The sequence below is a fragment of the Nocardiopsis prasina DSM 43845 genome (genome assembly GCF_000341265.1).
GTDB classification, from domain to species: domain Bacteria; phylum Actinomycetota; class Actinomycetes; order Streptosporangiales; family Streptosporangiaceae; genus Nocardiopsis; species Nocardiopsis prasina.
On record NZ_ANAE01000127.1, the window covers coordinates 1 to 56,749 of the forward strand.

A 56,749-nucleotide genomic window follows, 5' to 3' on the forward strand; every position below is an offset into this window, starting at 1 on the left:
CGACGACCGGGACCGCGACCAGCGCCCGGTCCGCCGCGACCACGCGCCCGTCAACGACGTCAAGAGCGAGAACCAGCTCTCCAAGGCGGCGCGTGAGCGGCTCAGCGCCCTTCGCGCGGACTACGACCCGCGCGACGAGGACCGTCACTCCGGTGACTCCCGTGACACCTACACGGACGTGCCCAACGGCATCCGGCTCCAGAAGGCCCTGGCGGCCGCGGGCGTCGCCAGCCGTCGGGCCAGCGAGGAGATGATCGCGGCCGGGCGCGTGAGCGTGGACGGTCAGATCGTCCGTCGCTTCGGTGCCCGGGTCGACCCGGAGGCCTCCGAGATCCGCGTCGACGACATGCGCGTGGTCACCGCTCCGGACAAGCTGTACTTCGCGCTGAACAAGCCGCGCGGCGTGGTCAGCACCATGTGGGACCCGGAGGGTCGCCCGACCCTGGCCGACTACGCCGGTCAGACCGCCGAGCGCATCTTCCACGTGGGTCGGCTGGACACCGAGACCGAGGGTCTCATCCTGCTGACCAACGACGGTGACCTGGCCAACCGCCTCACGCACCCGCGCTACAAGGTCGTCAAGACCTACATCGCGAAGGTGCCCGGCCCGGTGCCGCACCGCGTGGTGCGCGAGATCCAGAAGGGCGTGGAGCTGGAGGACGGGCCGGTCCAGGTCGACTCCTTCCGCGTGGTCGACAACGACGACGCCCAGGCCATGGTGGAGATCCGTCTGCACGAGGGACGCAAGCACATCGTGCGTCGCCTCATGGAGGCGGTGGGCCACCCGGTCGCGGACCTGGCACGCACCCAGGTCGGTCCGATCGACCTCAACACCCTGCGACTGGGCACCATGCGTGCGCTCAGCTCGCGCGAGGTCGGCGAACTCTACAAGGCCGCGGGTCTCTGACCCGGAGGTCTGTCGATACAGTTGACGGCGGTCGCGCCCCACTCTCGGGGAGCGGCCGCCGTCTCCTGTGTCCCCCAAGGCGACGGCACCACCGACGAGGACGAAAGCGGGATCGAACGTGGCGGTACGGGCCATTCGCGGTGCGGTGCAGGTCGACGCGGACGAACGCGAGCAGGTACTGGAGGCCACCACCGAACTGGTCTCCGAGGTGATGCGCCGCAACGGGCTCACCACCGACGACGTGATCAGTGTGTTGTTCACGGCCACCACTGACCTGACCAGCGAGTTCCCCGCGCTGGCGGCGCGCGGTGTGGGCTTCACCGACGTCCCGCTGATGTGCGCGTCCGAGATCGACGTCCCCGGAGCCCTGCCGCGCGTGGTGCGGCTGATGGCCCACGTGGAGACCGACCTCCCGCGCTCCGAGGTCCAGCACGTCTACCTGCGCGGCGCCCAGGCTCTGCGCCTGGACATCGCCCAGTAGTCGGCCCCGGCGTCGCCACCGCTCCCCGGCCGGGGACTCCACCGGCACCGCGGGCGGGAGGCCTGGTCAGGAGGTCGTACCCTTGGACCGTGCCCGCGACAGGCGTGGGCACGGTGATGCGGGGGAGTGCTGTGGGCGAGGAAGCGGCCGGGACGCGCCGGACGGAGCCGCGTCGGGTCACCGTGGTCGGGACCGGTCTGATCGGTACCTCGATCGCCCTGGCCTTGCGTGCGCGCGACGTCGACGTCACCCTCAGCGACCCGGACCCCGCCTCCCTGAGCCTGGCCTGCGACCTCGGCGCGGGGCGTCCGCTGGAGGAGGCCGGGCACGGTGCCCCCGCGGACCTCGCCGTGATCGCCGCCCCGCCCGCCGTCGTCCCGGCGGTGCTGCGCGACGCCCAGCAGCGGAAACTGGCCCAGGTGTACACCGACGTGGCCAGCGTGAAGACGAGCGTGCTGGAGGGTGCGGAGCGGCTCGGCTGCGACATGGCGACCTTCGTGCCCGGACACCCCATGGGCGGCCGGGAGAAGCACGGTCCGGGCGCCGCCCGCGCCGACCTGTTCCTCGGCCGTTCCTGGGCACTGTGCCCCACCCCGGAGGCCGACCACTCCTCCGTCGAGGCCGTGGCCGGCCTGGCCCGCGCGTGCGGCGCGGACCCGCTGGTGCTGGACGCCCGGGCGCACGACCGCGCGGTGGCGCTGGTCTCGCACGCCCCGCACGTGGCCTCCTCCGCGGTGGCCGCCCGGCTGCTGTCCGGAGACGACGACGCGTTGACCCTGGCGGGCCAGGGGGTGCGCGACGTCACCCGCATCGCCGGGGGCGATCCGGCCATGTGGGAGGAGATCCTCACCCACAACGCGGGTCCGGTGGCCGAGGTGCTGCGCGGGGTGGCCGCGGACCTGGCCGTCACTGCCGACGCCCTGCGCTCCTGGAGCGAGGCCGGGCTCGGGACCCCGCTTCGGGACGACCTGGAGCCCGTCCGCGACCTGTTGGCGCGCGGGCGTTCGGGGCAGGCGCGCATCCCCGGCAAGCACGGGTCGGTCCGGCGCCCCGAGTACACCGTGATCCCCGTGGTCATCCCCGACGAGCCCGGAGCCCTGGGCCGGCTGTTCGCTGCGGCCGCCACGGCTGGCGTCAACATCGAGGACGTGCGGATCGAGCACAGCCCCGGCCTGCCGCTGGGCGTGGCCGAGCTGTACCTGCTCCCGGAGGCGGTCGACACCCTCGCCGCCGCGCTTTCCGCCGACGGCTGGTCGGTCCACCCGGGCCTGTGAATCCACGGCCGGTGCCCGTGGTGCCGGGCGTCCCGGCACGAAGGTAGGCTGAGGCGTCGGCGACAGCAGACGCCGACGCAGGCACAGTGATTTCGGGAGTCAGCAGCAGTGAGCGCGCAGGGCAAGGGCATCGTCATCGCCATCGACGGTCCCTCCGGGTCGGGCAAGTCCAGCACGGCCAGGGGTGTCGCCAGGGCGCGGGAACTGCGCTACCTCGACACCGGGGCCATGTACCGGGCCCTGACCTGGTGGATGCTGGACAACGGCGTGAACGTCGACGACGCCGCCGCGGTGGCCGCCAACGTCGGCCGTCCGGTGATCTCGATGGGCACCGACCCGTCCTCTCCGTCCGTGACAGTGGACGGCCGCGACGTGGCCGTCGAGATCCGCGGCAAGGAGGTCACCACCAGCGTCAGCGCCGTCTCGGCCGTGCCCGAGGCCCGTGAGCTGCTGGTGCGGACCCAGCGCGAGGTCATCGAGACCGCTCGTGAGGAGGGCGCGGGTATCGTGGTGGAGGGCCGTGACATCACGACGGTCGTCGCCCCCGAGGCCCCCGTCAAGCTGTTCCTGACCGCCAGCTCCGAGGCGCGCGCGCAGCGTCGCAGCAAGGAGGTCCGGACCGTCGACGTCGCGGCCACCCAGGCCGACCTGGCCCGCCGGGACAAGCTCGACTCCAGCCGGGCCCACTCGCCGCTGACGCAGACCGCCGACGCCACCGAGCTCGACACCACCGGTCTCACCCTCGACGAGGTCGTCGCCCTGGTCGTCAAGCTGGCCGACGAGGCCCGCGACAGCTAGCGAGCGACCCGCCGGAGACGGTGGGAGGCCGGGGAGAGACCGGCCACACCACCCCCGTCAGGGGGAACACACGAACATCCACGGGGGTTGCCCTCCGTGGCAGGACACGGGCGCCCACGGTGGCGCCCGTGGTGATTCACGTGGCGATCGCGCTGAATCCTTCGACATCCTCGCGGCACGCATCCTGGGCGCGTGAGGACCTGGAACCGGGAGTGAGTACATGATTGAGTTCGACGTGTCCGACGTGGGCGAGGCGCCCGAGGGCGAGGAGGCGGCGCTGCCCGTCGTCGCCGTCGTCGGCCGCCCCAACGTCGGTAAGTCCAGCCTGGTGAACCGGATCATCGGCCGCCGTGAGGCCGTGGTCGAGGACGTCCCGGGCGTGACCCGTGACCGGGTGGCCTACGACGCCGAGTGGCAGAGCCACCGCTTCACGCTGGTGGACACCGGCGGCTGGGAGACCAGCGTCAGCGGCCTGGCCGCGATGGTCGCCCGCCAGGCCGAGTACGCCGCGCAGACCGCCGACGTCATCCTGTTCGTGGTCGACGCGACCGTGGGCATCACCGACGCCGACGCCGCGGTCACCCGCGTCCTGCGCGCCACGAAGAAGCCCGTGGTGCTGGCCGCCAACAAGGTGGACGGCGGGCAGCAGGAGGCCGACGCCCTCGACCTGTGGAACCTCGGTGTGGGACAGCCGTTCCCGATCAGCGCCCTGCACGGTCGCGGTACCGGTGACATGCTGGACGCCATCGTGGAGGCCTTCCCCGAGACCCCCGTGGGCGAGGCCGAGGACGAGGAGGACGGTCCGTCCCGCATCGCCCTGCTGGGCCGCCCGAACGTGGGCAAGTCCAGCCTGCTCAACCGGCTCGCCGGTGAGGACCGCGTGGTCGTGGACTCGGTCGCGGGCACCACCCGTGACGCGGTCGACGAGCTGATCGAGCTGGGCGGCCAGACCTGGAAGTTCATCGACACCGCCGGTATCCGCCGTCGGTTCCGCGCGCTCCAGGGCGCCGACTACTACGCGACGATGCGCACCGGCACCGCCTTGGAGCGGGCCGAGGTGGCCGTGGTGCTGATGGACGTCAGCGAGCCGCTGGCCGAGCAGGACATCCGGGTCGTGGAGCAGGTCGTGGAGGCCGGGCGCGGTCTGGTGCTGGCCTTCAACAAGTGGGACGTCCTCGACGAGGAGCGCCGCATCTACCTGGAGAAGGAGATCGACCGCCAGCTGGCGCGGGTCTCCTGGGCTCCCCGGGTGAACATCTCCGCCATGACCGGTCGCCACATGGAGCGCCTGGTTCCGGCGATCGAGACCAGCCTGGCCGGATGGAACCAGCGGATCTCCACGGGACAGCTCAACAACTGGCTCAAGGAGCTGGTGGCGGCCACCCCGCCGCCGGTGCGTGGCGGCAAGCAGCCCAAGATCCTGTTCGCGACGCAGGCCGGTGCGCGTCCGCCGCACTTCATCCTGTTCACGACCGGGTTCCTTGAGGAGAACTACCGCCGGTTCATCGAGCGTCGTCTGCGCGAGGACTTCGGTTTCGAGGGGACCCCGGTGCACATCAGCATGCGTATCCGGGAGAAGAAGAACGCCACCCCGGGCCGCGCCTCCAAGGGCAGTGTGCGTCCGGACCGCAAGCCGCGTGGCGGCGGGCGCCGCNCGAGGCATGAGGAAGGGGGCGTCCCGGTGGGCGCCCCCTTCGTCGTGTTCTCCGCGTCCGTTCAGGTGTCCGTGGGCAGGCGGCGGACGTTGCTGCCCCGGATGCCCGAACCGAACTCGCCGCTCTTCCTCGGGTAGGGCAGGTTCCCGGAGGTTCCGGGGGCACGCTCCGGGACCGGGATGACCGGGGCGCCGGGGAGCGGTTTCCCGGCGCTCTCCCTCATCCGCCAGACCACGACGAGTCCGATGACGCTCGCGGCCATCACCAACCAGGCGGGGGAGTACGGGTTCCCGGTGGCCTGCACCAACGACTCCGAGATCAGCGGGGTGGTGCCGCCGAACAGCGCCACCGAGATGTTGAAGCTGATGGCCAGGGCGCCGTAGCGGACCTTGGTCGGGAAGAAGGCCGGGAGCGAGGCGGGGCCCGCGCCGGAGAAGTGCACCAGGGTGAAGGCCAGGACCAGCACGCCCAGGGCCGCCGCCCACGCGGTGCCCTGTTGCAGCAGCCAGAAGGCGGGCAGCGACAGCAGGAGCCCGAAGAAGCAGCCGGACATCAGGATGGGCCTGCGGCCCACCCGGTCGCTCATGAAACCGAACAGCGTCACGGTGGCCAGCATGAAGATCATGGCCCCCAGGGTCACCACCAGGGCCAGGGTTGAGCTGTACCCCAGCACCGCCTCGAGGTAGGTGGGCATGTAGGCGGTCACCATGTAGTTGTTGACGTTGAAGACCATGACCAGGCCGATGCACAGGACGATGGCGTGCCACTGGCCGACGATCGTCTCCTTGAGCTGGCCCTTGCGGCGCTCGCCCTCCTCGTCCTTGGCGAAACCGTCGGTGTTCTGGTTGTAGACCGGGGTCTCCTCCAGCTTCACCCGCAGGTAGAGACCGATGGCGCCCAGTGGCAGGGCCAGCAGGAACGGGATGCGCCAGCCCCAGTCCTGCATGGTGTCGGTACCCAGGAGCAGGGTCATCACCGTGACGATGGAGGCGCCGCCGATGTAACCGCTGACCGTGCCGAACTCCAGCCACGAGGAGAGGAACCCCCGTCGCTTGTCCGGGGAGTACTCGGCGATGAACGTGGTGGCGCCGCCGTACTCGCCGCCCGTGGAGAAGCCCTGGAGCATGCGGGCGACCAGCAACAGGATCGGCGCGACGATACCGATGGTCGCGGCCGAGGGGATCAGGCCGATCGAGAAGGTGCTGACCGCCATGAGCAGCATGGTGGCGGCCAGGACGCGCTTGCGGCCGATCCGGTCACCGAGCGGGCCGAAGAACATGCCGCCGAGCGGACGGACCAGGAAGGCCGCGGCGAACGTCGTGAACGTCGCGATGAGCTGCACGCCGGCCGACTGCGAGGGGTAGAAGACCAGGCCGATCGTCACGGCCAGGTAGCTGTAGACACCGAAGTCGTACCACTCGGTCGCGTTGCCGATCGCCGCCGCGACCACGGCCTTCCGCGTGGTCCTGTGCTCCGTCTTCAGGGTCGGCTGGCCCGGTTGTTCGCTCACTTCTCCCCCTCGGTGCAATCACCTGACGTACATAGACAAGCACTTTGGGTGGCGGAAGCGTGGGAGGTGTACGTGTCCAGCGGCGGTAGCGTGGCCTCATGCGTAAAGTGCTGGTCAGCGCCTGCCTGATGGGGCGCAGGGTCCGTTACGACGGTCGGGCCAAGCCGGTGGGGGACGACACCGTCACCCGCTGGCGGGAGGAGGGCCGCCTGGTCGTGCACTGCCCGGAGATCGCCGGGGGGCTGCCGGTCCCCAGGCCTCCCGCCGAGATCGAACCCGGCGCGGACGCCACCGACGTGCTCGCCGGGCGGGCCCGGATCCGCACGCCTGAGGGCGTGGACGTCACCGACCACTTCGTCTCCGGCGCGCGGGCGGCGCTGGCCACCGCGCGGACGCACGGCGTGGTGGTGGCGGTGCTCAAGGAGTCCAGCCCCTCGTGTGGCACCAGCGAGGTGTACGACGGGGCCTTCGAGGGACGCAAGGTGCCCGGCGAGGGCGTGACGGCGCACCTGCTCCGTGAGAACGGGGTGGCGGTGTTCAACGAGGACGAGGTCGCGCAGGCAGCCGAGCGCCTGCGGGCCCTGGAGGCGGGCTGAGGGGGCGCCGGTGCGGCGACGCCCCCCTTGGTCAGTCCTTCACGACCTCGTAGCGCAAGCAGGCGAAGGCTCCCATGAGCTTGGCCTCCAGGGGCCGCAGCGACACCCGTCCGTCCAGCAGGGGTGCGCCCCCGCCCAGACTCACCGGGGCCACCGACACCGACACCTCGTCCAGCAGCCCCAGCCTGGCCAGGTCCGCGGCGATCCGTCCGCCGCCGACCACCCAGATGTCACGGCCGTCCGCGGCCCGCGCCATCTCGGCGTGCAGGTCCCGTAGCTCCTGGTCGGTGTCGGCACTGGTGAAGCGGAGGTCGCCCTCGAGCCGGGGCAGCTCCCGGTGGGTGAGCACCCAGGTGGGCGCCTCGTACGGCCAGGGTTTGTCACCCTCGTACTTGTGGATCCACTCGTAGGTGGTCGCCCCCATGACGATCGCCCCGGCGTTCCTGATGAACTCGGCGGTCTCGTCGATCGCCCCGCTGCCCTCCTCTCCCTCCTGTGCTCCCTCCACGGCGAACAGCCAGTCCAGCGAGTTGTCCCGGTCGGCGATGAACCCGTCCAGACTTGTGGCGGTCTCGTACACGGTCCTCATACTGTGTCTCCCCGTTTCCTCGGTGCTTCGTAGCGTTCCGGCAACCACTCCAGGGGGTCGCCCTGGTCGACCTCCACCCCCGCCTCCCGCAGCATGTGGCGGACGTTCTGCCTGCGATGAGCGGAGTAGGTGAGCACGTGTGCCACCACCCCGCCGAGCAGGAAGCTCTCCGGCGGGTCGCACAGGGCGTCGATGAGTCGGTCACGCCAGGCGTCCCGGCGTCCGATGTCCGTGACCACGGCGATCCAGCGCGCCCCGGCCCTCTCATGCCTGATCCGCAGCGACTCCGGGTCGTCCGCCCCGTGCCCGGGTGTGTCCGCGCCCTCGATGGAGGCGAGCCACGACTCCTTGGTGCCCACCAGGTGGTCCAGGATCGCGGCGATGGAACCCTCGGGTCCGTCCCAGGACAGGACGGTCCGCTCCTCCCGTACCCTGCGGTACTCCTCCTCGGGCAGTGCGGCGGCGAGCCGGATGAGGTGCGCGGTGTCGTCCACGTCGTGGTGGGTCTGGAGCGCGGTCACGTCCATGCCGGGGTGTCCCCTCTGGTTCTCCTCGACCCACAGGTGGATCGGTGGGTGGAAGTGGACGCCGTTCGGTGCGGGCAGCCACCGGCCGCTGCCTGCCGTGGTGGCGCTCGGCGGGTGCCCGAAGGACCGGGCGAAGGCCCGCGTGAACCCCTCCACGGAGGCGTACCCTGCCTCGAAGGCCGCGTCGGTGACGCTGCTGCCCTGCCCGATCCGCCAGGCGGCCCGTTCCAGCAGGACCCTCCGACGCAGAGCCACCGGTGACTCCCCGGTGTCCCGGGACAGCTGACGGCTGAAGTGGAACGGGGAGGCGTGTGCCTGCCCGGCCATCTCGCTCAGGCGGGTGTTGTCCTCGTCCAGGACCGCGTCGAGCAGCTCCCGCAGACGGTCCCGCCCGGAGGGGGATTCGGTGGTGGGTTCGGTCATGTGACCAGTATGTTCCGGGGGCCCTCGCCCGCGCTTGACCGTTCTTGCGCAGTGTCTGTGGCCGACGGTTCCGCACCCGCCGGAAGCGCCGCGAGTCGAGTCGCCGCCGGGGCCGGGTGCCCTCGCCCCGGTGCGCATCGTGGTGCGAACCCCCCGGAGGATGCGATAGAGTCTTCCCCGTTGGCGGCGCCGCATACGGCGTTGCCCAGCGGCCGGGACGTAGCGCAGTTTGGTAGCGCACTTGACTGGGGGTCAAGGGGTCGTGGGTTCAAATCCCGCCGTCCCGACAAACGAAGGGCGTTCACTCAGGTGGACGCCCTTTCGCATGTCCGGGAGCGGATGGGCGACTCGCCACTGTCATCGGCGGCGTCTCCGCTGTCTGGACCGGCCAGCGTCGGGCGGGGATCGAGGACGGCGCCGCCCTCGCGTCCGCACGGCCCGACGGGGCCGTGCGAGCACGCCGTGCAACCCCTCGTGGGCTCGCAGCGTTCCCTCCCTGCCAGGTGTGTGCCCGTGCGCTCCGAAGCCGGTGGGGTCGAAACGCGTGGCCACGCCGGGGGATCGGAGAACCCGGAGGACACTGGTGGCGCGAGGGGGCCGACGACTCCGGGCCCACCGGTCGCCTCATGCGGAGTCTTCCGCGCCCCACCACCGAAGTCCAGGAGAGCACCCGACATGACCACTCCGACTCCCGGCCGTCGCACGGGCGAGCGCGCCGCCCGCCTGGTCACCGAGGTCTTCGCTCCCGGCGTCCTGGTCGTGGTCATCCTTCTGGCTGTGGGCTGGTACAGCGCTCCCGGCCCGTCCGGCCTGGGCTGGGGGCTGCTGGCCGCGCTGTTCTGCGGCATCGTTCCCTACGGCATCCTCATCGTCGGCGCGCGGCTGGGCTGGTGGAGCGACCACCACGTGGGGGACCGTAGGCAGCGCCTGGTCCCGCTGGCCATCATCATCGTCTGTGTCACCGCTGGTATCTCGACCCTGGTCTTCCTGGGGGCTCCGCGGCCGATGGTCGCGCTGGTCGCGGCGATACTGGTCACCCTGTTCGTCACGTTGGCCATCACTGTGGCCGCCCGGTGGAAGATCTCGGTGCACACCGCCGTGGCCGGGGGAGTGGTCGTGCTTCTGGCGCTCACCTACGGCTTGTACACGCTGGCCCTGGTGCCGCTGGTCGGGCTCGTGGCCTGGTCCCGGGTGCGGCTGCGCGACCACACCGTCACCCAGGTGATCGCGGGGGCCGCCCTGGGTGCGGGGCTGGCGGGCCCGCTCTTCCATCTGTTCACCTAGCGGGCGGCGCCCGGTTGACAGCCCCATTTCAGAGTAAATATGTCCTCCCTGATCGTCGAGGCGACGCAGGCGATCACCGACGACGAGGAGCAGTCCAGGGACTCGGCCTCCTGGTTCAGGACCCCCCGCTCCGATGTCGACCACCACCGCGACGGCATCACCCTCGACGCGCAGGCGCTGGACTCGTTCACCCTGGCCATGGCGAAGATCCTCCCCGAGCAGTCCCGCCAGGCCGCCGACCGGTTCTGGGTCGAGCGCACCAGATCCGAGCAGTGCCCCACGGCTGCCGCCTACGGGGTCATCACCGTCGGCGACGCCGCCGCCCTCCAGGACCAGTTCAACGGTGGGCGCGCGCTCCAGGCCGTTCACCTGGCCGCGACTCGCGCGGAGTTGGGACTCCACCCGATGAACCAGATCACCGAGCGCATTGACCGCGACCACGCGCTCGGGCAGCCCGATCAGTTCGGTTCCCGCTACGCCGACCTCCTGGGCGCGGAGGCGAAGACCCTGGTGCTCGCGTTCCGCGTCGGATATCCCGAGCGGGCGGCCATGCCCAGCCCCCGGCTGCGCCTGGACGACGTCCTGACCTCACACTGACACCCCGTCGCTGCTGGGGGCGGTGGCTGACCACGGGCTCATCCGGTCGAGCGCGGCCCCTCAGCGGGCGGCGGCGTCGAGGTGGGTGACGTAGGCGTTCATGGCGTGGTCGCGCAGCGCGTCCACTCCCAGGGAGAAGGGATCGGCCGTGTGTCCCCGCACTGAGTCGGCCAGGCCTCCCAGCACCGACATCGGCTTCTCGTGTACCCGCCCGGCGGCGTCGATGTGCCGCACCTCGGAGACGTGGCGGAAGACCGGCTCGGGCGGGACATGGGCGACCACGTCGTTGTTGTTGACGAAGCGGTACATCCGTCCGCGGAACACCTCTTCGTAGGCCCTGGCCAGGGTGGCGTCGCAGGTCCGGGGCTGCCCGAACGTGTAGACGCCGTCCGCCAGGACGCCGTCGGCGAAGTGCAGGCGCGCGGCGGCCAGCATGGCCAGGGCGCCGCCGAGGCTGTGCCCGGTGACCCACACCGTCTGTTCGGCGTCGCGGAACTCCCGCAGGGCGGTCGACAGGTCCGTGTAGACAGCGTCCAGCGCGCGCTGGAAACCCCAGTGCACCCTGCCTTCGCAGGAGCGCTCGGGGACCGGGGGAGTGTTGATGTCGGAGAGCCAGTCGCGGATCTGTTCGGGCTCGGTTCCCCGGAAGGCGATGACGATCATGTGATCACCCGCCATCACGTAGGCCTGGGTGTCCTCCAGGGGAAAGGGTGGTGAGAAGGCCACCCGGAAGGAGCGCACGCGGTCGAATCCCCACTCCCGCGCGGTGCGCTCCACCGCGTCGTCGTCCCTGTAGGCCAGTCGCGCGGCGTGGGCCAGGGAGCGCACGTGCGACAGCTCGTAGTCCCTGACGGTGTGGTCGAAGGTGATCGTGGTCATCCCTGTACTCCCGAGCGCGTCGATGTCGTCACCATCTGTAACACCATCGCTGCCTTCGAGGGGCCTGTTCGCGCAGCTCCTCCGGGCGGTGAGCGGGTAATTCGCTGGGTTTGCCCAGGCTGGACCGCTAACGTTCCTGGTGTTCGCCCTTCCTACTGGAGACATCCATGAACAGCGCAGTGACCCTGATCCGTTCCGCCGCACTCTCCGACGCCGCCGAGTACGCCTACGCGGCCACCGTTCCCGCGGGGGTGCGGCTGATCTTCCCCGCGGGATCGTGCCCCCTCAACGAGGACGGCTCCACCGCGGCGGTCGGCGACTACGCGGGGCAGGCGGCCGTCTGTGTGGCCAACCTGCGGACCGCGCTCGCCGAGGCTGGCGCCGAACTCACCGACGTGGTCAACACCCGGGTGCTCGTGGCCTCCACCTCCCAGGACGACCTCGTCGCCGCCTGGGAGGTGGTCCGGGACGCCTTCGGTGACCACGACGTCCCCAGCACGCTGATGGGCGTCACCGTTCTGGGCTACGACGACCAGCTGGTGGAGATCGAGGCGGTGGCCGCCGTTCGCGAGTAGACGGTCCGGGGGCTGAGGAGATCACCTCCGACCGGTGGCGGTGTCGCCGTCCGGTGCCCAGCGCAGGACGTCTCCGGGTTGGCAGTCCAGAACTCGACAGATCGCGTCCAGGGTGGTGAACCGCACCGCCTTGGCGCGGCCGTTCTTGAGGACGGCGACGTTGGCGGGGGAGATCCCGACGGCCTCGGCGAACTCCCCGACCGACATGCCGCGCCGAGCGAGTTGGACGTCGAGGTCCACGATGATCGCCATCAGACCACCCCGGCCATCTCGGTCTGGAGGTGGGTCGCCTTGCGCAGGAGGCCCCGCATCAGGACGACCATCATCGCGAAGGCCGTGCCCATGGCGGTGGTCAGGAAGGCGGCGCCGAGCGCGGCGACCGCCTCCATGTTGCCGTTGGCGAAGGGCATGTCGGTCAGGGCCAGGTGTGCCGTGACTCCGGCCGTGAGCAGTGATCCCGCGAGGCTGGCGCCGATGATGAGGTCCACCCACAGAAAGGCCCGGGTGCTGAAGAGCGTGTCGCGCCCCAGCATGCCGAGCAGCATCCACGTGGCACCCAGAGCGACCTGGACGCAGGCGACGCCCAGGATGCCCAGGATCGTGTAGGGGACGACGATCCGCTCGTACGGGGGGAAGTGGGCGGCCTCGTCGGCGATCGCGCCGGGAATGACGACGATCTGTCCGAAGAGGCCGACCAGGATCGCCCCGATGATCGCGAGGCGCAGGATGGGGGTGAGGTAGCGGTGCATATATCGATTATCGATAGAATCCTATCGATAGTCAACACATTCCATCGGGTTCGATGGCACCGCGAGCCTCACCCGCCCCTGTCGTCTCAGAGCGTGAGCATCACCTTGGTGGCCCGACGCTCGTCCATCGCCCGGTATCCCTCGGCCGCCTCCTCGATCGGCAGGGTCAGGTCGAAGACCGCGCCCGGGTCGATCTGGCCGGTCATGATCAGCTCGACCAGCTCGGGAAGGAACCGCCGCACCGGCGCCGGACCGCCCAACAGGCTGACACTGGAGAAGAACAGGTCCAGGCCGTCGAGCTCGACCCCGTGGGACACGCCGACGAAGCCGACGTGTCCGCCCGCACGTGTGGAGTGGATGGCCTGCACCATGGACTCCTGGGTGCCGACCGCCTCGACGGTCGAGTGCGCGCCGAGGCCGCCGGTGAGCTCCTTCACCTTCGCCGCGCCCGCCTCGCCGCGCTCCTCCACGATGTCGGTGGCGCCGAACCGCCGTGCCAGTGCCTGCCGGTCGGCGTGGCGCGACACGGCGATGACACGCTCCGAGCCGAGCCGTCTGGCCGCCAGGACCGCCAGCAGGCCGACGGCGCCGTCTCCCACCACCGCCACGGTCCGACCCGGTCCGGCCTGGGCGGCGACCGCGCCGAACCAGCCGGTCCCCAGGACGTCGGAGGCCGCCAGCAGGCCGCGGACCTGCTCCGGCGTCGGTTCGCCGGGCACCCGGACCAGGGTGCCGTCGGCCAATGGGACACGGGCGTAGTCGGCCTGGGTACCGATGGAGCCCATCATCACCTGGTGGACACAGCGGGACTGGAAGCCCGCCCGGCAGATCTCGCAGGTGTTGTCGGAGGCCACGAACGAGCCGACGACGAAGTCGCCCACCCGAACCGCACGCACCTCCGGTCCGACCTGCTCCACCACGCCCACGTACTCGTGGCCCATCCGCGCTGGCCCGTCCTGCTGCTCGATGCCGCGGTAGGGCCACAGGTCCGAACCGCAGACACAGGTGGCGGTGATCCGAACCACCGCGTCGGTGGGTTCGACGATCTCCGGTTCCCGGACCTGCTCGACCCGGACGTCACCGGGTCCGTGCATCACTACAGCTCGCATGATCGCTCCCTCATTGGGCCCACTGTCCTTCCCCCAACAGCACCACGTCTCACATCCGTGAGGGAGTCCCGCCTGAGAGGGGCACCACGAGGGACTCCCTCACGAACCGGAGGGAGGGCGACCCGGGGCACGGGCAACCGAACCGGGATGCTCGTGCTCGGGGCGCGGTGGCGTCGGCGCCGGGACACCTCGGTTCGGGGGGCATCGGGCCGCTATGCCTGGCCGGAGGAGCAGCAGCCGGAGGGTTCGGCGGGGGTGAGATCCGTGACGGCCGCGGGCGCGGCGCCCCTCTGGTCGCTGTCGCCCTTGACCGCGTAGACCTCCCAGGGCTCCCGTCCGGGGCCGTGGACCCACACCTTGTCCTGGACCGCGTAGCAGCACGAGGTGTCGTTCTCCTCGAAGGTGGCCAGGCCGGAGTTCCTGAAGCGAGCCGTGGCCGCGTCGACCTTCGCGGTCTCCTCCACCTCGACGCCGAGGTGGTCCAGGCGGGTCTCCTGGCCGGGCTCGCCCTCGATCAGGACGAGCTTGAGCGGGGGTTCGGCGATGGCGAAGTTGGCGTAGCCGGGGCGGCGCTTGGCGGGCTCGACGCCGAAGAGGGTCGAGTAGAAGGCCACCGACGCTTCGAGGTCGGCGACGTTGAGGGCGAGTTGGATACGGGACACGGGGTCCTCCTGAGTTCTGCATTGATGTTCATCTATCCAGGGTGGCTCCAGTGTTGCCTTCTGATTTGAAGTTTGTCAACATAGACGCATGTCGAATCAAGAGGAGGGGGTCCTCGACCCCCCGGGCGGCGGCACCGACTGCTGTCCCAGGCTGTTGCAGTCCCCGCTGGAGGAGGGCGAGTCGGTCGAACTCGCCAGGGTGTTCAAGGCCCTGGGCGATCCGGTGCGGTTGCGCCTGCTGTCGATGATCGCCACCGCGCGCGGCGAGGAGGTCTGCGTCTGCGATCTGACGCCCGCCTTCGACCTGTCCCAGCCCACCATCTCCCACCACCTCAGACTCCTGCGTGAGGCGGGGCTCATCTCGTCCGAACGGCGCGGGACCTGGGTGTACTACCGGCTGCTCCCGGAGACGACCGACCGGCTGGCCTCGATCCTCACCCGCGCCGCGAGGCCCGCGGGGGTCGCCTCGTGAACGTTCCCGCTCGCTCGGACGCCGCCCCCTCGGGTGTGGTCGGACGCCTGTCGTCGCTGGACCGGTTCCTGACCGTGTGGATCCTGGCGGCGATGGTCGCCGGCCTGGCCCTGGGGCGGCTGGTCCCCGGGCTGGGGGAGGCGCTGTCCGCAGCCGGGGTGGCCGGTGTGTCCCTGCCGATCGCGCTGGGGCTGCTGGTGATGCTGTTCCCGCCCCTGGCCAAGGTCCGCTACGACCGGTTGGGGGCCGTCACCGGTGACCGCCGTCTGCTCGTCACCTCGCTGGCGGTGAACTGGCTGGCGGGCCCGGCGGTGATGTTCGCGCTGGCCTGGCTGTTCCTCCCGGACCTGCCCGAGTACCGCACCGGGCTGATCATCGTGGGCCTGGCGCGCTGCATCGCGATGGTGATCGTCTGGAACGACCTCGCGTGCGGCGACCGCGAGGCCGCCGCCGTCCTCGTGGCCATCAACTCCGTGTTCCAGGTGGTGGCGTTCGGCGCCCTCGGCTGGTTCTACCTGTCGGTGCTGCCCGGGTGGTTGGGACTGGAACAGGCGGCCCTGGACGTGTCGTTCGTCGACATCTCGGTCTCGGTCCTGGTCTTCCTCGGAATACCCCTGCTCGCCGGGTACCTGACGCGCCGCCTGGGGGAACGGGCACGCGGACGGGAGTGGTACGAGACCCGGTTGCTGCCCCGGTTGGGCCCGTGGGGGCTGTACGGGCTGCTGTTCACCATCGTGATGCTCTTCGCCCTCCAGGGGGAGGCGATCACCTCGCGACCCTGGGACGTGGCCCGCATCGCCCTGCCCCTGCTCGTCTACTTCCTGGTCATGTGGGCGGGGACACTGGCTCTGGGCCGTGCCCTGGGCATGGCCTACCCGCGCTCGGTCACCCTGGCCTTCACGGCTGCGGGCAACAACTTCGAGCTGGCGATCGCGGTGGCCATCGCCTCCTTCGGCGCCACCTCGGGACAGGCACTGGCCGGGGTGGTGGGCCCGTTGATCGAGGTGCCGGTGCTCATCGCGTTGGTGTACGTGGCCCTGGCGGCCCGGCGCTGGTTCCCGGGGGAGGGGCGCGCCGGGGTGCCGTCCACCGAGGACGAGAAGTCGTCCGCCAGGGACGGGAAGTCGTCCGCCGAGGAGAGGCAGGGAAGTGGTGGCTGAGACCCCGAAGGTGAACCCGCCCTCTGAGGAGGCGGTTCCGCAGGTGCTGTTCGTCTGCGTGCACAACGCGGGGCGGTCCCAGATGGCGGCGGCGTTCCTCGAACACCTGGGGGCTGGCCGTGTACGGGTGCGCTCGGCCGGTTCCGCGCCCGCCGACCAGGTCAACCCGGCGGTGGTGGCGGCGATGTCGGAGATCGGAATCGACATCGCCGCGAACACCCCGAGGGTCCTCTCCGAGGAAGCGGTCCGAGCCTCGGACGTGGTGATCACCATGGGATGCGGCGACGCCTGCCCGTTCTTCCCCGGCAGGCGCTACCTCGGCTGGGAGCTGCCTGACCCGGCGGGGCGGGGCGTGGAGGCCGTGCGGCCGATTCGCGACCGGATTCGACGGCACGTGGAGGACCTGCTGGGAGAACTGCTCCCGGGATGACCCCGGCCCGCTGGCCGCGCCCGTGGACGGTCCCGGGGAGGGGTCACCGACCGGGTTCCGGTGGGGTCTGCGCCCACGCGGTCGAGCGCTTCCCGGGGCGGGGCTTCGGTGGGCGTCCGCACTCGTCGCCATTCGGGCTCGCCGTGCTGTGGCTCGTTGGGCTTCGTGGTTTCCGTGGTGGGCCACGACCGAGGGGGCTCGGGCGCGAACACCGTACGGACCCGGATCACGCGGCCCGCGGCCGGGAGTGCGGGCAGGGCCACGTTGGACACGAAGCGTCCGGTCCGTCAGAAGCCCCCGGGACGACGCTCCTCCGCGCGCGGCGCCCCGGCATGAACCGGGGCGCCGCGTTGTTGCCCACTGATGGTGGACGAAGGTGAGGAGCGGTCGTGGAGGGTGTTCTGGGCGGGGGCCCGCCCGAGGCGGCGGACGTGGTGGTCATCGGAGCCGGACAGGCCGGGCTCTCGGTCGCCTGGCACCTGCGGCGGCTCGGGCTCGAACCCGGCGCCGGGTTCGTGGCCCTGGACCGAGGGCCCGACTCCGGCGGGGCCTGGCAGTTCCGCTGGGAGTCGCTGCGCCTGGACGACGCCCACAAGGTGGACGATCTCCCCGGGATGCGTGAGATGGGTCTGAGCTTCGCCACCGCCGACCCCGCGCGGCCCGCCCGGGAGGTGGTGCGCGACTACTACGAACGCTACGAACGCTGGTTCGGGCTGAACGTGGTGCGGCCGGTCCGTGTCACCTCGGTGAGTGATGAAGGAACCGGCCTCCTGGTCGCCACCGACAAGGGGGACGTCGCCGCACGGGTGGTGGTCAGCGCCAGCGGAACCTGGGCGCGTCCGTTCCGCCCCTACTTCGCCGGAGCCGCCGACTTCCGAGGTGTACAGGTCTCCACGCCCGGGTACCGGTCGGCCGAGGACTTCGCCGGGATGCGGGTCCTGGTGGTCGGCGGCGGTACCTGGGCGGTGGGTTTCCTGCGGGAACTGGAGGGGGTCGCCGCGAGCACGGTCTGGGCCACCCGACGTCCGGTCGAGTTCGTCGACGACCCCCAGGCGGGGGTCCGCGCGGTGCGCCGGGCGGACGAGGCCGCCAGGGCCGGGCTGCCACTGCCCAGCATCATCAGCGGCACGGGCCTGCCCGCGACCCCCGAGAACCTCGCCGCACGCGACCGGGGGCTCCTCGTGGCCCGCCCCATGTTCACCGCGATCGAACCGGACGGGGTCCGCTGGTCCGACGGCTCCCTCACGCCCGTGGACGCCATCGTCTGGGCCACCGGGTTCCGTTCCGAACTCACGCACCTGGCACCCCTGCGTCTGCGTGAACCCGGCGGAGGGGTCCGGGTCGAGAACGGCCGCGCCGTCCGCGAGCCGCGCCTGTTCCTGGCCGGGTTCGGCCCCCAGGCCAGCACGATCGGCGCCAACCGGGCCGGGCGCGCCATCGCCCGACAGGTCATGGCCGAACTCGGAACCGGTGCCTGAAGAAGAGCCTGTGGACAACCGTTCCGCGGCCGCCCCGAGGGTTAGGGTCGTTTCTGGACCCAATCGTTCCCCAACGTCGGAGGTAGCCGGTATGAGGGCCAACAAGCTTCCCACCGAGGAGATCAAACGGGACCCGGCGGCCTTTGCTGACCGGGTCACCGCCGACGGTCGCTTCGGACGCACGGCCGAAACGGGACGCTACCGGCTGATCATCAACCGGGCCTGCCCGTGGGCGCACCGCGTGGTGATGACCCGGCGGCTCATGGGGCTCGAGGGTGCCGTCTCCCTGGCTGTCACGGACCCGGTCCAGGAGATCATCGAGGGCGACCCGCACTGGGTGTTCAGCGAGCGCACCGGAAGCCCCGGCGGACGGGACCCGGTCCTGGGCATCCACGCCCTGCGCGAGGCCTACCTCGCCCGTGACCCCGCCTACGACGGAGGGGTGAGCGTGCCCGGGCTGGTCGACGTGCCCAGCGGACACCTGGTCTCCAACGACTTCGACCAGATCAGCGTGGACATGGCCACCGAGTGGGGCGACCTGACCCGGGAGGGGGCTCCGGAGCTGTACCCGGAGGACCTGCGCGAGGAGATCGACGCCGTGAGCGCGGAGGTCTACCGCGACCTCAACAACGGTGTCTACCGGTCCGGCTTCGCTCCCGACCAGCGGCGCTACGACCGGGCCGTGACCGCCGTCTTCGCACGGCTGGACGCCCTGGAGAACCGCCTCACTGACCGCCGCTACCTCGTGGGCGACCACGTCACCCTGGCCGACCTGCGGCTGTGGGCCACCCTTGCGAGGTTCGACGCCGTCTACCACGGTCACTTCAAGTGCAACCGCCGCAAGCTCGTCGAGTACCCGGCACTGTGGGCGTACGCGCGGGACCTGTTCCAGACGCCCGGGTTCGGGGACACCACCGAGTTCGAGCACATCAGAGTCCACTACTACCGGGTCCACACCGCCATCAACCCCTCGGGCGTGGTGGCGATCGGGCCGGACCCCGGCGCCTGGCTCACCCCGCACGGTCGGGAGGCCCTCGGAGGCAGTCCCTTCGGGAAGGGCACCCCGCCCGGTCCGGTCCCCGCCGTCGAGAGAGTCCCGCCCCTGGAGGCCCAGGACCGCGCGGCCGGAGGGACCTGGGACGCCCCGGTCGGCTGACCCGCACACGCCCTCGCCCCCGCTTCTCGTCCATGTTCGGCGAGGGCGTCCAACACGGACCGCGAACCCTTTTCGATGACCGGAGGCGGAGCCCCGAGGGTGGGCACGTGTCCGGGTGGGCGTACCGGAGATGCGGCCCATGACCGGAGGCGGAGCCCCGAGGGTGGGCACGTGTCCGGGTGGGCGTACCGGGGATGCGGCCACTTCCGGCGCGCTCAGGAAAGGAAGCCCCGGATCAGCGCCTCGCTGCCCTCCAGATGCTCACGGACCGCGCGCCGCGCCGACTCCGGCTCGCCCTCGCGGATCGCCCGCACCAGCTCCCCATGCTGTGCGTTGCTGTGCTCCAGGTTCCTGACCAGCATCGGCATGGCGTCGAGGAGGTCGTTGACCCGCATGCGCACCTCGGTGAGCGCTCGGGTGAGGGAGGCCGACCCGGTGAGCTCGGCCAGGGTCAGGTGCAGCACCGTGTCCAGACGCCGGTAGTCCTCCACCTCGGCCTCCTCCGTCGCCTCCAGGCGATCGCCGAGCAGGCCCTCCTGTTCGGGGGTGAGTCCCTTCTCGGCCAGCAGCACGGCCGCGCCGGTCTCCAGGGCACGCCGGTGGGTGAACAGGTCGTCCAGGTCCGTTCCGGCGTCCCGCAGGACCCGCTGGGCCTCGCTTCGACTGGGCCTCGGGCGCACGTAGGTGACGAAGGCGCCGCCGGACCTGCCGCGCCGGGACTCCACGTACCCGGCTTCCTGGAGGGCGCGCAGGGCGTCGCGGAGGGTGATCCGGCTGACCCCGAGCCGCGCGGCGAGTTCACGTTCGGCCGGGAAGCGCTCCCCGTGGCCGACCACCCCCAACCGGATCGCGGACAGCAGGCGTTCCACGGTCTCCTCGAACGGGTTGCCGGTCCGCACGGTCCGGAACACGGCCTCGGCCGCGACCCCGGACGGATCACCGCCCGAAAGGTTCATGCTTGTTCCTTTTCTGCTTGATGGTGGTTCGTGGAGAGGGGGGCACCTGTCGGGACGCCGGGGGTTTCCCTCTGACGCACGGCCATTGACAGCGCCGAAGGGCCCTGGTTGCATGTTCCACCATTGGTCTGAAGTCGAACCATACTCCCGAGCGCAGTCGCACGGACAAGGAGCCCCGGGTGCGAGACAGCCTCCCCCCACTGTCGCTGGACCAGCTCGGGACCGAGGCGGCCGCCGGAACGGTGGACACCGTCTTGGCCGTCTTCGACGCGGCCGTCACCGACTGGGAGCTCTTCCGGGGCTTCGAGCGTATGTAGACGATCAGTTCCCCCCCCGAGCACGGGGTGCGGGCGGACACCCGAGGTAGCGGCACCAGGGAGGGACACCCAGTGGGAACCAGCGAGACCGCACCGGGCCAGGGGCCCCACCAGCACGGACCACGGGAGCAGGAGGTGGTCGACCCTGCCACCGGGGATGTCATCGCCACCGTCCCCCTCGCCTCCATGGAGGCGACCGACGCCGCCGTGGCCCGCGCGGCCGGGGCCTTTCCCGCCTGGCGCGACACCCCGCCCGGGGAACGGGCCCGCCTGCTGCGCGCCGTCGCCGACCGCATCGACGCCCACGTCGAGGAACTGGCCCAGCTTGAGGTCGCCAACGCCGGACACCCGCTCGGGCAGGCCCGCTGGGAGGCGGGCAACGCCCGGGACGTGTTCACCTACTTCGCCGCCGCCCCCGAACGCGCCACCGGTCGGCAGATCCCCGTCCCCGGCGGCTGGAGCGTCACCTTCGCCGAACCCCTCGGCGTGGTGGGCGCCATCGTCCCCTGGAACTTCCCCATGCCGGTCCTGTCCTGGGGCGTGGCCCCCGCCCTGGCCGCGGGCAACACCGTCATCGCCAAACCCGCCGAACTCACCCCGCTCACCGCCCTGCGCATCGGCGAACTGGCCCGGGAGGCCGGGTTGCCCGACGGTGTGCTCCAGATCCTGCCCGGCGCCGGGCCCGTGGCCGGGGACCGTCTGGTCCGCCACCCCGACGTCGCCAAGATCGTCTTCACCGGCTCCACCCGCGTGGGCAAGGGGATCATGGCGGCCGCCGCCGACGACCTCACCCGCGTCACCCTCGAACTCGGCGGCAAGAGCGCCAACATCGTCTTCTCCGACGCCGACCTGGAGCGGGCCGCGGCCGCCGCGCCCATGGCCGCCTTCGACAACGCGGGCCAGGACTGCTGTTCCCGGTCCCGACTCCTCGTCCAGGCCGACGTGTACGAACCGTTCCTGGAACTCCTGCGCCCCGCCGTGGAGGGCATCGCCGTCGGAGACCCACGCGACCCCGGAACCGAGATGGGACCGCTGATCAGCGCCGCCCAGCGCGACCGCGTCGCCGCCTACGTGGACGGCGCCACCGTCGCCTTCCAGGGAGAGGCGCCACGGGGTCCCGGATTCTGGTTCCCGCCCACCGTGCTCACCACTCACGACCCGGCCGAACCCGCCTTCCGAGAGGAGATCTTCGGCCCGGTGCTGTCCGTCCTGCCCTTCGACACCGAGGCCGACGCGGTGCGCCTGGCCAACGACACCGAGTTCGGGCTGGCCGGGTCCGTGTGGACCCGCGACCTCGGCCGCGCCCTGCGGGTCTCCCGCGCCGTGCGCGCCGGGAACCTCTCGGTGAACTCGCACTCCGCCGTGCGCTACTGGACCCCCTTCGGCGGCATGGGCCAGTCCGGCATCGGCCGCGAACTGGGCCCCGACGCCCTGGACGCGTTCACCGAGACCAAGACCGTCTTCCTGTCCGACGACACCTGAGCCGGAGGAACACCATGAACCGATTCCTGGACCGCGTCGCCGTCATCACCGGGGCGGCGGGAGGCATCGGCCGCGCCACCGCCCGCCGCCTGGCCGAGGAGGGGGCCACCGTCGTCGCCGTCGACCTCGACGAGGAGGGCGGCCGCAGCGTGGCCGAGGAGACCCGCGGCGGGTTCATCCGTGCCGACGTCACCGACGAGGCCGAGGTGGAGGCGCTGTTCTCCCAGGTCCGCGACGAGTTCGGCGGCGTGGACGTGGCCTTCAACAACGCGGGGATCTCGCCGCCCGAGGACGACTCCATCCTCACCACCGACCTCGACGCGTGGAAGCGGGTCCAGGAGGTCAACCTCACCTCCGTCTACCTGTGCTGCAAGTACGCCCTGCCGTACATGCGCGAACAGGGGAAGGGAGCGATCGTCAACACGGCGTCGTTCGTCGCCACCATGGGCGCCGCCACCTCCCAGATCTCCTACACCGCCAGCAAGGGCGGGGTGCTCGCGCTCAGCCGGGAACTGGGCGTCCAGTTCGCCCGCGAGGGCATCCGGGTCAACGCGCTCTCCCCGGGGCCGGTGGACACGCCGCTGCTGCGCGAGCTGTTCGCCAAGGACCCCGAACGCGCCGCGCGCCGCCTGGTCCACGTCCCGCTGGGGCGCTTCGCCGACGCCACCGAGATCGCCGCCGCCGTGGCCTTCCTGGCCAGTGACGACGCCTCGTTCGTCACCGCGTCCAACTTCCTCGTGGACGGCGGGATCTCCGGGGCCTACGTCACCCCGATCTAGTCTGGTCACCGTCCGTCCGTACATACTCGTGCTCGCAGGAGGACCCATGTCGCCCGTCGTCGGGATCAGCGCCTACGCGGAGCAGGCCCGGTGGGGGCCGGCCTGGGACCTGCCCGCGACACTGCTGCCGCAGTACTACGTGGACTCCGTCGCGGCGAGCGGCGGGGTTCCGGTCCTGCTGCCGCCGGTGGCCGGGATCGCCGGGGCGCTGGACCGGCTGGACGGGCTGCTGCTGGCCGGGGGCGGCGACATCGACCCCGGCCGGTACGGATCCCCGACCAGTGAGCACACCGCGGGGGTGCGGGCGGACCGGGACACCGCCGAGGTGGACCTGCTCGCCGGGGCGCTCGCCCGGGGCCTGCCCGTGCTCGGGGTCTGCCGGGGCATGCAGTTGCTCAACGTGTGTCGGGGAGGGACCCTCAACCAGCACCTGCCCGACCTCGTGGGCCACGCCGGACACCGTCAGCGGGTCGGCGTCTTCGACACCCACCCGGTCACCGTCGCCGAACACTCCCGCACCGCCCAGGTGCTGGGACGCACCATGCTCGACGTGCCCACCTACCACCACCAGTCCGTCGCTGACCTGGGCCGGAACGTGTCCGCCACCGCCTGGGCGGAGGACGGGACGGTCGAGGCGCTGGAGTACACGGACGTGTTCAACGTGCTCGGCGTCCAGTGGCACCCGGAGATGGGGACCGACCCCAGCCTGTTCGTCTGGCTGACCGAGCGCGCCGCCGAACGCTGATCCCGGCTCCCGCCCGCGAGGGACGAATCCGTCCGAGCGCGCTGGCACACTGTGCTGACGCCCCTGGTCAGGGGACGGGGCCCGGCCGGGGCCGGAAGTGAACGGGGGAGACGATGGACAAGCCCACACGGACGGAGCGAGAGCCGGGGGCGCGGCCGTGAGCCCGCGGAACGGGGAACGGAACGGTCAGGGACCTCAGTGGCACCCGGGTCACCAGGGACAGTACGGCCGGGACCAGCCCCAACCTCCCTACGCACGCCCGTACCAGGGTCGCCCGCAGTTCCCCCGTTCCCACCACCCCCACTGGTCGCAGGGCCACCCGCAGCACGTCTCCGTGGACGGCCTGGCGCACGGGTGGACACGCTCGCCGGGATGGGCGCTGCCGGGGGAGCCCGGAACCATCACGGGGCGCCCCCACGGCGGCGCCGGCACCTACCTGCGCCACCTGGTGGCGTTCAGCCCGCTCCTCGGGGTGTTCTTCCTCGTCATCCTGCTCCTGGCCGCGATCCTCTTCGAGACGGTCAGCCCCGGGGCCGGCCTGACCGGCGGCATCATCGCCGGTGCCCTCGCCACGCTCTGCCTCGGCGTCTTCCCGGTGCGTCACACTCGGCGCATGCTCGTCGGCACCGTCGTGGTGATCTCCTCGGTGGGCGTCGAGCTGCGTGACCACCGGGGCTTCGAGGTGCGGCTGCGCTGGCAGGACGCGACGCAGGTCGGCAGGACCGTCGACCGCGTCGCCGCCGGACCGGGCGTCGAGGTCGGCGGGCAGCGGGTCCGGACCAGGGACCTGGAGTCCCGAGGTCTGGTGGGTTGGGGCGAACGGATCATCCCCGAGGGGGCCGCGCGCATGAGGACCGTCCTGGCCTCCCAGCCCCGCCATCCCCGGACCGGCGCCGAACTGGTCGCCGTCTCCTTCCAGGCAGCCGGAGGCCACGGCTGGGACAACCCCCTGGTCACCGAGGCCCGACGCCACCGCCCCGACCTCTTCGGCCAGCGGTAGGACACACCCGTGCGGCCCCGACTCCCGAGGGCTCCTTACGGGTGGAGTGCGCCGCGAACCCCGGTGGCCCCGGTGCTCGAGTACCCCGACGGCTCTCGCCCGAGGCTCCGATCGGGGGTCGGACTGGTTCGAGCGCCCTGCTGAATGCGGTAAAGTTTCACCTGTTGGCGGGGCGGAGACGCTGCCGCTCAGCGGCCGGGACGTAGCGCAGTTTGGTAGCGCACTTGACTGGGGGTCAAGGGGTCGTGGGTTCAAATCCCGCCGTCCCGACAGAGAAGTTGCAGGTCATGGAGGGGTCCACCATATGGTGGGCCCCTTTCTGCGTCTCAGGTGGGGTAAAAGTGGGGCAGAACCGGGGCCGTGTGGGGGGTCATCCCACGTCGTGCAGGATTTCGTTCCTCGCGTTTGCCGCGCATCGTCGTACCGGCCGCAGTTGGCGGCGGCAGACACGTTCGGTGGTGTCGGTACCGTTGTGGCCGACCAGCGGGGGATCTCCTCGATATGAGCTCACCTGTCCAGCTGCCCTGGCCGACGTAGCGCCGGATCCTGATCGCTTGTTCCTCAATCACCGGCAAAGAACGAGTATTCGATAGCGCTCGTCCCCGGACCCGGGGTTGTGAATACCGTCGCGGTACGGTTTACGGTCCTCCTCAACAGCCTTACGGGGGCGGACACAGTTATGGTTTCTCGTCCTGGTGACCGCGCTCGTTTCACGCGTTCTGCGCGACGTGGACCCAAAGGAGCTGTCCGATGCTCAGCAGTGAACTCGCCGAACTGACCGGGGTCACCAAGCGCACGTTGCGCCACTACCATCAGATCGGACTGCTGCCCGAACCACCGCGCTCAGCCAGCGGGTACCGGCGCTACCACGTTGGCCACCTCGTCCGACTCCTGCGGATCACGAGAATGACCGCGCTCGGAGTGCCGTTGTCGGTGCTCCCCGAGGTGCTGGACGATGCGCAAGCCGCGGAGGAACTGCTCGACGAACTCGACCGGCAGGCGACCGCCGAGATCGAACGGCTCACCGCCCGCCGGGCCAGCATCGACGCACTGCGTCACAGCGGCGCCCCTCCCGACTTGCCTCCGGAGCTCTCGGCGTTGCGTTCCAGCCCAAGGGAGATACCTCCGGGCATGGCCCGCCACGAGCACGAACAGCTGATCCTGGTCGGACACCTGCTCGGCAAGGTCAGTCCAGAGGGAGTCGCCTCCCTGCAAGAGGAGGCGGACAGGGGGTCGTTCGCCTCCACACCTCTGATGGCACGCTTCTACACCCTGGAAGCCGATACTCCGGAGGAGGAGGTCGCCACGTTGATCGAGGAGCTGGTGGCCTACCTGGAACCGATAGCGGCGCGACTGGCCGACCAGTTCGCCCTGGTCGACCCACAGGGCTCAGAGCTCGTGGACCAACACAACGAGCGGATGCTCAAGCCCGTGCAACACCGCGTCCTGCGCCGGGTCCAGCAGCAACTGACTCCCCACGACCAGACCTGAAGCAGCCCTGCGACGCAGGGCCGCCCCTCACCCCTCAACCAGGCACGACCCAGGTGTCCACCGAACTGGAGCAACTCCAGTCAGGTGAGGCCCCCCGACCTGTCCAAGCGCGCTCTGAGGCTTCGCTACGAGCGGCGCTGGAGCGGGCTTGACTGCGACGCGACGTCATAGTTTGTGCTTGTCGCATGAAACGGACCGTCGTCTTCTACCTGACCTCGTTCGGTACCTCGTTGCTGGGCAACTCGATCACCGCGATCGCTCTGCCCCTGGTGGTGCTGTTCACCACCGGGAGCCCCTTGAGCGCCGGCGTCGTGGCGATCGCCGCTGCGGTGCCCGCGGCCCTGGCGGGGCTGCTCATGGGGTCGCTCGTCGATCGGATCAACCGACGCACTGCCGCCGTTCTCTCCGACGTCATCTCGGCGGCGGCGCTGCTGGTCCTGCCGATCGTTGATCTCACGATCGGGTTGAGCCTGGGCTGGTTCATCGCCGTGGCCGTTCTGAACTCGTTCGGGGACGTGCCGGGCCTCACCGCACGGGAGGCGATGCTGCCGGCGATCGCCAGGGCCGCCGCAATGGACTCCTCACGGCTCATCGGACTACGGGAGTCTCTGGCCGGGGTGTCGCTGCTGCTCGGCCCGGCCATCGCAGGGATCCTGGTCGCCGCTTTCGCGCCGGTCACAGTGCTATGGATCACCTCCGGTCTGGCGACGACGGCGGCCCTACTCACGCTCCTCATCCCCAAGAGTGCGACTGTGCTCGCCCCTGACCACACGGAGGCTTCCACAACACCGCCCGCGAGATCGGTGTTCCACGGCCTGGGGGTCATCGTCCGGTCCCCGCTGCTGCGCGGACTGGTCCTGCTGGGCATGGCCCTGGCCATCGTGCTGGCCGCGACGCAGGGCATGGTGATCCCGGTCCACTTCGCGTTCCAAGACGAGCCCCAGTTCGTCGGATTCGTGCTCAGCGCACTCGCCGCGGGCCTGTTGATCGGCGGCGGATGCTTCGCGGTTCTCGGCCACCGAATCCCGCACCGCGTTTGGTTCACCACCGGTCTCGTCCTCGTCGCGATGGGCTTCTCCATCATCGGCGTCCTCGGCCCTGTCTGGTCGATCTTCGCCGGGGCGGCGATCGTCGGCGTCGGCGGCGGCTCCATGAACGCCGTGATCGGACTCGCGTTCATCGAGAACGTCGACGACTCCCAACGCGGCACGGTGCTGGGCGCGCAGAACGCCATCATGACTCTGGTCCCCGCAGCGGGCATCGGTGTCGCCGCCGTGCTCATCGAGGTCAGCGGTCTGCACCTCGCGACGACCGCTCTCGCGGCACTGTGGATCCTCGCGGCCATCGGCGCGCTGCTCACCCCACGCCTTCGCCGATTGGGACAGCACGAGGCCTGATGAAGCTCAGTCTCCGTGGGGCTCATCGCCTGCGGCCAGGGATTTCCCAGTCTCTCTACCACGGCAAGGCGTGCTCGGGCGGCAAACACTTCCGGTGGTGAGCGCTCTTGCCTTTCTGGCACAGGCCTGCCTTGCCAGGGTCCGCGATGACGGTGAGAAGCAGGGGTGACCGGTCGACATCGCCATCACGATCAAACCCCCGTTCACCGATTCCACGCCAACCACAAGAAAGGAAACACAGCCATGCGAATTTACGAAAACTTCCGAACCGTGCTGCGCGAGAACTGGAGGACCTACCTCCTGCTCAACCTCGTCGTCTACGGCACCCTCATCGTGACGATGATCGTGACCCCGCTCATCCCCGGGATGTACGAGTTGGGGCTCAACAACGTGGAAGCGTTCCTCGAAGCGCCGGGTTCCTCCATCGTCGTCGACGCTTATGCCAGCGGCAGCATCGTGAAGGCAACGCTGTTGACGTTCCTTGCGAACCTCCTGTTCGCCGCCCTGTTGACGACGACTCTGCCCTCGCTCGGCATCCCCTTCTTCGGTGTGGTCGCGACGCTAGGACGTGCCGTTTTCATCGGCATGCCGTTCTCTCCGACATCGTCTGAAGAGGCGATGATGGTCATCATCAGTTCGCCTGTGCTCTTGATCGAGTTCCAGGCCTATGTCCTGGCGATGCTGGGGTCCGTCATCCTCTGGCAGTCGACCTTCGGCTACCGGCGGCGCGAACTTCCGTCGGCTTGGGCCGGGTACCGGGCGGGCATCAGAGACAACATCCGTCTCTACCCCCTCATCGTCGTGGTGCTCATCGGCATCGCGTTGATCGAGGCATTCACGTACAACTTCCTGCACTGAGGTTTTCTGAGCAAGTTCCTCTGGGCCTGAACGTGCGTTCTGGCCAGGTGATCCGTGTGGTTCAGCGACCTTCCCCGACTCCCCATGGCTTGCTTCAGTTTGACTGGGGGTCAAGGGGTCGTGGGTTCACATCCCGCCGTCCCGACAAACCAAGGGCGTTCACTCAGGTGAACGCCCTTCTTCGTGTTCCGAGGCCGACCGCTCCGGGGGCCGTGACGCACAGCCACAGTGGACTCCCCGGCGCCCGTCATCGGCCCACGGATCCCCGGCGAACCGCCACCAGTCCGGGGGTCCACCGCACGTACTCGAAGGCGAAGCGCGGGTGCGGCTGCTGGCCGTGAGCTGTGAAGCGGACGCTGTCCCGCTCTATGGCCCGTTCTCCGCACGCGATACCGTGTGCCGGTGCCTTCACCGATATCTGCCTCGTTCTCCGACTTCGCCGACATCGACGCCTTCACGCGGATTCCCAGGATCTCCGCCGTGGCAGCCGGGCCCGACGGGCGGGTGGTGGCCTCGATCGACGAAGTCGACGAACACGGATCCCAACGCAGGTCGGCCCTGTGGGCGCTCGACCCGGAGGGCCTGACCCCGGCCCGGAGACTGACCTTCTCCACGGACGGCGAGGACGCACCGCGGCTCACCCCCGACGGTTCGCTGCTGTTCACCTCCCGGCGCCCCGACCCGGACGACGACTCGGCTGGGGGCACTGCGGCCATCTGGCGCCTGCCCGAACACGGGGAGGCGGCCCTCGTCGCCCGGACCCCCGCGGGCCTGAGCGTCTCCGGTGTCGCGAAGGACGGCTCGATCCTCGCGAAGACGAGCGTCCTGGCCGGATCCACCCTGGAGGATGACGCCGATCGTCGCAAGGCCAGGAGGGCCGCCAAGCGGAGCACCATCTGGCACACCGGCATGCCGATCCGCCGTTGGGACCACGAACTCGGCGACGTCAGCCCACGCCTGGTGCTCATCTCCCCTGACGGCGGGATCAGCGACCTGACCGACGGCGTCGACACCCTGGCGCTCTCGGATGCGTCGGCCGACCTGTCCCCGGACGGCCGAACCGTCGCGACGACCTGGACCGAACGGGTCGAGGGCGGGCAGACCCGGACCGGTGTCGTCCTCATCGACACCGACAGCCGCGAACGATCCACCCTGCTGACCGCTGACGAACACCAGGAGTACGGCTCCCCGGTGTTCTCGCGCGACGGGGCCCACGTGGCGGCCACGCGCATCACGATCTCCACCCCCACCGACACCGGTTACGACTTCCTGGAGATCCACCCGCTGACGGGTGGGGAGCCGGTCAGGGTCGACGTCGGAGACCTCACGATCAGGGGGTACGTCTGGAGCTACGACGGCACCCTCCTGGTCACCGGCGATCTGCACTCCTCCGGCGCCGTGCTCGCCGTCGACCCGAGCACCGGCGAGGCGCGCACCCTGGCGGACGCCGGTGTGTTCACCTCGCTGGCTCCCGCGCCGGACGGCTCCCTGTTCGCGCTGCGTTCCGACGTCGCCACCCCCGCGCGTCCGGTACGGCTGGCGCCCGACGGTGAGCGGACCGAACTCCCCGCACCGGGTTCGGTGGACGCCCTGCCCGGCACCCTGGAACGGGTGTGGACCGACGTCGACGGCGTACGGGTCGGCGGATGGCTGTGCCTGCCTGACGGCGCCTCCCAGACCGACCCGGCGCCGGTGATGCTGTGGATCCACGGCGGCCCCCACGGATCCTTCAACGCGTGGTCCTGGCGGTGGTGCCCGTGGCTGGCCGTCGCCCGGGGCTACGCCGTGCTGATGCCCGACTTCGCCATGTCCAGCGGCTACGGGCACGCGGGGTTGAACCGCGGCTGGCCCAGGCTGCCGGACGTCGTCTACGGGGAGTGCGAGGCTCTGCTCGACCAGGAGCTGGAGCGCCCCGAACTGGACGGTTCGCGCACGGCGCTGCTCGGTGCCTCCTTCGGAGGCTTCATGGTCAGCTGGATCGCCGGTCGGACCGACCGCTTCTCGGCGGTCGTCACCCACGCTGGTTCGTGGGCGATGGGGCAACAGCACCGCACCACCGACGCCGCCGCGAAGAAGATGCGCGTGCACGGCCGCGAGGACCAGCAGCCCGAGTGGTACCGGGACAACTCCCCGCACCAGGGCGCGTCGCGTGTGGTCACGCCGGTGCTGATCACCCACGGCAACCGGGACTACCGGGTGCCGATCAGCGAGGCGCTGCGGATGTGGTGGGACCTGGTCTCGGGCTGGGACGGCCCGCCGGAGACCATGCCGCACCGGTTCCTCCAGCTGACCGGCGAGAACCACTGGGTGCTCACGCCCTCCAACGGCCGCGTGTGGAACGAGACCGTGCTGGCCTTCTGCGACCAGCACCTCCGGGGCGGTGACCCGATCCCCGAGATCCTGCCGTGGTGATGGTTCCACGGTCACGTCAGTGAGGCGAACAACTGAGAGGACGGGACAGCTTGTCGGACAGATCAACCGTAGGAAACGGGAGCGCGCGTCCATGGCGGACCGGTTCCCGTGTCGCAGCGTCGGCACTCGTCATGGCCCCCGCCCTGGCGCTCGTGGCTCCCGCGCACGCCGAGCCGGCGGACGGCTGCCTGGGTGAGGAGGGCGCGACGGTCGAGGAGGCGCGGGTCGAGCAGGAGGTCCCGCAGGAGATCCTGCGCGGGTCCGGGTTCGACGCCGCCGTGGACCGCTTCGAAGAGGAACTGTGCGCGGCGTCCGACCTGGACGGTGCCGGTGCGGTCGTCCAAGGCCACGGGGAAGCGCTCTGGAGGGACGCGGTGGAGCGCGTCCAGGCCCCCGGGGAGGTTGAGGGGGACCTGAGCGCCGAGGACGACCGGCCGCTCTACTGGGCGCGGCTCGCCATGACCTCCGCGCTCAACCGCTGGGAGCCCGGGTTCGCGCTGAGCGGGTCCGAGCGCGCCGAACTCGTGGCCGATCTGGAACGACGCTCCCGGGGCCAGGACGGAGAGGACTTCGCGGAGGCCCCCGGGGAAGCCGACGTCAGCCATGTGGTCGTCACCGGGTTCGACCCGTTCCTCCTCGACGACGACATCCGCCAGGCCAACCCCTCCGGCGCCGCGGCCCTGGCCCTCGACGGAGCGGTGCTGGAGACAGCCGACGGCGTCGCGGTGGTCAAGGCGATGCTCTACCCGGTGCGCTGGAGGGACTTCACCGACGGCATGGTCGAGCAGTCCCTCCTGCCCTACTACACCGGTGACCAGCCGGCCGACGCGGTCATCACGGTCAGCCAGGGTTCGCCGGGGAGGTTCGACCTCGAGGCGCACAACGGTGCCTGGCGCGGTGGCTTCCAGGACAACGAGGTGCTCGGTACGCCCGAGATCATCCCCGTTCCCGAGGGCGTTCCCACCGTCTCCCCCCAGCCCCAGTGGTCGGACTCCTCCCTGGACCGCCCCGCCATCGTCGAGGAGACCACCGGGGCTCCCTTCCCCGTGTTCGACAACACCGAGGTGACCGAGATCCCGGCGGGCGGGACCGCGCCCGTGGTGCGCCCTGACGGCCCCACCCCCGGTTCCGAGGCGCGGTCCGGCGGCGGAGGGAACTACCTCTCCAACGAGATCGCGTACCGCAACACCCTGCTGCGCGACGCCACCGAAGGGGACGTCCCCGCAGGTCACATCCACACTCCGGTGCTGAACCTCGGCCCCGGCGGGAACATCTCCGATCCGGCCTTCGAAGAGGAGCGCGAGGCGATCGTCCGCCAGGTCGAGGACATCGTCGCGGCCTCGATCCGCTAGCGAATCGCCCGTCCGGGCCCGCCCGTGTGCGCAGGCCCGGACGGGCGCCCCCCGTTCGGCTCAGACCACGACCTCCCGGCAGACCTCAATGAAGGCCTGGGTCCGCCGGACCGGCGCACGGTCGGTCAGCTGGACGATCTCGATGCCCAGCCCCTCGGGCTCGACGTCCAGCTCCCGGGTCGCGTACGGCAGGTCCTCGTAGCTGCGCTCCAGCACGGTGCGCTGGGTCAGCAGCGCGTTGCCCAGGCCGCGCGCGACCAGGGCGCGGACCATCTCGAAGCTGGTCGTCCGGAAGCGTACGTTGGGGGTCAGCCCGGCCCGGGTGAACAGGCCGAGGAAGTACTCGCCGCCGGGCGGCAGGTCGAACAGGATCAGCGGTTCGACGGCCAGGTCGGCCAGGCTCGGCCGCTCCTTGGCGCTCACCGCCCCGCCCACGGGGGCGAGGACGTACGGGGGATCGGACCGCAGCGGCAGCGCGGTCACCCCGCTCGTGGTGCGCACCGAGGCCAGCTTGTAGTCGTAGGTGATCGCCAGGTCGATCCGCGTGTTCAGCAGGTCCTCCAGGAGCCTCTCGTGCGCGGCCTCGACGAAGGAGAGCTGGACGCTGGGGTGACGGCGGGAGAACTCGGCGATCACCCTCGGCAGCAGTATCGGCGCGATCGTGGCGTAGCAGCCGATGGTGAGTGTGCCCTCGATCTGCTCCCGTTCCTGGCGCGCCGACTCCCTGAACTGGGCGAGGCTGGCCAGCACGTTGTCGGCGGCCGCGATCGCGCGCTGGCCGGACGTGGTGAGCCGCATCCCCTTCTGTGAGCGCACGAACAGGGTGATGCCGAGGGCCGACTCCAGCTCGACCAGGGCGGTCGAGACCGCCGACTGCGACACGAACAGCTCGCGCGCGGCGGCGGTCACCGAACCGTGCCTCGCGACGGTCGTCAGGTACTCCAGTTGACGCAGGCTCACGTCCGCCATGCCCGTCCCACTCTCGGTTATCAGTTTTTCCGATGGTTAAGTTCAGATCTATGTGTTGTACAGATCGTACTTCGCACCCCGATACTCGTGACCCAGGCCACAGGCAGGGCGTCCCCCGGGCCCGTCCGTGCCTTGAGTAACGAGTCCCCAGGAGGCGAGATGACCGGTGCGACCCCGGATTCAGTGGACCGGAAGGACCTGCGCCGCAGCGTGTTCGCCGGAGCGGTGGGCGTCTTCGTCCACTGGTTCGACTGGGCCGTCTACGCGTACCTGGCCACCACCATGGCAAAGGTCTTCTTCCCCGAGCAGGACGGCACCACCGGACTGCTCTCGGTGTTCGCGGTCTTCGCCGTGGCGTTCTTCGTACGACCGCTCGGCTCCGTGCTGTTCGGACACCTCGGAGACCGGTTCGGACGCAAGACCACCCTGTCCATCGTCATCATCTCGATGGCGGCGGGCACGCTCATGCTCGGGCTGCTGCCCACCTACGACTCCGTCGGCATCCTCGCGCCGATCCTGCTCGTGGTCGCCCGCGTGATCCAGGGGCTCGCGGCGGGCGGGGAGTTCGGCAGCGCCGCCGCCTTCCTCGCGGAGTTCTCGCCGCCCAAGCGGCGGGGCTTCGGGTGCTCGTGGATCGAGTTCGGCTCGGTCGCCGGGTTCCTGTGCGCGTCGTTCGCGGTGTGGGCGCTCCACGCGGCCTTCCCGGCCGAGGTCGTCCTCGACTGGGCCTGGCGGATCCCCTTCCTGCTGACGGTGCCCATGGCGGCGGTCGGCCTCTACATCCGCCTGAAGATCGAGGACACGCCCGAGTACCGCGCGCTGGAGGACATGAACAACGTCCCCAGCCAGCCGGTCGTGGAGGTGTTCCGCTCCAACGGCAAGCAGTTCCTCCAGACGGTGGGCATCGAGACGTTCATGAACTCGACCTTCTACATCGTCCTCGTGTACCTGATCACCTACCAGGAGGAGATCGTGGGGGTGCCCGCGGACCGGGCCGCCTTGCTCTCCGCCGCCGCCTCGGTGGTGGCCATGGGTGTGATCCCGCTGTCGGGCATGATCTCCGACCGGGTGGGCCGCAAGCCGGTGCTGTACACCGCCGCCGGCGCGATGATCGTCGGCTCCGTGCCCCTCTTCCTGCTCATGCAGGCGAACACGTCGTGGGCGGCCTTCCTCGCCACCTTCGGACTCGCGGTGATCCTCGCCGTCATCCTGGGCACGCACGCGTCGACGGTGGCGGAGCTCTTCCCCACGCGTACCCGCCAGAGCGGCCTCTCCATGGCCTACAGCGTCGCCGGTGCCTTCTTCGCGGGCACCCTGCCGTACCTGATGACCTGGCTGATCTCGGTGACCGGAAGCTCCATGGTCCCGGGTTTCACGATGATCGTGATCGGCGTCATCGGTGCCGTCACCCTGCGGACCATGCCCGAGACCAGGGGATCCGACCTTCTGCACGAGAGCGACCGCGCGCGGGTCTGACCCGCCGACCGGCCCCGTGCCCGGGGGCTCGCGCCGTCGAGCCCCCACCAGTACCTCGCAACCGTCCATGGGAGTGGAGAGCAGTATGTCCGTTGAGGAGATCGAAGTCGTCGTCGTCGGAGGGGGGCAGGCCGGGATCGCGACGAGCGAGCACCTGCGCGGCCGCCGTGTTCCGCACGTCGTCCTCGAACGGCACCGCGTCGCCGAGCGCTGGCGTTCGGAGAGGTGGGACTCCCTGGTCACCAACGGGCCCGTCTGGCACGACCGGTTCCCCGGGATGGAGTTCGACGGCCTGGGTCCCGAGGACTTCGCCACGAAGGAACAGGTGGCCGACTACCTGGCCGCCTACGCGGAGAGGATCGACGCTCCGCTGCGCTGCGGGGTCGAGGTGACCTCCGTACGCAGGCACGACGGCCGCAGGGGCTTTCGCGTGGAGACCTCGGACGGCGTCTACGACGCGCGTTACGTCGTGGCCGCCACCGGACCGTTCCAGCGCCCGGTGATCCCGCCGATCATCCCGGAGGGGGAGGGGCCGGTCCAGATCCACTCCAGCGCTTACCGCAACCCGGCGCAGCTGCCCGAGGGCGGCGTCCTCGTGGTCGGGTCCGGGTCGTCGGGCGTGCAGATCGCCGACGAACTCCGCGCCTCCGGCCGTCCGGTGTACCTGTCCGTCGGCCCGCACGACCGTCCTCCGCGCCGGTACCGGGGACACGACTTCGTCTGGTGGCTGGGCGTGCTCGGCAAGTGGGAGGCCTCGACCCCGCCCCAGGGCGCCGAGCACGTGACGATCGCGGTCAGCGGTGCGCACGGTGGCCACACCGTGGACTTCCGGGGGCTGGCCGAGCGGGGCGTCACACTGGTGGGCCGGACCGAGACCTACGCGGGCGGGACCGTGTGCTTCGCCTCCGACCTGCGGGAGAACGTCGTCGGCGGCGACGCCAACTACCTGGCGCTGTTGGACGAGGCCGACGCCTACGTCACCCGCAACGGGCTCGATCTCCCCGAGGAGCCCGAGGCCAGGGCCCTGGGACACCTCCCGGACTCGGTGACCGCCCCCGTCCTCGAACTCGACCTCGCCGCCGCCGGGGTCACCTCCGTCGTCTGGGCGACGGGCTTCACCGCCGACTACGGCTGGCTGCCCGCGGACGCCTGCGACGAGCACGGCAGGCCGAGGCACCAGCGCGGGGTCTCCAGCGAGCCCGGTGTCTACTTCGTGGGGCTGCCCTGGCAGTCGCGCCGGGGATCGAGCTTCCTCTGGGGGGCCTGGCACGACGCGAGCTACGTGGCCGACCAGATCTCCATCCAGAGGGGATACATGGAACACAACGACGCCCACCCGCGCCCGTCCCACGTCCAGAGGTGAGAGCACCCATGACCACGCACACCCGCATCCGCAAGTTCAACACCCGCGACACCTACCCCGAGCAGAACATCGACAACGACCTCTGCCAGGCCGTCGTCGCCGGGGGAGTCGTCTACCTGCGCGGCCAGATCGGCCAGGACCTGGAGACCCGGGAGTCGGTGGGCGTCGGCGACGTCCGCGCCCAGACCGAGAAGGCCATGGCCAACATCGACCTCCTTCTGCGGGAGGCGGGCAGCGGCCTCCAGGACATCGTCAAGGTGACGGTCTACCTGGTCGACCCGCGTTACCGCGAGGACGTGTACCGGGAGATGGGGCGCTGGCTCAAGGGCGTCCACCCGGTCTCCACCGGGATCGTCGTCCAGGCGCTGGCCCGGCCGGAGTGGCTAGTGGAGATCGACGCCACCGCCGTGATCTCGGGAGGCCGGGAGTGACCTTCTCCATCGCGGCACACCAGGACGGCAGGTTCGGCGTCGCGGCGGTGTCCTCCTCGCCGGCGGTCGCCGCGCGCGTCGTCCACCTGCGGGACTCCGTCGGGGCCGTCGCGTCGCAGAACATCACCGACCCCCGGCTGGGTTCGGCCCTGCTGGACCGGCTGGAGGCGGGCGCGAGCCCCGAGGCGGCCCTGGAAGAGGTCGTCGGGGCAGCCCCGAACTCCAACTACCGCCAGCTCACCGTGGTGGACGCCTCGGGTGCGGCGGCGACGTTCAGCGGGGGACTCACCCTCGGCGTGCACGGCGAGGCCACCGGTCCGCACTGCGCGGCCGCGGGCAACATGCTCACCCGCGCCGACATCCCCGCGATCATGTGCGAGGCCTTCGCCTCGGCCGGGGGAGAGCTGGAGGAACGCCTGCTCACGGCCCTCTCGGCCGCACTGGCGGCGGGGGGTGAGGCCGGGCCGGTGTACTCGGCCGGGCTGTCCACCGTGTCCGGCCACGGCTGGCGCGACACGGACCTGCGCGTGGACTGGCAGGACGAACCCGTCGAGGCGCTGCGAGGGTTGCTCGACGTCTGGCTGCCCCAGCGCGACGACTACGTCCAGCGCGGCCTGGACCCGGCCGCCTCACCCGGATACGGGGTGCCCGGCGATGACCGCTGAGACCCACCGCCCGCCCGGTGTCTCCGATCAGCTCGCGCGGCTGATCGCCTACTCCGAGACCCTGCACGCGCATCCGGAGACCGCCTGGCGGGAACACCGCGCGGCGGCGTGGACGGCCGAACTGCTCGACGAGTTCGGTTTCGAGATGACCACCTCCTACCTCGGCTTCCCGACTGCGGTGCACGGCTCCTACGGGTCGGGCAGCCGCAGGGTGGGCCTGGTCGTGGAGTACGACGCCCTGCCCGGCCTGGGCCACGCGTGCGGGCACAACCTGATCGCCGCGATGTCGGCGGGCGCGGCGATCGCGCTCCGGCCCTGGGCGGACCGTCTCGACCTGCGGATCGAGGTCGTCGGAGCCCCGGCCGAGGAGGGCGGCGGGGGCAAGGTCGAGCTGTTGGACGCGGGCGCCTTCCACGGCCTGGACCTGGCGCTGATGGCCCACCCGGGACCGGTTGACGCTCCCCGCGCCGAGCCGTACGCGGTCGCCCACGACCACGTCCGCTTCACCGGGCAAACGGCCCACGCGGCCGCCTACCCGCACGAGGGCCGTAACGCCAACGACGCCTTCGTGGTCGCCCAGGTGGCCCTGGGGCTGCTGCGGCAGCAGCTTCCGCCCCACACGCGGGTGCACGGAATCCAGACCGTCGGAGGGGAGGCCCCCAACGCCATCCCCGGTGTCACCGAGGGCCGGTGGTACACCCGGGCCCGGACCCTGGCGGAGCTGGAACCGCTCAGGGATCGGGTGGAGCGGTGCTTCGAGGCGGGGGCGTTGGCCACCGACACCGAGCTGGAGTTCACGCCCGAGTCCCAGCCCTACTCCGAGTTCCGCACGGACGAGCGCGCCCTGGAGATCTACACGCGCCACGCCCTGGCGATCGGTCGCCGGTTCGACGCTCCGGTGGAGCACCAGACGATGAACCGCGCCTCGACGGACATGGGCAACGTCTCCCAGCACGTGCCCGCCATCCACCCCTACATCGGCCTGGACTGCTTCCCGGTGAGCAACCACCAGCCGGAGTTCGCCGCCGTGTGCGTGGGCGAGGCCGCCAACCGGGTCATCGAGGACGGCGCCACGCTGCTCGCGCGGACCGCCCACGAGTACTTCTCCTAGCTCGCACGGCCCGGCCCCCGGGGTGGTCCGTTCAGTAGCGGGCCACCCCGGGCTTCCAGAGGGTGGCCCGCTCCACCACGTAGACCTCCAGGTTGCCCACGCTCGCTCCGCACGTGTCCTGCCTCTCGGTGGCGACCAGGGCCGAGGCGATCAGCTCCGCGCGGTGCCGCTCCTCGGGCTCGGTGTCGCCCACCGGGATCACCTGGCGCACGTGGTGGCAGCGCGCGCGGCCGCTGGTGTGCACCAGACCCACCACGTACGTGCGCTTCCAGCGCCGTAGGGCGGCCTGGTGCGGGATCACGTACCGGTAGCGGCAGCGTACCCGGGTGCCGTCGGGCAGTCCCGCCTCGGCCTGGTAGGTGATCGACCACCAGTTCTCGGCCACGGGCACGACCGTCGCGTGCATGGCTCTCGCCCATGCCTCCAGGGTCGACCGGTTCTCGGCCTCGATGACGGCGGCGTCGGTCACGGCGCCCTCCGCGCTGTTGAACGGACCCCGGGCGCCCCCTCGAGTCGCCCGGGGCTCTGACATGTGATCACTCTAGGTGGCCAGTGGGATCCGAAGGGTACAGATTGTGTCCCCAGTGTCGAGACCGTTCGCCCGTTCAGGACAGCAGGCCGATCCGTTCGGCCAGAACCCCCGCCCCGTCGCGGCGCCGGGGATCGCGTGACTCCAGCTCCTCCAACACCATGTGGCGGGCGAAGGCGTTGTAACGGACCGTCTCCGGAGCCGCAGCGTGCGCGGCCTCCAGCACCCGCAGCGCCTCGTCCCGCTGTCCGGCCAGACGGTGGGCGCGGGCCTGCTCGATCCGGTGCCGGGCCCCGCGCGGCCTCGACGGGATCGCCTCCGCCGGGGCGCGTCCGGACTGGCGGACCGCCTCGTGCCCGCTGCGCAGCTCCACCGCCACGGTCACCGCGTGGGCGCCGATCACCGGCCGGGAGAACGAGGTCATCGGGTGGTAGTAGGACGCGGGCAGCCGCTCGGCCGCCTTCCGGGCGGTGTCCCAGTGCCGCCACGCCGTCCCCGCCTCCCCGCGCCGCGCCGCCGTGTACCCGGCCTCGAACCGCAGTGCGCCCCACACCGCCAGCACGTCCAGGTCGGCGTCCGGCAGGTGCCGCTCCAGGTGGCGGCTGGCCTCCTCAGTGACAGCGTCCGCCGCCTCCCAGTCGCCCGCGTCCCGGTGCGCCTGGGCCAGCAGCCAGGCCGCCACCCCCAGGGCGTGCGGGTCCTCCGCCTCCTGCGCGGCGACCATGCCGCGTTCGGCCACCCGCCACAGAAGGCTCTGCGCGGGCTGGTAGGCGATGAAGAACTGCGCCAGCGAGCACACCTCCGACAGCACCGAGTTCGCCGCACGCCGGTCCGTCCCGTTCTCGGCGCCGCGCACCGCCCGCTGGGCGTCATCGAACAGCCCGGGGAGCAGGCGCCCCACCACGTCGCGGTGGTTGGGCGCCGAGTGCCGCGCCCGCCAGGCCCCCGCCAGCCGGGCGCGCAGCCGCTCCACCGTGGGAACCGGCCGGTCGTCGCCCAGAGCGAGGGAGTTGACCGACGCTCGGACCCTCGGCAGCAGCGTGTGCCCCGGACCGCTGAACAGTGCCACGGGTACGGACTGCTTGCCGGTGAGTTCGGCCAGGTCACGAAGGTGCAGCACCTCCACCAGGGACAGGAGGACCGGGAGCCTGGGCGTGCTCAGCCGTCCGGTCTCCAGGGCCTTGACCCACGAGGCGGAACGCCCCACGAGGCCGCCGAGCACCTCCCTGGTCAGACCTCGTCTGGTGCGGTTCAGCTTGAGACGGGTACCGAAGGGGATGTCGACCTCGTACGGGTCCGGGGTGCCGTCCACGGGCATCGCGGTTTCCTTCCCTGGGGGAGACGCGGAGTCCAGGCTACGAGCCGCCTCCTGGCCCCACGGCGGGAAGACGACCACTTCCCCCGGTCGGACCCCGCGCACCGGGTATGGCCCGGTCGGACCCCCTCCGAACTGGGGTGACGTCGCTCAGTTCCGTGTGCTGAGGGAGGGCGGCGGTGCCACCTGGGGGCCGCCGGGGCTGCGCAGACGTTCGAAGACGAGGTCGAAGGTGAACCCGGCGGTGAACCCCACCGGCACCACGAAGAACAGCAGGCGCCGGGCATCGAGCTCCACCAGCAGCTCCGGGACGGTCAGCAACTGGGCGGCCACGTACAGCAGGACCGACACCGCGCCCGCGCCCAGTCCACGCGCGCAGGCCCGCAGGGCCGAGGGGGTCCGACCGAACGAGTCCCTGATCAGCGCCCCCGACACGGCCGCGCACATCGGCCCCGCCAACAACAGGGTGAGACTGAGCGCGTCGGCCGGCCCCGGACCTCCGGCCAGCACGATCGACGCCAGCGCGGCGAGCAACAGCAGGATCGCGCCGACCAGCCCGGCCGATTCGCGCCAGCGGCCCCACCGCCGGGCCCGCTCCTCACGGCGCCGTCGTTCGGCCCGCCGCTCCATCTGACGGCGCAGCACCTCCGTCATGCGCCGGGCCGACCCCGGCGACCAGGACTCGCCCAGGGCGCGCACGTCCTCGCGGTCCACGTGCTCACCGGAACCGTCCAGGTACACCCACACCTGCCGGGCCGCGCCGCCGAACACGGCCAGCGGGACCAGGGGGACGCCCTGGGCCAGCGCCACCACCCCGGTGACCCGGGTGGACCGCCCGCCCCCGGCCAGGACGATGCCGTCCACCTCGAACAGGGTCCGGTAGTACGGCACCTCCCACTCGGCGCCGGTGTCGCGGATCGTGGTGACACGAACCCTCGACCCCTCGGGCAGGTCGGGCGCGTAGTCCTGGTGCCGGGGAGGGTGGGCGATGATCTGGGCTTCGGGCGCGGAGGCCGCCGCGTACCCGCGCGCGACCAGGGTCTCGACGTAGTGCTCGTCGTCGGCGAAGACCACGAGGTCGTACCCGGCCAGGGCCAGCTCGCGGCCGAGCTCGTGGCAGGCGCCGCGCACCTGGTCGGTGGCGCTCAGGGGCGGTTCGTACTCGCGGGAGGAGTCGACGCTGCCGACCACGGCGATCCGCGGTCGCTTCGACGGGACGGGTGCCTGCTTCACGGGGACTCCATCACGGTGCGGGGAGGTCGGTCGGGGTGTCCTCCGTGGAGGGCCGACCCTGGGGGAGGAGGGCGCGCAGGGCCGCCGCCGCGGCGGCGGCGCCGGCGGTCTCGGACACGGCGCGGGCGAGCCAGACGAGGGCGTGGGAGTCCGGGTGCTGGGCGCGCAGGTGCGACACGAGCCGGGCGTGGCGCTCGGGGGCGGGTACGGTGACCGGCCAGTACAGGGGGTTGAGTGCCCGGTCCCGGCGGAGTTCTCCGAGCCTGCGCAGGAACGCCGCCCAGCACTCGGGGTCGTCCAGCGCGGGGACCGTGAGCAGGACCCGGGCGGCCCGCTCACCGACGGTCCCGCGCGCGTCGGGCCCCCCAGGTTCGCACTCGGTGACTTCCTCGGGCGGGGCGGCCCCGTCCGAGCCCGGAGCCGAACCCGAACCCGGGACCGGGCCGTCCGGGTCACGGCCGTCCCTCCGGGCCACCGCGTCCCAGGCGGGGACCGCCTCCCGGGCGAGGGCCTCGGGCAGGGGCGGCAGGGCGACGGCCGCGGAGCGGGCGACCAGGGCCCCGATCCGGTAGCACAGGGCCTGGTACGCGGTCGGGTCGGTGAGCATCAGCTCCAGGACCCCGGCGTCCGCGTGACCGGGCACGCCCACCCAGTCCAGCCGTTGGCGTTCCCGCACCACGCGGGGGAGCGGCCCGCTGAGCGGTTGCCACACCAGGGGAAGGATGTGGTGGGGCGGGGCGCCGTCGTCGCGGAACCGGCGGACCCGCTCCTCGACGATCCACCACTCCCGGGCGCACCAGGCGCTGTTGAGGTGGGTCTCGCTGAGCAGGACCACCAGCGTGCGGGTGGTGGCGCAGTGCCGGAGCAGCTCGGAGCGCCACCCGCCGCCCGGCTCCAGGGTGGGCCCGGTGGCGCCGAAGGCGTGGTCGTCGGTGTGCAGACGGACCATGCCCTCCAGGTCGGCGTGGAAGCGCAGCACGTGCTCGCGGTCGGCCCTGCGCCCGCCGTAGCTCGTGAAGAAGGCGCTGGTCCCGCCCGCGCCGACCCCCTCCGTGCCGGTCGCCTCCACGCCCGTCGTCTCCACCATGGCCCTCCCCCCAGTCGGCCCAGCCCCGTCACCGATGTCGCTCAGATCTCCGGCACCTCCAGGTCGATGTGACCGCGTTCGCTGACGGAGTCGCCCATGTGGCGGGCGGTGCTGTTCAGGTAGTTGGCGTAGGCCAGCTCGTAATGCGGGTGCTGGGTGCCGCACACCTGGTGGAGCTCCTCCTGGGTGCGTACGTCCAGCGCCACGGCCTCGGTGATCTCCCCCTTGGCCACCAGGGCGTTGGCGAGGTTCACCGCCGCGCCCAGGGAGAGGGGGTGCCCCGCGCCCACCTGGGGGTCGGTGCACAGTCCCTCGTGCGCCCGCCTGGCCTGGACCTCCGCCTCCTGGACGTGCCCGGTCCGGCAGGCGTAGGCGGCGAGGTTGGCCCTGGCCACCAGGGTGAAGGGGTGGTCCTGCCCGAACACCCCCGTGTAGCCGTCGACACACGTGCGGGCCTGGCGGTGGGCCAGGTCGTGGCGGTGGGCGGCGGCCAGGCACGCCGCCAGTTCCAGGGCCATGGCCAGGCTGCGGGGGTGCTCGTCGCCGTACTCGCGACAGTGCTGTTCGTGGGTTCGGCGAATCCGCTCCAGCGCCTGTTCGGGGTCGCCCACGAGTCGCTCGTTCACCGCCAGTTCCTTGCAGGCGTGCAGCGTGTGAGAGGACAGCTCCCCGATGGTGCGGCGCAGCATCTGCGCCGCCTGGTGGATCTGCCGGTGCGCCATCACGTACTCGCCCGTGCGACGGCGGTAGGTCGCGGTCGCCGAGGAGAGGATCCAGGTGTAGGGGTGGCGGTGGCCGAGGATCTCCCGGGTGACCCGGTGTGCCCGCTCACCGACAGTCAGGGCCTCCGCGTAGTCTCCGGCCGCCGAGAGCGACAGCGCCAGGTTGTGCTCGGCCAGGAGGGTGTGCTGGTGGTGGGGGCCGCGACCGGCCAGGTAGGCGGCGTAGGTCTCCTTGTCGTGTTCGAGCGCCGACCCGAACCGTCCCAGGGCCCGCAGGTCCGCGCCCATGCCCCGACGCGTCAGCAGCGTGAACGGGTGCCGTTCGCCCAGGACCTCCCGCTGGAGTTCGAGGGTGCGGGAGTTCAGGCGTCCCGCCTCACGGTGCTCGCCGCGCGAGCGGTGCACGTTGGCCAGCTGGGTGGCCAGGTGCAGGCGGAGCCGGTCGCGTTCGCCGAAGGCGTCGGTCCAGGTACGCAGCAGCGGGGTGCCCAGGTCCAGCGCCGCCTCGAACTCGCCCTTGCGGTGGTGGTAGCGCACCTGGTTGACGAGCCAGCGGCGGACCTCGTCGTCCCCGCTCAGGTTGGCCTCGGAGGGTGCGATCTGCCAGCGCAGGTTCTGGTAGCGGCGGTCGTGGCGGGGGTCGTCCGCCTCCTCGTCGTGCGGGGCGTAGGAGGCCAGCACCTGGCGCACGGACTCGCGGACCCCGGCGCGCTCCTCGGCGGGGATGCGGTCCCGGACCACCTCCTGCACCGCCGGGTGCACCGAGAACATCTTCAGCTGCCGGTCGAAGTCCATCAACAGGACCCGGGTGAGCTGGAAGTGGACGTGGTTGAAGTTGACCCGTCCGGTCCGGTACTGGGGGTCGGCCCCGCTGTACTCGCTGACCGCGCGCGGCGACCGGAGCAGGTCCTCGGGGACCCCGTCGGCGGACAGGTGCGCCGCCAGCCGGATCAGGCACAGACTCGCCGGGTGGTACTGCTCCAGTTCGTCCAAAGCGAGGGAACTGCTCAGCCGCTCCTCGAACGAACCGGCTCCCCGGACCACCGAGGGTTCGCGTTCGTCGAGCAGCCGCGTGTACTCCACGACAGCCTCGGCGGCCCCGTCCAGGCGCTGCCCCGAGCTCAGCCACTCCAGCGCGCGGTGCAGCTGGGCGGGCAGGTGGCCGAGTCGGCGCGAGAGGGCCAGCGCGGTCCCGGCCTCGATCTCCGGGAGGCGGTCCCGGAAGAGCTCCACCACCTCGCCCTCGGTGAAGGGGCCCACCTGGAGGCAGCGCCGGTGGCCGTAGGCCTCCCACTCCCGGTGGTAGGAGGTGATGATGACGTGTCCGTGGTCGTGCGGGATCAACGCGTCCAGCCCGCCGGGCGGCCCCGCGTTGTCGTAGACCAGCAGCCAGCGGTTGAGCGGACGCCCCGACCGGAGTGCGGCCAACACGGGGTCGGCCTCGGGGGAGCGGTGGTCCGGGAACCGTTCGGCCAGGGTCGCCGCCAGTTCCTCAAGGGACGACTCGACCTTCTCCGGGCGGTCCGAGGCGATCCACCAGATGAGGTCGTAGTCGCTGCGGAAGCGCCGGACGAACTCGCGGACGATCTCCGACTTCCCGCTGCCCTGCATCCCCACCAGCACCACCGGTGGTTTGTCCTCCATGCCCTGCCCGAGGAGGTCGCGCAGCCGCTCCAGGAACCCCTCCCGGCCGCTGAAGTTCTGGTTGCCGTGGGGGGCGTTGCTGATCAGCTCCGGGTTGGGTGCCCCGGGGTAGCTGGGGCCCTGACCGGGGCCACGGGAGCGGTGACTCGGGAACCTCGGGTCGAAGCGGGCGAGCAGGGCGCCACGGGCGTCCTCCTCCTCCCGGATGCGCAGGTTGATCCACTCGGCGTCCGGGAAGCCGTCCGGTGGGGCGCCCTCGTCGATGGTCACCCCCAGCACGCGGTGGGCTCCGTTGCCGCCCTGCTGCGGGGCGGTCTCCAACAGACGGTGCAGGAGCCCGAAGGCGGGCGACCCGTGCAGGTGGGCCGAGACCAGCACCATGATGATCCCGTGTCCGCCGGTCTCCGGCAGGGGCGCGCCCGGGGCCGTCCTGGGCCGCACCACCCGGATGCCGACCCATTCCAGCTGGGGCTGGACCCAGTCCGCCCACGAACGGTCCCGGGAGTCGGCCAGCAGGGTCACCGAGGCGACGGCCCCGTGCCGGATCTGCTCGAAGACCAGCCTGACCTGCTCGCTCTGTTCTTGGGTGAGGTGACGCCCCCGGGGGACCGCGTCGCCGGTGAGGATGGAGGTCAGCCGTTCGTAGGCGTGGAACAGGGAGCTGGGTATCCACGTGCGTTCGAGGAAGGCCGCGAGGGTGAGGCGCTCGGCGATCCGCGCCTTGTAGGGGATCTCGGCCCGACCCCAGTACTGCCAGGGGTCGTCCTGGGAGGCCTCGACCCAGGACGCGAACGTCTCGTACGCGCGGTCCCGGAGTTCGTCCAGGTTGGGGAGTTCCAGGTCCACGCGGGTCAGGACCGGCCGGACCGGAACGTGCGGTGCCTCGGCGCGCAGCTCGGCGGCGATGCGGGCCGACTTCTGGATGGCGGTGGTGTTGAGGGTCAGGCAGAGGGCGACCTGGTCGGCCAGGACGGTGGCGATGCGCCGCCCCAGGAGCCCGTTGCCAGGGGCTGTGTCGACCAGGACGTGGTCGTATCCGCTGTCCGCCAGCGCCGCGCGGAGTTCGCGCAGGAAGCGCATGGACAGGTCGCCGCGGGCGAACCCCGAACCGTGGATGGTGTCCAGCTGGGTGAGCCGGGCGGCGTGGTGGGTGCCCGGACCCAGGTAGCCGATCTCGCCCTCAGGTACGCCGGGGATGACCGGCCAGCGGCTCAGGTGTTCGACCTGGTCGCTGAGGTCGGCTCCGCGGGCGCACACCTCGGCGGGGTCGGCCCCCGGGTCGTGGCAGCCCTCGATGACACCGGTGATCATGTCGACCAGGCCGTGGGGACGTCCGCCGCGTAGTCCGAACAGCGGGGAGAAGTACTCGCGCAGCTCGGGGGAGCGCAGGTTGAAGTCGACGAGCAGAACGCTCCGACCGGTGCTGGCGATGTTCCAGGCCACGTTGGCCAGGGACGTGGTGCAACTGCTGCCCGACAGGGGCGAATGGAACACGAGGATCTGTCCGGCGGAGTTCGTGTCCCCGATTACTTTGCTGGTCAACGCGGCTCCGGGGGGAGGAAGTTTCCTTTTCTCGCACCTTCCCGTCGGCCCGTGTGTCCCGTGCGCACGGGCTTTCGGCTTGGGAGAGAGGATGTTCCCACTTTTCATGGGAAGGAACCCCGGGAAACCTGGGTTGGGTGGTGAGGGAAAACGGCCGCAGTGAATTCAGGGGCCGTTGTTACCATTGGTTCTGAGGTCGGCTTGGAGAAGGACCGGTGAGACGGCGAATCCGTGCCGGGCGTAGGCGGGGACCGCCCGGTCGCTGGAGTGGACGCTCACCCGTTCCAGTTCGAGTTCGCGGGCCAGCCCCAGCACCGCCTGGATCAGCTGGCCGCCGAGACCGAGGTCCCGTGATTCGGGGCGTACGTAGACGCACTGCACGTCGCCCGAGGCCCGCCCGAACGCACGCGGCTGCGGGACGCGCGGGGTGACCGCCAGCCAGGCCATGCCGACCAGGGCACCGTCCATGACCGCCACGTAGCAGTGATGGGTGTCCCGCTGCCCCCTGCCCCAGTCGACGAACCGGGCAGTGAACTCGTCCAGGGGCAGCTCGGGGGCTCCGTGCACCTCTGTCTCCCACCCCCAGCGCAGCTCGGCGACGCCGCGCAGGTCCTCGGTGCGGGCCGGTCGGACGGTGGCTTCGCTCATGCCCCGATGGTGCCAGCCCACCGGACACGGCGCAGCCCCCGGGGCGGCCTGCGCCGCGCCGGGGGCTCGTGGGTTCCAGGAGGTGCTCGGTTCTTCTGAGGGTCCCCGGGAACCCCCGCAGGAACCGACCGCCTCAGACCCGGTACTCCGAGGCCCGCTCCTCCGCCGCCGCCACCATCCGGTCCTGCCTTTCACGGACGGCGGGCCGCTCCGGAGCCGCCACCCGGCCCAGTTCGCGGTGCCGACCGTGCCGACTGGCGAGGGTGACCGCCGCCGATCGGAGCATGCCCAGTTCCTCGCCCTGTTCTGCCAGGGATTCACGGACCCGACGTCGATGGGCGTGCCGTGCCACGAAGTACACGGCGAGCGCGCTCAGGAACACCACCAGCGTCTTGAACAGTACGCCGAGGATGCCCTCCAACAGCGGAGCGTCGAAGAGCCAGTGGACGCCGATCGCCAACAGGAACAGGAGCAGGGCGCCGGTGGCCCGGCCGGGACTGGGCCGCCAGGCCGAGGCGGCCAGGAGGCCGACCGCGGTACCCGCGATCGCCGACATCGCCCAGTGCGAGCCCAGACCGGTGAGACCGACCCGCAGGAACAGCGTCTGGAGTACCGAGGCGACCCCGTCCGTGGCCCCCTGCATCATGATCGAGTTGAGCGCGTAGGTGAAGTCCTCGGCGAGCTGGAAGCCCAACCCCACCAGGGCGCCCATGACGAAACCGTCCACGGGGCCACGCACCACGCGCGCGGCCATCACGGCGATCAGCACCACCCCGGCGGTCTTGAGCAGCTCCTCGTTGAGCGGTGCGGTCAGGGCCGCGCCCCACGCGGAACCGAACTCGACGCCGCCCAGGCGCGACCACGCGGACATCAGTTGGGTGTTGGAGAACAGGGACAGACCGATCGCCCCGGTCAGGCCCCAGAGCACCGCGAGGAGCGAGAACGTGAAGCTCGGAGGTCGGACCGGTCGAATCCGGCGCAGAACCCAGAAGCCGAACACACCCGCCACCGCCAGCACCACGGCGGCGGCCAACGTTTCGGTGGGGAAGACCCACATCGCCCCGAAGAAGTTGGTCAGGGTGAAGACGAAGCCGCCCAGGCAGAGGAGGGCGAGGCCCAACGTGGCGAACAGCGCCGGAAGGCGCTGGGCTCGGTGTGGTTCGGCGTGCGGGGCGGTCAGGTGTTCGGTGCCCTCGTGGCCCTGGCCGGATTGCCGGGGGGTGGGGACCTGCCCACTCGCGGTGGACGGGACGTCGGGTTCGGGTCGTGCGTGGCTCATGAGGTCCCTTCCGTGTCCCGGTCGAACCGGATCGACTGGACCGTCCGTTCGGCGTCGGCGAGATCGGCCATGCTGACGTCGGTGCCGACAGCCTGGGTCTCCACGGCGAAACCGCCGTTCGGAGAGGGGAACACTGTCGCGACTCCGGTGTGCTCCTGGATGTGCAGGTCCCCGGTGAGGCCCTGCGCGCCGCCGTCGGAGGTGATCGGCTGCGGTTCTCCCAGGGTGGCCGAGGAGTCACTGACCCTGACCGTCTCGCGCATGCCGTCCCAGAGCTCCGAGGCGTCGGCGCGCTCGGACGGCTCCACCACGCTCATGTGGAGGTTGACCGGTCCCTTGACGAAGCGGAGCTGCTGGCCCAGGGTGCTGGACCCGGTGTCGAGTTCCCAGCCCTCGTCGAAGGTCACCGACGCCCCGTAGCCCTCGCTCGACCCGAGAGTCACGGCCTGCCCCGGTTCCACCGCCTCGGAGGAGGGCAGCGCCGCGTTCACCAGGGCCCACCCTCCCGTCAGGAGCACGACCACCGCGGCCGTGGCCCCCAACGGGACCCAGTTGCTCCGTGGACCTCGTGACCTGGCGTGGCGTAGCTCCGTGCTCTCGTTCACCATCGCGCCCCCGTCTCCGCGCTCGTTCCGGTGTTCGCGTCCTGGAGACAGCGAAACACCCACAAAGGTGCCGAACAGAGAAAAGAGGGACACTTGGCGCAATTTTGCGGTGATTTCACCGACTCTGGGAGTGGTGACGAGACCGCGGGATCCGGTCCCGTCATGGGACCCCGGGTCGACGTGGCCGAAGGTGGCCCCGATGTCCCGTGGCCACCCCCTTGGCGAAACAAGTCCCCCCGTGATGGGATGCCACCTTCAGCGTGACGACCGAACGGAAGAGCACGGGCGACCGATGCCGAAGCAGAGCACAGAGCAACTCACCACGGACCGTTTCTCCCTGGTCCACCGCATCCGCTACGCCTTGCGGAACCCGGGCCGGATAGCGCCCCACGTCCTGCGGTCCGCGCGTGACCTGCGTCTGCGCCTCACACACCGGGACCACGTCTCCTACTACCGCGCGGTGATGGCCTCCGACGCGGCCCGGGACCCGAAGGCGGCGGTCGGCAGTCGCAACGAGGAGCGCTGGCTCGCCCTGGGCCAGATGCAGTTCGACTACCTGGTCGAGCACGGCCTCAAGCCCAGCCACCGGATGCTCGACATCGGTTGCGGCAACCTGAGGGCCGGGTGGCGCTTCATCGACTACCTGGACACCGGCGGCTACTACGGCATCGACATCTCCCCGGACATCCTGATCGCGGGCAAGAAGGTCCTGGCCGAGCGCGGACTCCAGCCCAAGCTGCCGCACCTGACCCTCACTCAGGACCTGACCTTCGACTTCCTCCCCGACGACTCCTTCGACGTCGTCCACGCCCACAGCGTGTTCTCGCACTCGCCCGTCGAGGTTATCGACGAGTGCCTGGGCCACGTGGGCCGCGTGCTCGCCCCCGGCGGGTTCTTCGACTTCACCTTCGACCGCACCGAGGGCACCGAGCACCACGTGCTGCACGAGGACTTCTACTACCGCACGCAGACCCTGGTCGAGCTCGCGGAGAAGCACGGGCTGCGGGCCCGCTTCATGGAGGACTGGGAGGAGCGCCCGCACGGACAGTCGAAGATCCGGGTCACCGCGGCGGAGTGACCCACGGGGTCGACTTCTCGCCTCCCGGGCAGGGTGAGTACGAACTCCCTCTGCCTCAACGCCTTCGACACCCCTCCGGAGCGACAGGGGGACGTCAGCCGTGTGGTGCGGTCCCGGACCGCCGATTCTCCTCCCCTCCTTTTCGAGAAGGCGGGCGAGCCCGTCGGCGGCCCCGCCCCGGATCTGCGTGGCAGCCTGATGAGCCTGATTCTCAAGGGAACCCGTGTGAAACGGGTCCCCTTCTGTCTGTATTCACTAACTAGGGGCGTTATGGCTAGATTGTCATTCGCATTCCGAATTCCCGCCCAAGCGGAAACCGGCGTTCCGTGCGAAATCACCCTGGACGAACTCAGTGTGCGGCATCAGGCAAATCCCCGGGGCTAGCTCAGGCGGCGGATGTCGCCTCTGACGCGGTAGAAGCCCCCGCTGCCCGAGGTCAGCACCTCGTTCACGACGTAGCGGGCCCCCGCGTGACGGATGTCCTTGGGGAACTGCACCCGCAGGGACGGGTCGTAGCCGTGGGAGACCACACGGACCCGCAGGCGGCCGCCCTCGTCCACACACTCGACGATGATCCCGTCGGTGTCGGTGAGCTCGCTGCTCCGCACGGTCTCCAGCTCGGTGGCGGGGGTGACCGCGTCCCAGGAAGGGGCCTTGACGCTGACCGGCTCCGGGACCGTGCCCCGCTCCGCGGCCAGGATCGCCTCCTCGGAGGCGTCGACGCAGGCCAGGGATCCGTCGGTGGTGACGATGTACAGCCGGTCCTGGTGGAACTGCATCGAGTAGGCCGAGCCGCAGCCGGTGGCCAGCTTCCACAGGCGGCGCCCGTCCCTGGAGAAGCAGTAGACGGAGGAGTGGTTGTCACCCGCGAACACGTAACGCCCGTCCGGGGAGGCCGCGCAGGAGAAGACCGCCCCGTCACAGCGGTACGTGGAACGGTGTACGCCGTCCTTGCCGATGCGGTCCACGGAGTTGTGGGCCGTGGCGGCGAAGACCTCGTCGCCCTCCTGCCAGCCGAACAGCACCGCGCCGCTGGTCGGCACCGACCAGCGTTCGTTCCCGGTGCCCGCGTCGTACATGGTGACGCCCCGGGAGTGCCCGTGGTAGACGCCCGACTCGTCGTGGCGGACCATCCACGCGGCGTTGCCCGCGCTGCGCCGGGACCACTGGAACTCGTCCTCGTGGTCGATCACGGTGATCTGACCGGCGACGTCGGAGACACCGAGCACGCCGTCGTGGATGTCCAGCCAGAAGATGTCGACGTCCTCGGCGATCTCGTACGCCACGTGCGGGATCTTCGCGCCCAGGTCGTAGACCTTGCCGTCGTCGCATCCCGCGTAGATCCAGAAGTCGTCGGCCACGATGCACTTGACGCCGTCCGGGAGTCCGTAACGGGCGGTGACGGTGCCCTGGTGGGACAGGGTGTACACGTCCCCGCGCTCGTTGCCGACCCAGCAGCGCTCGTCGTCGACGAAGATGCCGAAGGCGGGGCTGCCCGAACGGAACCGCCACAGGACCGGTGCCAGGTTGGCGGTCGACCGCTGGCTGACGATCGTCCGCCTGGTCACCGCGCGCCGCTTGCGGACCCCGGCCACGGCGGGCTCGTACCCCTTGCGCCTCTTCTCGGCGACCTTCCTCGCCGCCGTCGCCTCGGCCCTGGCGACGGTGGTGTGGCTCGCGGTGCGCGCCTGTCCGGGTTCCCCGATCCGTCCGTAGCGGATGGTGACGTCGGTGCCGTCCACGGTCACCTCGTAGAACTTGTGCGCGCCGCCGCCCTCTTCCGAGAGCTCCAGGTAGGTGCGGGTACTGGTCATGGGACGCCCTTCGACGATCGGGTTCCGGGCACACGCGGGGGAGACGGGTGCCAGGCAGGGGTGGGGAGGGGTACCTGCCTCCGGGAGGAGGCCGTGTCGACTGGTTCGAAACTATCGGCGGGTGCCGACATTTCCGGTGCCTCCTGGACCCTGACCGTCGGCGAGACGGGCATCGCTCCGCCGTCTCACCCCACGGTGTCGGCGAGTACCCGGGCCGGGTCCATCGACGATGAAGCACCGTTCGGCGTCCGCCCGCGCGCCGAACCCACCGGGGCCGGCGGCGCGCGCTCCCCAGGGGTCTGTCACCCGCGCGGACGGCCCTGCCTCATGGCGATCCCCTCGTCGCGTGGCGGTTCGGGGCGTTTCCCCGACGGGCAGTGGCATCGGAAGCCCCGGACACGCGGGACCGGTCCGTCGACACCCTCACCGACCTGGCGGAGGTCCTGGCCCCGTGACCAGGCTTCGCACGCTGACGGAGTCCGATTCTTCGAGAATCCAGCTTGTGTAAAACCGAACTTCGGCAAGCGCTGGGTGCTAGCTTCCCAACATGGACACGCCTCGACACCTCACGGTCCTTCGCGAGAGCGGCACTCTCCTGGCCGACGCCGCCGAGGGCAGGCCGCACGCGCACGTGCCCACCTGCCCCGAGTGGAACGTCTCCGACCTGGTCTGGCACGTCGGCGAGACCCACCACTTCTGGAGGTCCGTCGCCTCCGGGGAGATCCGGGACCCCGACGACGGGTACGTACAGCCGGAGCGTCCCGAGGACGAGGAGCTCCTGGACTGGTACCGGGAGGGGTTGGCCGAGACCCTCACCGCCCTCACCGCGCTGGACCCCGAGGAACCGCGCTGGACCTGGTCCCCGCAGAAGAACGGCGCCTTCATCCACAGACGCATGGCCCAGGAGACCGCCGTGCACGCGTGGGACATGCTCAACGCGATCGGAGGCCCCGCGCGGCTTCCCGCCGACGTGGCCTCGGACGGCGTGGACGAGTTCCTCACCTTCTTCCTCGGGCTGGCCGAGATGCTGGACCTGCCCCGGGAACCGGTCGGCCCGATCGGCGCGGTGCTGCTGACCGCCACCGACGTCGACCGCTCCTGGTCGGTGGACCACACCGGCCAGCACTGGCGGGTCATCCAGGGCGTGACCCGGGCCAACACCACGGTGGAGGGCGCCGCCTCCGACCTGCTGCTCACCCTGTGGCGACGCGCCGATCCCGATTCACTGCGGATCACCGGCGACGAGCAGGGCTTCGCCCGGTTCCTCAAGGTCGCCGAGACCGAGTGACCCGAGGCGACGTCCGCGGGCCGCGTGCCACGTGCTCCGGGGACGGAGCGGCGCACGAAGAAACTGCGTGTCCCGACGGGGCGGGGGGTGTTAGTTTCACAGCCATGTTGGACAGGCCCGTTGACTTCGACGAACACCAGATCAAGGACGCCCTGGCGGACTGGGGCATCCACGCGCAGGTGCTGACGCACGTCCCCCTGGGGTTCGGCGACCACCACTGGAGCGCCACCGACACCTCCGGTCGGCGCTGGTTCCTCACGCTGGCCGACCTCGCACACAAGCCCTTCCTCGGCGGCGACCCCGACACCGCCCTGCGCAACCTGCGCCGGGACATGGACACCGCCGCGGACCTGCACGACGTGCACGGGCTCGGTTTCGTCGTGGCCCCGCTCCGCTCCACCGAGGGTGTCACCGCCCTGAGGATCGGCGACCGCTACGCGCTCAGCGTCTTCCCGCACATGGAGGGCACCCCCGGCGACTTCGGGCAGCGGCTCACGCCCGAACAGCGGGCCCGGGTCCTGGACACGCTCGCCCGTCTGCACGGGCGCACCCCGCCCTCCGACGTCCGGGCCACCCCGCCGACCCTGGACGGAGCCGACCGGCTGGCCGGGCTCACCACCGCCCCCGAGGGCATCGGCGACCACGGCCCCTTCGCGGGGCCCACCGCCGAACTGCTCTCCACCCACGGCGCCGTCCTGCGGGAGCGTCTGGACGAGTTCGGTCACCGAGCCGCCGAGGTCGACGACGCGCGGGCGGTCACCACCCACGGCGAACCGCACCCGGGCAACCTGCTGTGGCGAGGGTCCGGTCCGTTGCTCGTCGACTGGGACACCGTGGGCCTGGCCGTCCCCGAGCGCGACCTGTGGCTGGTCACCGACGACCCCGACGAACTCGCCCGCTACGCCGGGGCCACCGGGCACCGGCCCGACCCCGCGCTCCTGACCCTGTACCGACTGCGCTGGGACCTCCAGGACGCCGTGGAGTTCGTCGACTGGTTCGCCGCCCCGCACCTGCGCGGCCCCGACACCGAGCAGGCCTGGCGGGACCTCGGCGCGATCCTGCGCCGTCTGGAGCTCTGAGCCGGGGACGGGCCCGGGCTCAGCCGTTGACCAGCGGCACGAACACCCGCAGTGCCCCCGGGCGCTTGCGGAAGACCACCTCGGGCGATCCCTCCACGACCTCGCCGTCCACGGCCAGCAGCCGGGGCTCGTCCGGAATGGACAGGGTCAGCGACTCGGTCAGCCGCTCCGTGTAGCCCGCCCCGGACACCGTCCGGGCGAACAGCACGTCCGCCAGGGCACGCAGTCGGGGGAAGGGCGAGCGCGCGCGCAGCACCCGCACGTCCAACCGTCCGTCGTCCAGGCTCTCCCGCAGACCCGGAACCCGGGCGTGCGTCCGGTACCGGCAGTTGCCCACGAACGCCCACCACACCTTCACAGGGCGTCCGTCCACCAGCGCCGGGGTGGGCTGGACCTCCCGCAGGTCGCGCCAGAGAGCGAGTGCGAAGGCGGGCCATTTGCCGATCCGGTCCGCCCAGCGGTCGCGCTCCTCCACCATGCGCGGGTACGACCCGAACGACGACGTGTTGAGGAAGACGCGCCCGTCGACCTCGCCCACGTCCACCCGGGCCAGCCGAGCGCCCTGATAGGCCCGCAGGGCGATCTCCACCGAGGTCAGTCCCAGGGTGCGGGCGAAGTTGTTGAGGGTACCGTCCGGCAGCACCAGCAGCGGCCGGTCGTGGGTGAGCGCCGCCGTGGCCCCGGCGTTGACGGTCCCGTCGCCGCCCGCCACCGCGAGCACCTCGCAGTCGCGGGCCGCCCCGTCCATCACCGCGGCGACGTCGTCGTCGGCGGAGAGCGGAACGATCCGTGCCAGGGGCAGTTGGCGGGCCACCCTGGTGGTGGTGTCGGCGGTGGTCAGCGTGGGCACCCCGGTGTCGCCGCCGCGAGGGTTGACCACGACGGTCACCCCCGAGCCCTCCGGGTCCACGTCCGCCTCTCCGGCGGGGGCGGTGCTCGCGCCGAAGACGAGTTCGGGGCGGGGCGGGAGGAGCGTGCGGGCGAGCAGAGCCGAGGCGGCGCCGACCGCGACCCCGCCGAGCACGTCACCCGGGTAGTGGACCCCGCTGTGCACGCGGGAGAAGCCCACGGCGCCCGCCATGGCGGACACCAGCACCGACAGCGGCAGCGGGGCGTCGGACAGGACACCGCCCGCGTAGCCCACCGCGGCGGCGGTGTGACCGGAGGGGAAGGAGGAGCTGGCATAGGTGCGGTAGGGGACGCGGGCGGTCGGCACCGCGGAACTGTCCGGGCGGGAACGCCGCGCCAGGTACTTGACCGCGGTGGCGCCCGCGTTGGCGAGCCCGGCGGCGACGATCGCCCGCAGCGCGGTGCGGCGCAGGCGTGGGCCGCCGGTGACCGCGAGTGTGGCGGAGACCAGGACCCACGGCGCCATGTTGTCCGTGCTCTGCACGAACTTCGGCGTGTAGCCGTCCAGGAAGGGGGTGCCCACTCGGGTCACACGATCGTAGACGCGCTGGTCGATGCGTTGGAGTCGAGGGAGCAGTCTCATGGGGCCAGCCTGGTGGCTACCGGATGAGTTGTCCATAAGGCGCGCTTCGCCCCGAGAAGCGGCCGGAAGGGAGACGGTGCTCGGGGGCGACGACTGGGGAAGGGCCGTCGCCCCCGAGCGCCACGGCTCAGTGGTTCGCACCACCGGAACTCCGTGGACCTGTTCTGAGGTTAGCCTGTCCTGTTCGGCTTGGGGTGGGATCCCCGTCACTGTGCGGGGTCGTCCCTGGGTGGCCGGTTCCGGCCCGGTGTAAGACGTTTCGGAGGGGGCGAGGGAGAGTAGGTCTTCGGGCGTTCCCCCCTGAGGAAAGGCGCCCATGTCCACCACTGAGACCCCCGACCCGATCCACGTCGTGGTCCTGCACTCCGAGCAGCCGCTCACCGTCGACCTCTCCGAACTCCACCCCGACTGCCGGGTCACCGTGCTCACGGACGGAGCCCCGGGTGCGGCCAGTGAGGGGATCGAACCCCCGGATGTTGTGTCCATGCCCCGTTCCGAATGGGCCGACCAGCTCGCCCGCTGGGCGCGTGGCGGCGAGGTGGACGTCGTCACCAGGGACGAGACCTGCCAGGACGTGTGCGCCGACCTGCGTTCCGGGCTCGGGCTGGACCCTCGTCCCGCGGCGTCCGCCGACCACTGAACCCGCTCCTGCCACGGGGCTTCGGGCCCCTTCGAGTGGCCCCTCCCGCCGCTGCCAGGTTGTCGTTCGCACGACGGGCCGTCGGGGTGCGGACACACGAGGGGGCTGTCGCGGGCGGGGAGGGGCGGGGCGAGTGAACGACCACCGGAGCGCCTCGGAGCCGCCCTCGCGGGAGCCCCTGCGCGCCGCGCTCGCCTGGACCGGGGCCGGGCTCTTCGCTGGTTCCCTGGTCTTCGCCGTGGTCGGCCTGGCCCTGACCTTCGAACCGGTCGCCGCTCTGACCGGAACGGAGCGCGTGGCCGACATCCCCGCGCACGCCACCACCTCCTGGCTCCTACTGGGCCTGATCGCGGCGGCCGGTCTGGTCGTTCAGCGCCCTCTCCTACCCCGGTCGGGCGTGAGCACGGGCGGGGAGGGCACTTCGCCGAGCGCGCTCGGGATCGGAAGGACGCTGGTGGCGGTGGGTGCCGCGGTGCTGGCTCTGCTCGCCGTGCGTCACTTCCCCCGGGACGCCCTGATCCCGGCCTCGGTCCACGCGCACTCCTTCACCGAAACCGGCGTCCTGATCTGGTCCTGCGTGGTGCTGTTGGCAGCGGCCGGGCTCCTTTCGGCCGGGGCGGGACACGCGCGCGGGCGCCG

54 protein-coding genes and 2 tRNA genes (1 of these 56 cut by a window edge) are annotated in these 56,749 nt (G+C 71.1%); 36 read left to right on the top strand and 20 right to left on the bottom strand.

The window, feature by feature from the left end; all coding sequences use genetic code 11:
- The 5 genes from D452_RS0113050 to der all read left to right on the top strand — a co-directional run.
- On the top strand, positions 1-907 hold a 907-nt coding region (locus D452_RS0113050), incomplete at its 5' end, for a pseudouridine synthase (RefSeq protein WP_017544595.1).
- A 118-nt stretch (positions 908-1,025) separates the two neighbouring features.
- Entirely contained in the window at positions 1,026-1,388 is a 363-nt protein-coding gene (gene aroH / locus D452_RS0113055; protein ID WP_026129265.1) for a chorismate mutase, read from the top strand.
- Between the two features lie 116 nt (positions 1,389-1,504).
- Positions 1,505-2,662, top strand: a complete 1,158-nt coding sequence (locus D452_RS0113060; protein WP_040693735.1) for a prephenate dehydrogenase — start codon at positions 1,505-1,507, stop codon at positions 2,660-2,662.
- A 108-nt stretch (positions 2,663-2,770) separates the two neighbouring features.
- Positions 2,771-3,460 (top strand): (d)CMP kinase, encoded by a 690-nt coding sequence (gene cmk / locus D452_RS0113065; protein WP_017544598.1) that lies wholly within the window; start codon positions 2,771-2,773, stop codon positions 3,458-3,460.
- A 220-nt stretch (positions 3,461-3,680) separates the two neighbouring features.
- A complete protein-coding gene (der, locus tag D452_RS0113070; protein WP_017544599.1) occupies positions 3,681-5,252 on the top strand; it encodes a ribosome biogenesis GTPase Der in 1,572 nt (523 codons plus the stop codon).
- Here the strand turns inward: der and D452_RS0113075 are convergent.
- A complete protein-coding gene (locus D452_RS0113075; RefSeq protein ID WP_017544600.1) occupies positions 5,177-6,625 on the bottom strand; it encodes an MFS transporter in 1,449 nt (482 codons plus the stop codon). The two genes, der and D452_RS0113075, sit on opposite strands and share 76 nt — an antisense overlap.
- A gap of 98 nt (positions 6,626-6,723) precedes the next feature.
- Here D452_RS0113075 and D452_RS0113080 point away from each other — a divergent pair, with 98 nt between their 5' ends.
- Positions 6,724-7,221, top strand: a complete 498-nt coding sequence (locus D452_RS0113080; protein ID WP_026129266.1) for a DUF523 domain-containing protein — start codon at positions 6,724-6,726, stop codon at positions 7,219-7,221.
- A gap of 31 nt (positions 7,222-7,252) precedes the next feature.
- Here the strand turns inward: D452_RS0113080 and D452_RS0113085 are convergent, their stop codons facing one another.
- Both D452_RS0113085 and D452_RS0113090 read right to left on the bottom strand, forming a co-directional pair.
- Positions 7,253-7,810 carry a dihydrofolate reductase family protein gene (locus tag D452_RS0113085; RefSeq protein WP_017544602.1) on the bottom strand — a complete coding sequence of 186 codons (558 nt, stop codon included), beginning with the start codon at positions 7,808-7,810 and terminating at the stop codon, positions 7,253-7,255.
- On the bottom strand, positions 7,807-8,760 hold the full coding sequence (locus D452_RS0113090) for a helix-turn-helix domain-containing protein (protein ID WP_017544603.1): 954 nt from the start codon (positions 8,758-8,760) through the stop codon (positions 7,807-7,809). Before D452_RS0113090 ends, D452_RS0113085 begins: the two co-directional genes overlap by 4 nt.
- A 213-nt stretch (positions 8,761-8,973) precedes the next feature.
- On the opposite strand from D452_RS0113090, the gene D452_RS0113095 reads away from it, so the two are divergent.
- The 3 genes from D452_RS0113095 to D452_RS0113105 all read left to right on the top strand — a co-directional run bounded on the left by D452_RS0113095 (position 8,974) and on the right by D452_RS0113105 (position 10,641).
- Positions 8,974-9,047, top strand: a tRNA-Pro gene (locus tag D452_RS0113095).
- 388 nt (positions 9,048-9,435) lie between these two features.
- Positions 9,436-10,044: a hypothetical protein gene (locus D452_RS0113100; protein WP_017544604.1), complete on the top strand. Its 609-nt coding sequence runs from the start codon at positions 9,436-9,438 to the stop codon at positions 10,042-10,044.
- A gap of 39 nt (positions 10,045-10,083) precedes the next feature.
- On the top strand, positions 10,084-10,641 hold the full coding sequence (locus tag D452_RS0113105) for a hypothetical protein (RefSeq protein WP_017544605.1): 558 nt from the start codon (positions 10,084-10,086) through the stop codon (positions 10,639-10,641).
- Between the two features lie 60 nt (positions 10,642-10,701).
- On the opposite strand, the gene D452_RS0113110 is transcribed toward D452_RS0113105, so the two are convergent.
- Positions 10,702-11,520, bottom strand: coding sequence for a lipase family protein (locus D452_RS0113110; protein WP_017544606.1), 819 nt, complete (start codon positions 11,518-11,520; stop codon positions 10,702-10,704).
- A gap of 167 nt (positions 11,521-11,687) precedes the next feature.
- On the opposite strand from D452_RS0113110, the gene D452_RS0113115 reads away from it, so the two are divergent.
- Positions 11,688-12,095, top strand: coding sequence for a RidA family protein (locus tag D452_RS0113115; protein WP_026129267.1), 408 nt, complete (start codon positions 11,688-11,690; stop codon positions 12,093-12,095).
- A 21-nt stretch (positions 12,096-12,116) separates the two neighbouring features.
- On the opposite strand, the gene D452_RS0113120 is transcribed toward D452_RS0113115, so the two are convergent.
- The 4 genes from D452_RS0113120 to D452_RS0113135 form a co-directional block, all read right to left on the bottom strand.
- Positions 12,117-12,347: a helix-turn-helix domain-containing protein gene (locus tag D452_RS0113120; protein WP_017544608.1), complete on the bottom strand. Its 231-nt coding sequence runs from the start codon at positions 12,345-12,347 to the stop codon at positions 12,117-12,119.
- A complete protein-coding gene (locus D452_RS0113125) occupies positions 12,347-12,844 on the bottom strand; it encodes a DUF2975 domain-containing protein (RefSeq protein WP_017544609.1) in 498 nt (165 codons plus the stop codon). Before D452_RS0113125 ends, D452_RS0113120 begins: the two co-directional genes overlap by 1 nt.
- Positions 12,845-12,930: 86 nt before the next feature.
- Positions 12,931-13,953 carry a zinc-dependent alcohol dehydrogenase family protein gene (locus D452_RS0113130; protein WP_026129268.1) on the bottom strand — a complete coding sequence of 341 codons (1,023 nt, stop codon included), beginning with the start codon at positions 13,951-13,953 and terminating at the stop codon, positions 12,931-12,933.
- A gap of 212 nt (positions 13,954-14,165) precedes the next feature.
- Positions 14,166-14,615, bottom strand: coding sequence for an ArsI/CadI family heavy metal resistance metalloenzyme (locus tag D452_RS0113135; RefSeq protein WP_017544611.1), 450 nt, complete (start codon positions 14,613-14,615; stop codon positions 14,166-14,168).
- Between the two features lie 88 nt (positions 14,616-14,703).
- On the opposite strand from D452_RS0113135, the gene D452_RS0113140 reads away from it, so the two are divergent.
- The 5 genes from D452_RS0113140 to D452_RS0113160 all read left to right on the top strand — a co-directional run bounded on the left by D452_RS0113140 (position 14,704) and on the right by D452_RS0113160 (position 19,311).
- Complete coding sequence (locus D452_RS0113140) at positions 14,704-15,087, top strand: ArsR/SmtB family transcription factor (protein ID WP_026129269.1); 384 nt, start codon at positions 14,704-14,706, stop codon at positions 15,085-15,087.
- A complete protein-coding gene (gene arsB, locus D452_RS0113145; protein ID WP_017544613.1) occupies positions 15,084-16,247 on the top strand; it encodes an ACR3 family arsenite efflux transporter in 1,164 nt (387 codons plus the stop codon). Before D452_RS0113140 ends, arsB begins: the two co-directional genes overlap by 4 nt.
- Entirely contained in the window at positions 16,237-16,677 is a 441-nt protein-coding gene (locus D452_RS0113150) for an arsenate reductase ArsC (RefSeq protein ID WP_017544614.1), read from the top strand. The genes arsB and D452_RS0113150 overlap by 11 nt, the downstream gene beginning before the upstream one ends.
- 389 nt (positions 16,678-17,066) lie before the next feature.
- A complete protein-coding gene (locus D452_RS0113155) occupies positions 17,067-18,155 on the top strand; it encodes a flavin-containing monooxygenase (protein WP_017544615.1) in 1,089 nt (362 codons plus the stop codon).
- Between the two features lie 91 nt (positions 18,156-18,246).
- A complete protein-coding gene (locus D452_RS0113160; protein WP_017544616.1) occupies positions 18,247-19,311 on the top strand; it encodes a glutathione S-transferase family protein in 1,065 nt (354 codons plus the stop codon).
- A 215-nt stretch (positions 19,312-19,526) separates the two neighbouring features.
- Here the strand turns inward: D452_RS0113160 and D452_RS0113165 are convergent, their stop codons facing one another.
- A complete protein-coding gene (locus D452_RS0113165) occupies positions 19,527-20,267 on the bottom strand; it encodes a FadR/GntR family transcriptional regulator (RefSeq protein ID WP_017544617.1) in 741 nt (246 codons plus the stop codon).
- Between the two features lie 179 nt (positions 20,268-20,446).
- Here D452_RS0113165 and D452_RS30715 point away from each other — a divergent pair, with 179 nt between their 5' ends.
- The 11 genes from D452_RS30715 (at position 20,447) to D452_RS0113220 (ending at position 32,100) form a co-directional block, all read left to right on the top strand.
- Complete coding sequence (locus D452_RS30715; protein ID WP_017544618.1) at positions 20,447-20,584, top strand: hypothetical protein; 138 nt, start codon at positions 20,447-20,449, stop codon at positions 20,582-20,584.
- A gap of 72 nt (positions 20,585-20,656) precedes the next feature.
- A complete protein-coding gene (locus D452_RS0113175; protein WP_017544619.1) occupies positions 20,657-22,066 on the top strand; it encodes an aldehyde dehydrogenase family protein in 1,410 nt (469 codons plus the stop codon).
- A 14-nt stretch (positions 22,067-22,080) separates the two neighbouring features.
- On the top strand, positions 22,081-22,845 hold the full coding sequence (locus D452_RS0113180; protein ID WP_017544620.1) for a 3-oxoacyl-ACP reductase: 765 nt from the start codon (positions 22,081-22,083) through the stop codon (positions 22,843-22,845).
- 46 nt (positions 22,846-22,891) lie between these two features.
- Positions 22,892-23,590, top strand: coding sequence for a gamma-glutamyl-gamma-aminobutyrate hydrolase family protein (locus D452_RS0113185; protein WP_017544621.1), 699 nt, complete (start codon positions 22,892-22,894; stop codon positions 23,588-23,590).
- 334 nt (positions 23,591-23,924) lie between these two features.
- Entirely contained in the window at positions 23,925-24,590 is a 666-nt protein-coding gene (locus D452_RS0113190; RefSeq protein ID WP_152498585.1) for a hypothetical protein, read from the top strand.
- A gap of 196 nt (positions 24,591-24,786) precedes the next feature.
- A tRNA-Pro gene (locus D452_RS0113195) sits at positions 24,787-24,860 on the top strand.
- A gap of 480 nt (positions 24,861-25,340) precedes the next feature.
- Positions 25,341-26,081, top strand: coding sequence for a MerR family transcriptional regulator (locus tag D452_RS0113200; RefSeq protein WP_017544623.1), 741 nt, complete (start codon positions 25,341-25,343; stop codon positions 26,079-26,081).
- Positions 26,082-26,266: 185 nt separating this feature from the next.
- Positions 26,267-27,478 (top strand): MFS transporter, encoded by a 1,212-nt coding sequence (locus tag D452_RS28240; RefSeq protein ID WP_017544624.1) that lies wholly within the window; start codon positions 26,267-26,269, stop codon positions 27,476-27,478.
- Between the two features lie 243 nt (positions 27,479-27,721).
- Entirely contained in the window at positions 27,722-28,336 is a 615-nt protein-coding gene (locus D452_RS0113210; RefSeq protein WP_017544625.1) for a hypothetical protein, read from the top strand.
- A 402-nt stretch (positions 28,337-28,738) separates the two neighbouring features.
- Positions 28,739-30,748, top strand: a complete 2,010-nt coding sequence (locus tag D452_RS0113215) for a S9 family peptidase (RefSeq protein WP_026129273.1) — start codon at positions 28,739-28,741, stop codon at positions 30,746-30,748.
- Between the two features lie 131 nt (positions 30,749-30,879).
- Positions 30,880-32,100, top strand: a complete 1,221-nt coding sequence (locus D452_RS0113220; RefSeq protein ID WP_017544627.1) for a hypothetical protein — start codon at positions 30,880-30,882, stop codon at positions 32,098-32,100.
- Between the two features lie 60 nt (positions 32,101-32,160).
- On the opposite strand, the gene D452_RS0113225 is transcribed toward D452_RS0113220, so the two are convergent.
- Complete coding sequence (locus D452_RS0113225) at positions 32,161-33,069, bottom strand: LysR substrate-binding domain-containing protein (RefSeq protein WP_017544628.1); 909 nt, start codon at positions 33,067-33,069, stop codon at positions 32,161-32,163.
- Between the two features lie 159 nt (positions 33,070-33,228).
- Between D452_RS0113225 and D452_RS0113230 the strand changes: the two genes are divergently transcribed.
- The 5 genes from D452_RS0113230 to D452_RS0113250 all read left to right on the top strand — a co-directional run bounded on the left by D452_RS0113230 (position 33,229) and on the right by D452_RS0113250 (position 38,115).
- A complete protein-coding gene (locus D452_RS0113230; protein ID WP_017544629.1) occupies positions 33,229-34,545 on the top strand; it encodes an MFS transporter in 1,317 nt (438 codons plus the stop codon).
- Between the two features lie 85 nt (positions 34,546-34,630).
- Positions 34,631-35,908: a flavin-containing monooxygenase gene (locus tag D452_RS0113235; protein ID WP_017544630.1), complete on the top strand. Its 1,278-nt coding sequence runs from the start codon at positions 34,631-34,633 to the stop codon at positions 35,906-35,908.
- An 8-nt stretch (positions 35,909-35,916) separates the two neighbouring features.
- Positions 35,917-36,339 carry a RidA family protein gene (locus D452_RS0113240; protein WP_017544631.1) on the top strand — a complete coding sequence of 141 codons (423 nt, stop codon included), beginning with the start codon at positions 35,917-35,919 and terminating at the stop codon, positions 36,337-36,339.
- Positions 36,336-37,004 carry a DUF1028 domain-containing protein gene (locus D452_RS0113245; protein WP_017544632.1) on the top strand — a complete coding sequence of 223 codons (669 nt, stop codon included), beginning with the start codon at positions 36,336-36,338 and terminating at the stop codon, positions 37,002-37,004. Before D452_RS0113240 ends, D452_RS0113245 begins: the two co-directional genes overlap by 4 nt.
- Complete coding sequence (locus D452_RS0113250; RefSeq protein ID WP_017544633.1) at positions 36,994-38,115, top strand: M20 family metallopeptidase; 1,122 nt, start codon at positions 36,994-36,996, stop codon at positions 38,113-38,115. The genes D452_RS0113245 and D452_RS0113250 overlap by 11 nt, the downstream gene beginning before the upstream one ends.
- Positions 38,116-38,146: 31 nt before the next feature.
- Here D452_RS0113250 and D452_RS0113255 read toward each other — a convergent pair whose 3' ends face one another.
- From D452_RS0113255 to D452_RS0113290, 8 genes are all read right to left on the bottom strand, one after another.
- Positions 38,147-38,647 (bottom strand): hypothetical protein, encoded by a 501-nt coding sequence (locus D452_RS0113255; RefSeq protein WP_239646380.1) that lies wholly within the window; start codon positions 38,645-38,647, stop codon positions 38,147-38,149.
- Positions 38,648-38,720: 73 nt separating this feature from the next.
- Positions 38,721-39,962: a helix-turn-helix domain-containing protein gene (locus tag D452_RS0113260; protein ID WP_017544635.1), complete on the bottom strand. Its 1,242-nt coding sequence runs from the start codon at positions 39,960-39,962 to the stop codon at positions 38,721-38,723.
- 147 nt (positions 39,963-40,109) lie between these two features.
- Entirely contained in the window at positions 40,110-41,192 is a 1,083-nt protein-coding gene (locus tag D452_RS0113265; protein WP_017544636.1) for a hypothetical protein, read from the bottom strand.
- 10 nt (positions 41,193-41,202) lie between these two features.
- Complete coding sequence (locus D452_RS0113270) at positions 41,203-42,279, bottom strand: TIR domain-containing protein (RefSeq protein ID WP_017544637.1); 1,077 nt, start codon at positions 42,277-42,279, stop codon at positions 41,203-41,205.
- Between the two features lie 41 nt (positions 42,280-42,320).
- A complete protein-coding gene (gene fxsT / locus D452_RS0113275) occupies positions 42,321-46,187 on the bottom strand; it encodes an FxSxx-COOH system tetratricopeptide repeat protein (protein WP_017544638.1) in 3,867 nt (1,288 codons plus the stop codon).
- 165 nt (positions 46,188-46,352) lie between these two features.
- Positions 46,353-46,835, bottom strand: coding sequence for a GNAT family N-acetyltransferase (locus D452_RS0113280; RefSeq protein ID WP_017544639.1), 483 nt, complete (start codon positions 46,833-46,835; stop codon positions 46,353-46,355).
- A gap of 133 nt (positions 46,836-46,968) precedes the next feature.
- On the bottom strand, positions 46,969-48,114 hold the full coding sequence (locus D452_RS0113285; protein WP_017544640.1) for a PrsW family intramembrane metalloprotease: 1,146 nt from the start codon (positions 48,112-48,114) through the stop codon (positions 46,969-46,971).
- A complete protein-coding gene (locus tag D452_RS0113290) occupies positions 48,111-48,722 on the bottom strand; it encodes a hypothetical protein (RefSeq protein ID WP_026129275.1) in 612 nt (203 codons plus the stop codon). Before D452_RS0113290 ends, D452_RS0113285 begins: the two co-directional genes overlap by 4 nt.
- Before the next feature lie 289 nt (positions 48,723-49,011).
- On the opposite strand from D452_RS0113290, the gene D452_RS0113295 reads away from it, so the two are divergent.
- Positions 49,012-49,797: a class I SAM-dependent methyltransferase gene (locus D452_RS0113295; RefSeq protein WP_017544642.1), complete on the top strand. Its 786-nt coding sequence runs from the start codon at positions 49,012-49,014 to the stop codon at positions 49,795-49,797.
- A 380-nt stretch (positions 49,798-50,177) separates the two neighbouring features.
- On the opposite strand, the gene D452_RS0113300 is transcribed toward D452_RS0113295, so the two are convergent.
- The gene (locus D452_RS0113300) at positions 50,178-51,611 is read right to left on the bottom strand and encodes a WGR domain-containing protein (RefSeq protein WP_017544643.1); all 1,434 of its coding nucleotides are present in this window, start codon (positions 51,609-51,611) and stop codon (positions 50,178-50,180) included.
- Between the two features lie 547 nt (positions 51,612-52,158).
- Between D452_RS0113300 and D452_RS0113305 the strand changes: the two genes are divergently transcribed.
- A complete protein-coding gene (locus tag D452_RS0113305) occupies positions 52,159-52,899 on the top strand; it encodes a maleylpyruvate isomerase family mycothiol-dependent enzyme (RefSeq protein WP_017544644.1) in 741 nt (246 codons plus the stop codon).
- Positions 52,900-53,003: 104 nt separating this feature from the next.
- Positions 53,004-53,978, top strand: a complete 975-nt coding sequence (locus tag D452_RS0113310; protein ID WP_017544645.1) for a phosphotransferase — start codon at positions 53,004-53,006, stop codon at positions 53,976-53,978.
- Positions 53,979-53,997: 19 nt separating this feature from the next.
- Here the strand turns inward: D452_RS0113310 and D452_RS0113315 are convergent, their stop codons facing one another.
- Complete coding sequence (locus D452_RS0113315; protein ID WP_017544646.1) at positions 53,998-55,470, bottom strand: bifunctional phosphatase PAP2/diacylglycerol kinase family protein; 1,473 nt, start codon at positions 55,468-55,470, stop codon at positions 53,998-54,000.
- 316 nt (positions 55,471-55,786) lie between these two features.
- On the opposite strand from D452_RS0113315, the gene D452_RS0113320 reads away from it, so the two are divergent.
- Positions 55,787-56,110, top strand: coding sequence for a hypothetical protein (locus D452_RS0113320; RefSeq protein WP_017544647.1), 324 nt, complete (start codon positions 55,787-55,789; stop codon positions 56,108-56,110).
- A 133-nt stretch (positions 56,111-56,243) separates the two neighbouring features.
- On the top strand, positions 56,244-56,749 hold the 5' portion of the coding sequence (locus D452_RS0113325) for a hypothetical protein (RefSeq protein WP_017544648.1). The gene runs 1,417 nt beyond the window's last position; the window shows 506 of its 1,923 coding nt (coding positions 1-506); it begins with the start codon at positions 56,244-56,246; its stop codon lies off the right edge, out of view.

What these genes read in the sequence shown, in the direction of transcription:
- D452_RS0113060 (WP_040693735.1), top strand. Translation starts at nt 1,505, where the DNA reads ATGCGGGGGAGTGCTGTGGGCGAGGAAGCGGCCGGGACGCGCCGGACG.
- D452_RS0113080 (WP_026129266.1), top strand. Translation starts at nt 6,724, where the DNA reads ATGCGTAAAGTGCTGGTCAGCGCCTGCCTGATGGGGCGCAGGGTCCGT.
- D452_RS0113085 (WP_017544602.1), bottom strand. Translation starts at nt 7,810, where the DNA reads ATGAGGACCGTGTACGAGACCGCCACAAGTCTGGACGGGTTCATCGCC.
- D452_RS0113090 (WP_017544603.1), bottom strand. Translation starts at nt 8,760, where the DNA reads ATGACCGAACCCACCACCGAATCCCCCTCCGGGCGGGACCGTCTGCGG.
- D452_RS0113100 (WP_017544604.1), top strand. Translation starts at nt 9,436, where the DNA reads ATGACCACTCCGACTCCCGGCCGTCGCACGGGCGAGCGCGCCGCCCGC.
- D452_RS0113105 (WP_017544605.1), top strand. Translation starts at nt 10,084, where the DNA reads ATGTCCTCCCTGATCGTCGAGGCGACGCAGGCGATCACCGACGACGAG.
- D452_RS0113110 (WP_017544606.1), bottom strand. Translation starts at nt 11,520, where the DNA reads ATGACCACGATCACCTTCGACCACACCGTCAGGGACTACGAGCTGTCG.
- D452_RS0113115 (WP_026129267.1), top strand. Translation starts at nt 11,688, where the DNA reads ATGAACAGCGCAGTGACCCTGATCCGTTCCGCCGCACTCTCCGACGCC.
- D452_RS0113120 (WP_017544608.1), bottom strand. Translation starts at nt 12,347, where the DNA reads ATGGCGATCATCGTGGACCTCGACGTCCAACTCGCTCGGCGCGGCATG.
- D452_RS0113125 (WP_017544609.1), bottom strand. Translation starts at nt 12,844, where the DNA reads ATGCACCGCTACCTCACCCCCATCCTGCGCCTCGCGATCATCGGGGCG.
- D452_RS0113130 (WP_026129268.1), bottom strand. Translation starts at nt 13,953, where the DNA reads ATGCGAGCTGTAGTGATGCACGGACCCGGTGACGTCCGGGTCGAGCAG.
- D452_RS0113140 (WP_026129269.1), top strand. Translation starts at nt 14,704, where the DNA reads ATGTCGAATCAAGAGGAGGGGGTCCTCGACCCCCCGGGCGGCGGCACC.
- D452_RS0113160 (WP_017544616.1), top strand. Translation starts at nt 18,247, where the DNA reads ATGAGGGCCAACAAGCTTCCCACCGAGGAGATCAAACGGGACCCGGCG.
- D452_RS0113165 (WP_017544617.1), bottom strand. Translation starts at nt 20,267, where the DNA reads ATGAACCTTTCGGGCGGTGATCCGTCCGGGGTCGCGGCCGAGGCCGTG.
- D452_RS0113180 (WP_017544620.1), top strand. Translation starts at nt 22,081, where the DNA reads ATGAACCGATTCCTGGACCGCGTCGCCGTCATCACCGGGGCGGCGGGA.
- D452_RS0113185 (WP_017544621.1), top strand. Translation starts at nt 22,892, where the DNA reads ATGTCGCCCGTCGTCGGGATCAGCGCCTACGCGGAGCAGGCCCGGTGG.
- D452_RS0113200 (WP_017544623.1), top strand. Translation starts at nt 25,341, where the DNA reads ATGCTCAGCAGTGAACTCGCCGAACTGACCGGGGTCACCAAGCGCACG.
- D452_RS28240 (WP_017544624.1), top strand. Translation starts at nt 26,267, where the DNA reads ATGAAACGGACCGTCGTCTTCTACCTGACCTCGTTCGGTACCTCGTTG.
- D452_RS0113210 (WP_017544625.1), top strand. Translation starts at nt 27,722, where the DNA reads ATGCGAATTTACGAAAACTTCCGAACCGTGCTGCGCGAGAACTGGAGG.
- D452_RS0113220 (WP_017544627.1), top strand. Translation starts at nt 30,880, where the DNA reads ATGGCCCCCGCCCTGGCGCTCGTGGCTCCCGCGCACGCCGAGCCGGCG.
- D452_RS0113225 (WP_017544628.1), bottom strand. Translation starts at nt 33,069, where the DNA reads ATGGCGGACGTGAGCCTGCGTCAACTGGAGTACCTGACGACCGTCGCG.
- D452_RS0113230 (WP_017544629.1), top strand. Translation starts at nt 33,229, where the DNA reads ATGACCGGTGCGACCCCGGATTCAGTGGACCGGAAGGACCTGCGCCGC.
- D452_RS0113235 (WP_017544630.1), top strand. Translation starts at nt 34,631, where the DNA reads ATGTCCGTTGAGGAGATCGAAGTCGTCGTCGTCGGAGGGGGGCAGGCC.
- D452_RS0113240 (WP_017544631.1), top strand. Translation starts at nt 35,917, where the DNA reads ATGACCACGCACACCCGCATCCGCAAGTTCAACACCCGCGACACCTAC.
- D452_RS0113250 (WP_017544633.1), top strand. Translation starts at nt 36,994, where the DNA reads ATGACCGCTGAGACCCACCGCCCGCCCGGTGTCTCCGATCAGCTCGCG.
- D452_RS0113255 (WP_239646380.1), bottom strand. Translation starts at nt 38,647, where the DNA reads ATGTCAGAGCCCCGGGCGACTCGAGGGGGCGCCCGGGGTCCGTTCAAC.
- D452_RS0113260 (WP_017544635.1), bottom strand. Translation starts at nt 39,962, where the DNA reads ATGCCCGTGGACGGCACCCCGGACCCGTACGAGGTCGACATCCCCTTC.
- D452_RS0113270 (WP_017544637.1), bottom strand. Translation starts at nt 42,279, where the DNA reads ATGGTGGAGACGACGGGCGTGGAGGCGACCGGCACGGAGGGGGTCGGC.
- D452_RS0113280 (WP_017544639.1), bottom strand. Translation starts at nt 46,835, where the DNA reads ATGAGCGAAGCCACCGTCCGACCGGCCCGCACCGAGGACCTGCGCGGC.
- D452_RS0113285 (WP_017544640.1), bottom strand. Translation starts at nt 48,114, where the DNA reads ATGAGCCACGCACGACCCGAACCCGACGTCCCGTCCACCGCGAGTGGG.
- D452_RS0113290 (WP_026129275.1), bottom strand. Translation starts at nt 48,722, where the DNA reads ATGGTGAACGAGAGCACGGAGCTACGCCACGCCAGGTCACGAGGTCCA.
- D452_RS0113295 (WP_017544642.1), top strand. Translation starts at nt 49,012, where the DNA reads ATGCCGAAGCAGAGCACAGAGCAACTCACCACGGACCGTTTCTCCCTG.
- D452_RS0113300 (WP_017544643.1), bottom strand. Translation starts at nt 51,611, where the DNA reads ATGACCAGTACCCGCACCTACCTGGAGCTCTCGGAAGAGGGCGGCGGC.
- D452_RS0113305 (WP_017544644.1), top strand. Translation starts at nt 52,159, where the DNA reads ATGGACACGCCTCGACACCTCACGGTCCTTCGCGAGAGCGGCACTCTC.
- D452_RS0113310 (WP_017544645.1), top strand. Translation starts at nt 53,004, where the DNA reads ATGTTGGACAGGCCCGTTGACTTCGACGAACACCAGATCAAGGACGCC.
- D452_RS0113315 (WP_017544646.1), bottom strand. Translation starts at nt 55,470, where the DNA reads ATGAGACTGCTCCCTCGACTCCAACGCATCGACCAGCGCGTCTACGAT.
- D452_RS0113320 (WP_017544647.1), top strand. Translation starts at nt 55,787, where the DNA reads ATGTCCACCACTGAGACCCCCGACCCGATCCACGTCGTGGTCCTGCAC.